Origin of the sequence: Pseudobutyrivibrio sp., from assembly GCF_015057185.1 — a bacterium.
Lineage (GTDB): Bacteria > Bacillota > Clostridia > Lachnospirales > Lachnospiraceae > Pseudobutyrivibrio.
Genome location: NZ_SVEV01000003.1, coordinates 57,672 through 115,342, shown reverse-complemented (window position 1 = coordinate 115,342; position 57,671 = coordinate 57,672). Strand labels below are relative to the sequence as shown.

The 57,671-nt window shown below is 36.2% G+C and carries 44 protein-coding genes (1 of these 44 only partly in view); all 44 read right to left on the bottom strand.

Annotated elements, in window-relative coordinates; translation table 11 throughout:
• Nucleotides 1–423, bottom strand: the 5' portion of a protein-coding gene (locus tag E7276_RS02665) for an acetyltransferase (protein ID WP_294213407.1). It extends 210 nt beyond the left edge of the window; the window shows 423 of its 633 coding nt (coding positions 1–423); it begins with the start codon at nt 421–423; its stop codon lies beyond the left edge, outside the window.
• 184 nt (nt 424–607) lie between these two features.
• The gene (locus E7276_RS02660; protein ID WP_294213406.1) at nt 608–1,813 is read right to left on the bottom strand and encodes a CDP-glycerol glycerophosphotransferase family protein; all 1,206 of its coding nucleotides are present in this window, start codon (nt 1,811–1,813) and stop codon (nt 608–610) included.
• 89 nt (nt 1,814–1,902) lie between these two features.
• Entirely contained in the window at nt 1,903–2,478 is a 576-nt protein-coding gene (locus E7276_RS02655; RefSeq protein WP_294213403.1) for a sugar transferase, read from the bottom strand.
• Between the two features lie 154 nt (nt 2,479–2,632).
• Entirely contained in the window at nt 2,633–4,156 is a 1,524-nt protein-coding gene (gene murJ, locus E7276_RS02650; RefSeq protein ID WP_294213402.1) for a murein biosynthesis integral membrane protein MurJ, read from the bottom strand.
• Nucleotides 4,149–5,258, bottom strand: a complete 1,110-nt coding sequence (locus tag E7276_RS02645; RefSeq protein ID WP_294213400.1) for a glycosyltransferase family 4 protein — start codon at nt 5,256–5,258, stop codon at nt 4,149–4,151. The genes murJ and E7276_RS02645 overlap by 8 nt, the downstream gene beginning before the upstream one ends.
• A gap of 67 nt (nt 5,259–5,325) precedes the next feature.
• Complete coding sequence (locus tag E7276_RS02640; protein WP_294213397.1) at nt 5,326–6,477, bottom strand: O-antigen ligase family protein; 1,152 nt, start codon at nt 6,475–6,477, stop codon at nt 5,326–5,328.
• Nucleotides 6,470–7,312 (bottom strand): aldolase/citrate lyase family protein, encoded by an 843-nt coding sequence (locus tag E7276_RS02635; protein WP_294213395.1) that lies wholly within the window; start codon nt 7,310–7,312, stop codon nt 6,470–6,472. The genes E7276_RS02640 and E7276_RS02635 overlap by 8 nt, the downstream gene beginning before the upstream one ends.
• Nucleotides 7,303–8,373, bottom strand: coding sequence for an acyltransferase (locus E7276_RS02630; RefSeq protein WP_294213394.1), 1,071 nt, complete (start codon nt 8,371–8,373; stop codon nt 7,303–7,305). Before E7276_RS02630 ends, E7276_RS02635 begins: the two co-directional genes overlap by 10 nt.
• Before the next feature lie 9 nt (nt 8,374–8,382).
• Nucleotides 8,383–9,468 carry an acyltransferase gene (locus E7276_RS15160; RefSeq protein WP_442960437.1) on the bottom strand — a complete coding sequence of 362 codons (1,086 nt, stop codon included), beginning with the start codon at nt 9,466–9,468 and terminating at the stop codon, nt 8,383–8,385.
• A gap of 371 nt (nt 9,469–9,839) precedes the next feature.
• Nucleotides 9,840–10,868, bottom strand: coding sequence for a hypothetical protein (locus E7276_RS02625; RefSeq protein WP_294213392.1), 1,029 nt, complete (start codon nt 10,866–10,868; stop codon nt 9,840–9,842).
• Between the two features lie 4 nt (nt 10,869–10,872).
• On the bottom strand, nt 10,873–12,762 hold the full coding sequence (locus E7276_RS02620) for a hypothetical protein (RefSeq protein ID WP_294213391.1): 1,890 nt from the start codon (nt 12,760–12,762) through the stop codon (nt 10,873–10,875).
• A gap of 64 nt (nt 12,763–12,826) precedes the next feature.
• Nucleotides 12,827–16,036 (bottom strand): LTA synthase family protein, encoded by a 3,210-nt coding sequence (locus E7276_RS02615; protein ID WP_294213389.1) that lies wholly within the window; start codon nt 16,034–16,036, stop codon nt 12,827–12,829.
• A 123-nt stretch (nt 16,037–16,159) separates the two neighbouring features.
• Nucleotides 16,160–17,110 carry a glycosyltransferase family 2 protein gene (locus E7276_RS02610; protein ID WP_294213387.1) on the bottom strand — a complete coding sequence of 317 codons (951 nt, stop codon included), beginning with the start codon at nt 17,108–17,110 and terminating at the stop codon, nt 16,160–16,162.
• A gap of 8 nt (nt 17,111–17,118) precedes the next feature.
• Nucleotides 17,119–18,018 carry an NAD-dependent epimerase/dehydratase family protein gene (locus E7276_RS02605; protein WP_294213384.1) on the bottom strand — a complete coding sequence of 300 codons (900 nt, stop codon included), beginning with the start codon at nt 18,016–18,018 and terminating at the stop codon, nt 17,119–17,121.
• Nucleotides 18,019–18,678 (bottom strand): HAD family hydrolase, encoded by a 660-nt coding sequence (locus E7276_RS02600; protein ID WP_294213383.1) that lies wholly within the window; start codon nt 18,676–18,678, stop codon nt 18,019–18,021.
• On the bottom strand, nt 18,678–20,486 hold the full coding sequence (locus E7276_RS02595; protein WP_294213380.1) for a thiamine pyrophosphate-binding protein: 1,809 nt from the start codon (nt 20,484–20,486) through the stop codon (nt 18,678–18,680). The genes E7276_RS02600 and E7276_RS02595 overlap by 1 nt, the downstream gene beginning before the upstream one ends.
• A 22-nt stretch (nt 20,487–20,508) precedes the next feature.
• Entirely contained in the window at nt 20,509–22,137 is a 1,629-nt protein-coding gene (locus tag E7276_RS02590) for an aldolase catalytic domain-containing protein (RefSeq protein WP_294213379.1), read from the bottom strand.
• A gap of 15 nt (nt 22,138–22,152) precedes the next feature.
• On the bottom strand, nt 22,153–23,511 hold the full coding sequence (gene rfbH, locus E7276_RS02585; protein ID WP_294213376.1) for a lipopolysaccharide biosynthesis protein RfbH: 1,359 nt from the start codon (nt 23,509–23,511) through the stop codon (nt 22,153–22,155).
• A gap of 66 nt (nt 23,512–23,577) precedes the next feature.
• A complete protein-coding gene (gene rfbF / locus E7276_RS02580; RefSeq protein ID WP_294213374.1) occupies nt 23,578–24,354 on the bottom strand; it encodes a glucose-1-phosphate cytidylyltransferase in 777 nt (258 codons plus the stop codon).
• Nucleotides 24,355–24,453: 99 nt separating this feature from the next.
• Nucleotides 24,454–26,427 (bottom strand): hypothetical protein, encoded by a 1,974-nt coding sequence (locus E7276_RS02575; RefSeq protein WP_294213372.1) that lies wholly within the window; start codon nt 26,425–26,427, stop codon nt 24,454–24,456.
• 103 nt (nt 26,428–26,530) lie between these two features.
• Nucleotides 26,531–27,220 (bottom strand): CDP-alcohol phosphatidyltransferase family protein, encoded by a 690-nt coding sequence (locus E7276_RS02570; RefSeq protein ID WP_294213369.1) that lies wholly within the window; start codon nt 27,218–27,220, stop codon nt 26,531–26,533.
• Nucleotides 27,221–27,253: 33 nt separating this feature from the next.
• A complete protein-coding gene (locus E7276_RS02565) occupies nt 27,254–28,735 on the bottom strand; it encodes a glucosyltransferase domain-containing protein (RefSeq protein WP_294213366.1) in 1,482 nt (493 codons plus the stop codon).
• A 21-nt stretch (nt 28,736–28,756) separates the two neighbouring features.
• Nucleotides 28,757–30,628 carry a sulfatase-like hydrolase/transferase gene (locus E7276_RS02560; RefSeq protein WP_294213364.1) on the bottom strand — a complete coding sequence of 624 codons (1,872 nt, stop codon included), beginning with the start codon at nt 30,626–30,628 and terminating at the stop codon, nt 28,757–28,759.
• A 31-nt stretch (nt 30,629–30,659) separates the two neighbouring features.
• On the bottom strand, nt 30,660–31,916 hold the full coding sequence (locus tag E7276_RS02555) for a hypothetical protein (protein WP_294213362.1): 1,257 nt from the start codon (nt 31,914–31,916) through the stop codon (nt 30,660–30,662).
• Nucleotides 31,917–31,954: 38 nt separating this feature from the next.
• Nucleotides 31,955–33,595, bottom strand: a complete 1,641-nt coding sequence (locus E7276_RS02550; protein WP_294213360.1) for a hypothetical protein — start codon at nt 33,593–33,595, stop codon at nt 31,955–31,957.
• Nucleotides 33,596–34,519: a glycosyltransferase family 2 protein gene (locus E7276_RS02545; RefSeq protein ID WP_294213358.1), complete on the bottom strand. Its 924-nt coding sequence runs from the start codon at nt 34,517–34,519 to the stop codon at nt 33,596–33,598.
• Between the two features lie 13 nt (nt 34,520–34,532).
• Nucleotides 34,533–36,419 carry a hypothetical protein gene (locus tag E7276_RS02540; RefSeq protein ID WP_294213355.1) on the bottom strand — a complete coding sequence of 629 codons (1,887 nt, stop codon included), beginning with the start codon at nt 36,417–36,419 and terminating at the stop codon, nt 34,533–34,535.
• Nucleotides 36,420–36,422: 3 nt separating this feature from the next.
• Nucleotides 36,423–38,687, bottom strand: coding sequence for a YfhO family protein (locus E7276_RS02535; protein WP_294213352.1), 2,265 nt, complete (start codon nt 38,685–38,687; stop codon nt 36,423–36,425).
• A gap of 125 nt (nt 38,688–38,812) precedes the next feature.
• Nucleotides 38,813–40,516 (bottom strand): glycosyltransferase family 39 protein, encoded by a 1,704-nt coding sequence (locus E7276_RS02530; protein ID WP_294213351.1) that lies wholly within the window; start codon nt 40,514–40,516, stop codon nt 38,813–38,815.
• Nucleotides 40,517–40,687: 171 nt separating this feature from the next.
• A complete protein-coding gene (locus tag E7276_RS02525; protein ID WP_294213348.1) occupies nt 40,688–41,230 on the bottom strand; it encodes a hypothetical protein in 543 nt (180 codons plus the stop codon).
• A 173-nt stretch (nt 41,231–41,403) separates the two neighbouring features.
• Nucleotides 41,404–42,990: an aldolase catalytic domain-containing protein gene (locus tag E7276_RS02520; protein WP_294213346.1), complete on the bottom strand. Its 1,587-nt coding sequence runs from the start codon at nt 42,988–42,990 to the stop codon at nt 41,404–41,406.
• A gap of 21 nt (nt 42,991–43,011) precedes the next feature.
• Nucleotides 43,012–43,656 carry an acylneuraminate cytidylyltransferase family protein gene (locus tag E7276_RS02515; RefSeq protein ID WP_294213342.1) on the bottom strand — a complete coding sequence of 215 codons (645 nt, stop codon included), beginning with the start codon at nt 43,654–43,656 and terminating at the stop codon, nt 43,012–43,014.
• A 62-nt stretch (nt 43,657–43,718) separates the two neighbouring features.
• The gene (locus E7276_RS02510; protein WP_294213340.1) at nt 43,719–45,128 is read right to left on the bottom strand and encodes a hypothetical protein; all 1,410 of its coding nucleotides are present in this window, start codon (nt 45,126–45,128) and stop codon (nt 43,719–43,721) included.
• A gap of 57 nt (nt 45,129–45,185) precedes the next feature.
• Nucleotides 45,186–46,151, bottom strand: coding sequence for a glycosyltransferase family 2 protein (locus E7276_RS02505; RefSeq protein WP_294213337.1), 966 nt, complete (start codon nt 46,149–46,151; stop codon nt 45,186–45,188).
• A 102-nt stretch (nt 46,152–46,253) separates the two neighbouring features.
• Nucleotides 46,254–47,084, bottom strand: a complete 831-nt coding sequence (locus E7276_RS02500) for an NAD-dependent epimerase/dehydratase family protein (RefSeq protein ID WP_294213334.1) — start codon at nt 47,082–47,084, stop codon at nt 46,254–46,256.
• Between the two features lie 252 nt (nt 47,085–47,336).
• Entirely contained in the window at nt 47,337–48,416 is a 1,080-nt protein-coding gene (locus E7276_RS02495) for a hypothetical protein (protein WP_294213332.1), read from the bottom strand.
• A complete protein-coding gene (locus E7276_RS02490; protein WP_294213330.1) occupies nt 48,413–49,375 on the bottom strand; it encodes a GNAT family N-acetyltransferase in 963 nt (320 codons plus the stop codon). Before E7276_RS02490 ends, E7276_RS02495 begins: the two co-directional genes overlap by 4 nt.
• A gap of 10 nt (nt 49,376–49,385) precedes the next feature.
• Nucleotides 49,386–50,549 (bottom strand): glycosyltransferase, encoded by a 1,164-nt coding sequence (locus E7276_RS02485; protein ID WP_294213327.1) that lies wholly within the window; start codon nt 50,547–50,549, stop codon nt 49,386–49,388.
• A gap of 242 nt (nt 50,550–50,791) precedes the next feature.
• Nucleotides 50,792–52,015: a glycosyltransferase gene (locus E7276_RS02480; protein ID WP_294213325.1), complete on the bottom strand. Its 1,224-nt coding sequence runs from the start codon at nt 52,013–52,015 to the stop codon at nt 50,792–50,794.
• Nucleotides 52,016–52,113: 98 nt separating this feature from the next.
• Nucleotides 52,114–52,884, bottom strand: coding sequence for an AglZ/HisF2 family acetamidino modification protein (locus tag E7276_RS02475; protein ID WP_294213323.1), 771 nt, complete (start codon nt 52,882–52,884; stop codon nt 52,114–52,116).
• Nucleotides 52,885–52,893: 9 nt separating this feature from the next.
• Nucleotides 52,894–53,505: an imidazole glycerol phosphate synthase subunit HisH gene (gene hisH, locus E7276_RS02470; RefSeq protein ID WP_294213321.1), complete on the bottom strand. Its 612-nt coding sequence runs from the start codon at nt 53,503–53,505 to the stop codon at nt 52,894–52,896.
• Between the two features lie 176 nt (nt 53,506–53,681).
• Nucleotides 53,682–54,839, bottom strand: coding sequence for an N-acetyl sugar amidotransferase (locus E7276_RS02465; protein WP_294213318.1), 1,158 nt, complete (start codon nt 54,837–54,839; stop codon nt 53,682–53,684).
• Nucleotides 54,840–55,135: 296 nt separating this feature from the next.
• The gene (locus tag E7276_RS02460) at nt 55,136–56,497 is read right to left on the bottom strand and encodes a sugar transferase (RefSeq protein WP_294213316.1); all 1,362 of its coding nucleotides are present in this window, start codon (nt 56,495–56,497) and stop codon (nt 55,136–55,138) included.
• Nucleotides 56,498–56,583: 86 nt separating this feature from the next.
• Complete coding sequence (locus E7276_RS02455; protein WP_294213313.1) at nt 56,584–57,621, bottom strand: winged helix-turn-helix transcriptional regulator; 1,038 nt, start codon at nt 57,619–57,621, stop codon at nt 56,584–56,586.
• Nucleotides 57,622–57,671 lie beyond the last annotated feature (50 nt).

Here is a 57,671-nt window from a genome sequence, read left to right as displayed (position 1 = left end):
CGCATGATCACTTACCTTACACCCGTGCTCTACTAATGACTTTGTGTTCACAATACAATTATCACCTATAACAGCCTTGCTATTTACAACCGACATTTTGCCGAAAAAACAACCATTTCCTATTTTTGCCTCTGGTGAAATAATCGCTGATCTATCAACAACATTTATTAACCTAAGATTCTTAGATTTTAATTTATCGTACCACAATTTTCGACGTTGATTATTTCCTATCGCTATAAAATAAAAATATTTTTGAGGACATTCTATTTCATTTAATGACTTCCATTTTATTTCATATCCCAAATGGTCTTTACTATTTGAAAATTCGTCTAAAAACCCATCGACTCTATAATTATAATAATCTATAGAATCCAATACTGACTTAGCATATCCTCCTGCTCCTATTATGATTAAATGTTCCATATCTAATTTTGATAGTACTATACTATCCCTTTCATTTATATACTATACTGTTTAAAAATCTATTTTTCTATTGACCCTATATATATCCAAATTACATATGCCCACTTGATTAACTGTAAAATCATTGTATTAAATCGTATGCTACTCTAAAACATTACTCTAATACTATTTATTGTCAATAAGTTTAATGTTTTATGTCATATTCTAAAGCCTTTAAAATAACCTCATTAATATTCTCTGCTGCATTTTTCACAAATTCAAATTCTCTTTGAGAAGATTTTAATTTTCTATATTCAAAACTATTATTATCAAGTAATTTATCAATATAAAATTCTAATTCTTCTTCTTTCCTACAAGTAATTGCAAGCCCCATTTCCGTATAATCTAATGGAAAAGTTCTGTTTTCAAAATTTACTACAATCAAAGGAATTCCCATTAACGCCGCTTCCATACCTGTAGTTGAAAATGTTGTAATTACTAAATCCGATATATAGTAGAACGGTTTTGCTTCAATTTTAGTAACAATCACATTTTCATCGTTTAGAAATGAATATGTATTTATATTCTGATTTGGATGAAGCTTTATTATAAATAACACATTTTTCTTGTTTTTTGCTATTGATATTAAACGCTTTATATCGTCAATTTGATTAACTCCATTTTCAGAAAAAAAAGTCACTACATTCCTGTACTTTTCTGAATTAATTCTCTTTTTTACATCATATATAAATTGATTTGATATTTTTAAATTTTCTTCAAATACAGGTTGACCAGTAATAAAAATTGACTTTTCTGAAATATTTTTTCGGGAAATTGCAAATTGTTTGGCCCAGCTATTCATCACACATAGAAAACATGGATAACCTATTTCATCTGTCACTGGCAAATCATTTATTCGAACCACTGGTATTCCTAATCTTTGAGCTGCCAAACCTGTCGCCATTTCCATTCTCGGACTTGATGTAACCACACAAACATCTGGTTTTATTAATTCTAAGTAGGTTACTAATGATTCCACTGGCAAAAAAGCCTTTCTATTTTTTTCATAGAATTGCTTCTCGGCACTTTCTCTCCCCAAATCGTTTATTAAATCATACATTCCTACTCCATAGTATGAAATTGTATGATTTAACGGAATCCCAAAATTTTTATCGTGGTATTCAGTTCCATACAATTTTCCATACTCCACTATTTTTTTATAATAAGGAAGTCTTTTAGCAAAATCTTCAATAGTTATATGCTTTATTCCTGATTTTTGAAGTTGCAATGGAGCACCAGTTAATGCTAAATATTCAATTTCTATATCAGTTTCTTTATTTAGTCTCTCATATACCGACTTTATTATATTGCAATGTCCACCACCATAGGAAACCATAAATACTTTTTTCATAACAAAATCACACCTTATCCTATATTATCCATATATAATTATCCATTTTACTGAATATTCTACTCAACTCAAATAGAATCATTTTATATCTAATATGAATTACTTCTACTAATCACTACTTTTATAGTCTTAAGTATTATTAATAAGTCAACACAAAATGAAATATCTTTTACATATTTCAATTCCCACATTCTTTTCTCTTCCAAACTCAAGCTACTACGGCCATTAACCTGAGCATAGCCAGTTATACCTGGTTTCACATCAAACATTCCTGATTTAAAATCGTTCTCTGTATAGTTTTCATAAACACCAGGACGATATCCAACCACACTCATATCACCTTTAATCAAATTTACAATTTGTGGTAATTCATCCAAACTGGTTTTTCTCAATAATTTCCCAACCTTTGTTATTCTTGAATCTTCTCTATTCGTCTGTTTAGGACCAATTTTCTCTGCATTTTTTACCATTGTCCTAAATTTATATATATTAAAAGGTCTGCCATATTGACCAACGCGTTTTTGCTTAAAAAAGACCGGCCTCCCTTCTGCTAAAACTATTACAATTGACAGAACTATTATAAGCCATCCCAAGAGGAACAGCAAAATAACACCTATAATTAAATCCAGTATTCTCTTTATTACTCTTCTGTATAATGAATTCATATTTATCTTTATGAAATTAATTTGATAACAAACTAATCTATATTCCTTTCCATTTGTTTACTTTGAAATTACTAAACAAATTATACTCTAAAATAATAAACTCGCGCGCTCTCCCGACTTATCTATTATGCCTCAGTATTACCTATTTTGATTACTAATTCCTTTTTTCAAAATAGCATAACACTTTATTTTCAAGAATCACTATTTCTTCTATATGTAGAAATTTGAGCATTATATAATAGAATAATAGGTAGATTAATCCACCTACAACAAGCATAATATATTTATTTATATCCAAAAAAACATTTATTAATATAACAAGTATTACTGGAATAGTATTAGATAGTAATATTTTGATAATCCAATGTTTTAAACTAAAAATTTTATCAATATGAATATATCTATTGAGTCTATAAAACAAAAGCGGAACTATACATATTGCAGACAAACTTGTTGCTAACGCCAAACCAGCGACTCCCATTACCCCAACTATAAAAATATTTAATGCTACATTTATTACTATAACAAGCACACTTATCCAAAGCGTAAACATTGTGTCTTTTATTGCATAGTAAAAATTAAACAATACATCTCGTAAAGCAACCGCCATAATTCCAATTGCATACATTCTAACGGCACTCGTTGTCATGGCAACAGATACTGTATCAAACGCTCCTCTTTCAAATAAAACACTTGTTATCGGCTCAGAAAAAATAATTAACATAATAGCCACAGGGCAAAACACCATAACAATGTATTTTAAAGAGGCAACTATTGCTTTTTCTACATCATTAATTCTTTTTTTGGCAACCATTTTAGAAACCATAGGGAAAAATATGGTAGTTAGTCCCGTGTTAAACATCATTATTACAAAAGTTCTGATTATATTCGAATAATGAAGTGCCGAAATACTTCCGTCAGGCAACGAGGAAGCAAAATATTTATCTATATATCCGTTAATCTGAGTTATTAGTGTACTGACGGCGATAGGAATTAATAGTTTTATTAATAAAACTATATAATCTTTTTTTACATAAAGAGAATTAAAACGATATCCTACACTATAACTCATTATAATTAGTGCAATCAAATAGAATATATTTGCAAAAACAAAACCTATAGTCAAAAAAACTGGACCTAAAAAACTTGCCAGTACAGTGAATATTATTTGAATAGAACTATGAAATAGCATACAAATTGCGGCTTTAGAAAAGTGGTTGTTTGAATTTAAGTAGCATATATAGATATTAATCAATGTAACTAATAATAGGTTCCACATTGAAATTTTTAAATATTTAGCAGTTCTATAAACCATTTCATTATCAAATCCTGGTGCTGTTAGTTTTGTAATACTAATAGCATTAAAGGAACATATAACAATAATAACCCCACAAATTATGGTCATTAATACAACTAAATATGAGACAAAACCTACACCTTTTCTTTTCCCATCTTTTATTACAATCTCATTATATACTGGAATTAGTGCAGTACCTACACATGTTATAAATCCCAATATTATAGTTGGTATGTTCACCGCGATAACATACATGTCAACCTCTTTAGTAGTTCCAAAAAAATATGCAATTATCAGTTCTCTAAAAAAACCAAATATTTTTGAAACTAACGTAAACACTGTAATAACGGTCGCTGTTTTTAGTATACTATTCTTATTCATATAATTTTTCTTTATTTTTAGATTTACTATAAATAATTCTTTCTAGTGAATCTACCACTTTTGAAAGTGTATATTTTTCCTCTACTATTTTTCTTCCTCTTTTACCATATTCATTCCTTTTTTCTGAATCAAAGGATAATTCTACAATTGCATTTCTAAATTCCACCTCATCATTTACTAGTCTTCCTGTTTTTCCGTCAATTACAATATTCTGAATCCCACCAATGTTTCTAGCAACCACTGGTGTGTTAGCAGCCATCGCTTCAGTTAAAACCATTCCAAACGTTTCTTGGTCTGGATAATGACAAAAGATATCAGTAGCAAACATTATCGAAGGAATGTCCTCTCTTTTTCCAACGAAAAATACTCTTTCCTTATACTCTTTAAGTTTCTCTTCTATTATTACCCTTTTTTCTCCATCGCCTACGAACAAAACTTTTAGTAACGGGTTCTTTTTTAAAATATAAGGCAAATTATTGGCTATTATATCTTGTCCTTTTGTCGTTTTATCATCTAACCTATTAAACATTGCCACAGATGTCAATAACACATCCTTACTGTCTATCCCCAACTCTTCTCTTATTCTCAACCTATCATCTTTATATCCATCATACTCTGGCAAGTATATTGTGCTTGGGTAAACAATATGAATTTTGTTTTCCTTAACACCAAATGAAATCAATCTTCTCTCCATGTACTCAGATATTGCGACATATTCAAACGGGAAAAACTTTAAATAAGCTTCCTTTCCTTCTCCAACCACCACATCTATGTATAATATATTCTTAAATAAATTTCCTACTTTTGTGGTGATTGTTGATAATAAATTAAATCCCAATACCACTTCAATCTTCTCTTGTTCTACTATTGAGTGAATTTTCATGGAGTTACTTATAAGATTTAATATCCTATGAGAAGAAAAACTCATATCATCTATAGTATATTTTTTAAAACCTTCATTACATATAATATCATCTAACTCTCCCTTTCCACCGCAGAAACAAACCTTATGACCTCTTCTTTTTAACTCTTTTCCAAAAGTTAAAGCATGCATCCCAGGCCCATGCATTTTGAAAGCATCTCTTACTATTAGAATGTTCATTTTAAACGCCGCTCTTTCTATAAAATATATTAATCTTTTCCTTAATTGTTTATATATCTAACTACCCTTATACAACTTTTTTCAACATCTGTCCCACAAAAATAAACAACATTATTCCTACACGTATATCCCCCCACAAATAATCAACCATACCATAAATAATAAATGGTATTAATATTTCAATATAAAGCTCATCATTATTTTTTTTAGCTTTAATAGCCTTAAAAATTAATGTCATAACCATCGCAATCGTAACTACAAAACCAATCAATCCCAATTCAATAAATGGTTGCAAAATAATATTATGAGAATGCACTGCTACAAAACCCTTTATTCCAAATAGTGGATAAACAACCGAAAAATTTCCTGCGCCAGCTCCCAATAACAGACCATGATGTAATCCATATTCAATTGACTTTTGGTACAACACTATTCTTATTTTATTTGAAAAAACCTTTCCACTAAAAATGGTCATTAATTCATTCACATAGTTATGCAAATATATAGGCATAAAATTAAATGCAAGATATGCGAATAGTATTAACAGTACTCCTATTATTGTCTTTTCATGGTTATTAGGATTTTTTTTTCTATTCTTATATATATAACAATATACACCGTACAACACCAGTAACACAAATATTCCCCTAGACGCCGATAGAATAATACCGATGATCAAAAAAAATTGAAGAAATCTATAGATTTCTCTTGGAGCAGCTTGCATATTTTGTATTATATTTTCTATACAAATTACATATATTAAATCTATTACTGCGAAGCAATTAACCGTCGGAATAATATCCAGCAAATTACTATAAAAGAATTTACCAATCACAAATATAATATTCATTATCAAAACGCCAATCATAAAACTCAAATAATTGACTTTTTCAAACACATTATTATGGATAAATATCTCTATTACAATTATGAACACTAACCATGTTATTGCCTCTTTAAAGGCAAGATATACATTTTTTGAATATAACGAACTAAAGAAACACCCCCAAACATATATAAATAACAGTATTTCTGTACTATTAATATGAATTATAATTCTTCTATTTTTTAGAAAATCTAAAAACACTATCACCAAAAGAAGCAGTAAATTAAAAAATGCTGGCAAAAATAAAAACGTACATAAAAAAACATCAATCAAACACTTTTCTAAACTAATTCTATGCTTGTATATATCAGATGTTATAAACCCACTATTCATTATCTGATTTTTTCACCCCTTTTATCTCTCGAACAATATCACCTACACATAGTTTAATATCATTCATATTAGATTCAAACTCTGTCTCAGTCATTCTATCTATTTTTGATTCTAACCTTCTTATTGCTTTTACACCTTCTTCAAACTCCTTAGAAATTCTCTCTAAATCCATATCTAAGGTATTACAAAACGTTCGAGATAAAATAACCATACTAGAACCTAATCTATAATGTTCTAATAATATTTTTTCTGCCGGAATCTTTCCTGCCCCCATCTTTGCTATTCCTCCAAAACCATAAGGAATGTTATATCTTGATATTTTATTACACAATAACTCTACGGTTCCATTTGCTAATAATTCAAACATAAAGTCTTTTTTATACGCCAAGTGAAGGTCATTTAACCCTATATGAATTTCATCAAATCCTCCCTGCCTAAGCACTTCATCAAGTAATTCTACTCCCTCTTTTGTTTCCAATAGCAAAATTGTTTTACATCTTCCATTAACTTCATCCAAAAAAGATTTTACTTCATCTATTGTTTTCCAATACGGCAACATAATAATATCTGCTCCAGCAGCGATAACACGATTTATCTCTTCTTTTGAATTATTATTCCAATGATTAATTCGAACTAGCAATTCAGACTTGTTAATATAAGGTCTCATCACCTGTATATCTTCTATTGTGTGGTGAGATTTCACTGTATCTAACCCTGGTTGTCTAACTTCTTTATCAAGTTCTTCCAAGTCTATCCATATTCTATCTACACCATTGCTTTGAGCAATTTGAGCAACATCTACATTATTTGTTATATACATTAATTTTAGTGCCATAATCTACTATTTCCTTTCATGATTATAATCGCATTTCTTATAGCTACAATGCAAATATCAATGATAAATGAGATAAAGAAAGATATTAAAAATACTACAAACGATATAACTGGAATCGAGATGAGTGGATTAAATATTACAGGTGTCACACTAAAACGTATGTTTAAAAGTTCAATTATTAATGCATGTACTAGATATATTCTAAATGAATATTTAGCTACTTTTTCACAAAATTTATATACTATTTCGGGAAACACTTTACTTTTAAACCAAACATATACTGCTACAGATTCCGCCAAGACATTAACACAAAAATTATCATAATACCTGCTACACGGTTCGTTCGTCTTTATAGCAACAATCCAATCAACAACAATTGTAAACACAAATCCCATTATTCCTACTATATAAACTACTAATTTCCCTCGCTGTTTAATACATACTTTTTCTATACAATAACCTAAAATAAAATAACTTGAATACCCTAATACAATTGAAATATTTATATAACCCAAAATAGTTTCAAAAACACTAGACAAATCGCGAATCCTATAACTTCCAAAATCACGTAATAATAGTATTATCTCGGGTATCAAAAAAGAAAAAATAAACGCTAAAAGCAAATAATAATAAATACTTTTCATAGATAGCACTAATTTCTTTAGTAATGGTATACTCATATATAAACCTACTATCATAAACATATACCACATGTGATGATGTCCTAATATTAAAGCTTTTATAATGTTAAATTTTTCTTTATTTCTTATAAAAATTGCATATATAAAGGACCATACAATAAATGACTTAACAATCCTAAATACATATTTTTTATATATCTCTTTCGTAGATATATTACGATTCAAAAAAATCGCCCCACTAATCATTACAAAAACTGGTACACACCACCTCACTATGCTGTCATAAAAATTATACACTCCCCATTCAAAACTATTTACTTCGGTGGTATACCAGTTTGTTGCACTAACATGTAATACTATTACAGCAAATGTTGCAATTACTCTTAAACAATCTATATGATTAATTCTTCTATCGTCCATTATTCTTACCTAGTTTTTTAATCTCCTTAATACATCTTTAATACAATCATATGAACAATTCACAATATATGATAATAGCAATGAAATAATTGCATTACATACAACAGCAAATGGTATAAAGATTACTTTACTATTCCAAATGTCAAGACTATTAATTTTCCTATAAATAAAGACATCTAAAATATACGATAGTATAAACGCTCCAAATGTAAGTTCTGACGTCAATCTCAATAATTTTGTGGATTCCTTTTCACTAAAAATCTTTAAAACAATCAGGAATATTAACACTGAATTAGCAAAATTTTCAAATCCCCACCACTCTTGCCAACATCCCCACTTGAAAATCCCATCATAGCTCTTCCAAATGTTGAAGCTTGTAAACAAAATCAACAGTACAATTAAACACCCTATCAATCTTATAGCATTAATCTTATGAACTGAAATATATTTCCTAAAATACGCACCAACGTAATAGTACATTATAGGATATATTCCCGTCCAATAATCAGGTATCAAAAGAGTATAGTTTTCTTCTCTAGTCCAAGGTCTCAAAAGAGTATTTATACTTGATAAATCAAACATGTTACAAAAAGTTGGCACAACAGATAGAAATACTAACACAAATATCAAAAGCCTAGCTGCATCTACTTTCAACACTCTCCATAACGTATTAAGAAAAGGTATAAGCAAATATAGCCCTAGATACATTTCAACATACCAAGAATAGTAGTCATATCTTAGTATACTGGCAACCAGATTCGAACAACTCATACTAGTATTTTCTATTTTTTGGAACAAAAATATTAGTACCATACATACAACATATACATAAATGATTCTCTTAATTCTAGAATAAAAAAGAATGGTACTATCCCAACCAAACTCTATCACTCTTTCCGATAATAAATAACCAGAAATCATTAAAAATAGAGGAACGCAAGTCATCGATAATGTTCTAATCAAAACTGATAGATACATTACATGACCTGTCACTCTTTCAGAATAAAAACCTGTATGCAAAAATGAATGAGCTGTAAGAACAAACAAAAAAGCAATTATTCTCAGTATGTCTAATGCAGCATTCCTTTTATTCATTATTTAGCTTGTATAATTAATTCATAAAAAAATTAATATACTTTCCTTTCTTTTTAATATTCTTGTCATAAGCATTACAAATATGTCTAATTATAACAATATATATAAACCAATATTTTATAAAAAATAGTTTCCACTATTACAGTCGAATAGCTCATAGAATATATGCTGTTAATGCCAAAACTATTATTGTGATTTATATTACTATCATAACTGGAATTGAAATATTCTCTCCTAAAAGTATAAGGATTTTTTTCTATATCAATCTCATAAAACAATTATTTCTTTATTATTTCTTGACAATCGATAGCTAGTTTTATGATTAAGATAAGAATAATATTCATCATTCATCAATATATTATCTTATATTTTCAAGATAAAATTTTTTTAGTTCTTGCTCGCTTTAAACATATATTTAAGGCAATAGACATAAAAAGTACTAGTCCAATCAGCGAAATCCATGTATAGTATTCAATACACAACACAACCACCACAAAAAAGTTAAATAAATTCCAATATGTAATTCTAGTACTACTTAATCTCAACTCGTCATCATAAAATGACCATTCATTTAACATTCTCACTGGCGTCATTGTTTCAAACCAAATTAGACAATTACCTGATAGCCTTCGAGCCATGCTATTAGAATATAATTCTTCTCTTTTAATTGTATAACAATTAAAACAATGTCCCGATCCATCCTCTGTTAAAACAGATGTAGTATAACAAAAAGTTTGCGGGCCAAGAGATGAAGCATATGCTGTTATTCCTCCTATCTCTGTACCTACCAATTCACAATCACTCCAACAATTAATAATACTCCCTAAAAAATTATCCGCTATCCCTCCAGCTCTATACCCCCCTACTGTCGCCTTATTAAAACAATTAATTATCCTTGCAGAAGACCCCACTGAATTACTTGCGATTGCTCCACAGCACCCTTTGAAGTCAAGGTTTCCTATGAATCCGCTTTCTATTCCTAAGTTTATTACCGTCCCACCTAATTTACCAAACAAACCATCATATCCTCCAGTATTGATATATAGATTTGAAATACAATGTCCATTCCCGTCTAGCGTGCCAAAAAAATATTGACCATTTTCGTATTTTCCTATTGGATTCATCGATATACCTGACATATCAATATCAGCTGTTAATCTAAAATATTGACCCACGTACTTGTTACCTGAATTTACTAGTTCAGAAAATTTTTCAAGATCCTCTCCATTTTCTATCAAATAAGGTGAATCAAATGTCCCATATCCTTCAAAATAATCGTATTTTTCATACTTAATTATTTTAGCCATAGCATAATCATATCCTTTTATGACTATATGCACAAACATTACAATTATAATGAGTAATACTAACTTTTCAATTTTAAATTTTATTCTTTTCATTTTTCTATTCTCCCACTTTTTGTACTACTGGAAGATGCCCCACTATATTAAGTTCATATAAATTATACCATTGCCCATTTCCAATATTTTTTTCTGTTAATACACTTAAATCTTGTGGTGTTAATTCTGAACACAATATAACATACTTTACTTTCGTAATATCCATATCGGGTGCATATTCCGAATAGAAGGAATTCAAATCACATGGATAATCAGCACTATAATGTTTAGTAGGATAATACCGAATTATATTTTTTGTATCTAAATATGCATCCCCTCGCCACATGCTCTGCGAATTGTTATTTCCATTGTCAATATCAATCAATAAAAATGTCTCATTTTTGTGATTTAACACATACTCTCTTAATTCCACTATACTAGTGTCTGTCAATGAATTCTCTGAAACAATAGTTTTATGGCTTTCTATATTATTAAAAATCTGTATCGGAATCCAAAACAATAAGAATAATTTTGTAATCCTGTAAGGACAATTAGCAAATACATAAATCAACCCACCAATTATACAAGCTATAATCAATGAAAACAGTATTTTGATTATATGTATATCAACATCGTTTCCGTAGTAACGCACCCAATATAGCATAGAATAGGTGGCAGCATTTTCTGCTTGAGCGCCTTTGTAGAATATTAAAACTGTCATCCAGAAGATTACCATAAATAAACTTAAGACTATGGTTTCCTTTAGAGAGCTTTCCTTTCGTAAATCTGCAGCCTTAAAAAATATGATAAGAATTGGCATATATAAAATGGATATATATCTGAACCATATTTGCGAAAAACCTTCATTATATCCATTATAACTATTATAATATCTTATATATGACAATCTTATTACTCCTTGCAGCAACATAATTGTCAAAAATATTAACCATATCAAGAATAGTTTTTCAAGCAAGTTAAATGACTTAAAAGAAGTAAGACAATATACTATCGGGATAATACAAAATGCTAAAATAAAACTAATAACCACATATAAAGTCGCATCAGCATACAAAGGTGACATACTATTAGTAGTAAACAAATATTTAAGTAAGAACACTCGAGTTGTTTGAATAAAGCTATTTGTTCCAATATATGTTAAAATAACAAACACTATCGCACTTATAATCACAATAATACACATCATAATGAACATATATCTAAATAGTTTTTCTTTTATTTCTCGGATTCTATTATATATAAATGCCAATATTCCAACCAAAATCTCAATGTATATAAATACACGTCCTGTATTTTTGGTATACCACGCCAACACTATAAAAAAAACTAGTATGACACTTCGCTGTATATTTTTCTTGAATGTGAAGTTTTTGAATTGTATTAACATATAATTTAAATATATTATCCACAAGCCTATAGGAATAAACACAACCTCTGACATAAATGATGCGCAATAATTCATATATGGCATAGTTAATGCAATAATCACCGACAAAAGCCTCTTCTTTTTTCCCAAAAGCATTTCTTTTGATAATAGATACACAGGAATTGCAGAACTACTTAAACTAATAGCATTTATCAAGGCAATTGCCCTAAATCTCAAACTAATATTTTTAATCAAACAAGCTGGTGCTATTAATATACTATAAATATAACGTTCTATTTCCGCTCCCAACCCCTCGATTCCATATATTGAATTTATTCCAAATCCATTTTTTATTGAATATGCTTTTTGCAAATAAACCCATTCATCCGTATGATACCTCTGTATTTTAAGATATCCACTAATAGAGGACCAAAAGGCTATGCTAACCAACATAAAAATAAAGACTAGCTTATATTCGGGAATATTACTTACTCTATCGCAAATTTTCCAATATGCTTTTTTTACCTTACCTGATGTCATATTCCTATTTTGGTTACTCCACTTCATTATTTTTCATCCTTATTTTTTATAAAACAATCCTATGTTTGATTGTTCCGAATACAATATAATATTACCAGTAAAAATCATTATACTTGGAAGAATACTTTGATATTTCTCCGTTTATCCAATCTAATCCCTTTTCCTCCATAAGAGTTTGTTTATCAGAAAACAAATTAGTACCTAACCCAAGCTTGTCCCCCTCTATATCAACGCCTAAACTAGCCAATGTAGTTGGGAACATATCCAATGTACAATATACATGAGATTTTTCTTCTAACCCTTCTGGCGCATTTATTATCGACACATAGGTTCTCCTATTATAGGATTCATCCACAAAATAAAAATCAGAGGACATGTACAAATGATCACCAGATATAATCACTGAGGTATTATCATAAAAATCCTGTTGCTCCAGCCATGTTAGGAATTCGCTTATTTGCCTGCTTGCACAATTTAAAACATTTGCATATTGATGTTCATAATTGTTCTCACACAAATCACACACATACCCATCTGTAAAATGTGTATCCACCGTAAGTAATGTGAAATTGAAAGGATGCTCATTACTTGAAATATCAATCAATTCCTTCTTAGCAAACTCAAATAACTTCTGATCCTCAAATCCCCACCATTCAAAATAATCTGATGGAATATCTCCACGGTCAATCGCAGTATAATAATCATATATCGAATAATCACCATGTAATTCGAAATATTCCTTTCTACCAGCGAATTCTCCATCGCTACCTATCATAAGATAATTATTGTAACCATTGTCTTTTAGAATATCCCCAAGCGCAACAATACCTGGAAAGGCACTTCCAGAATAATAATTCAATGGTATTCCTGCTGTCTGTCCTATCATGCCAGCTATAGTCCAACCTGAACCGTCAGTTACATATGCGCCATTAAGAACTCCCTCTTCACTAAAATTAATATTATCTAACGAAATCTGAGTTAGTTCTGGTATATAATCCTCATCCATTCCTCCACCACTACTTTTTCCTGCCGCAGACATTTCTCCTGATTCCATAAAAATATATATTAAATTCCTTTTCTGCTCAGGAAATACCAATTCAACATCATCTGGTGATACATAGTATTCATCATATAGAGTGGTACTTGAATTTCTGTATTCTATATATTGAGTTATATTAAAAGCCTCATCAAATTTTTTAAAAGCATGCATTTGCAATATAACCACCACAATTAAAAGTATAGCTATATTTAAATCTATTAATACTCTCGGCTTTACAGAATTAGAACTAAGTTTAAAGCATATCCTAACAAGCTTATAATAAGCAATAGCTATACATAAAATTGCTAATACTATCACTAATCCACAAATAACAAGAGGCTTGTAAAAAGAACTCCAATTAGTTCCTTGTACAGGTGATGATAAATTAAACAATAATTGATTAACTGAAATTCCTTCGTAGGAAGAAACTAAATAGGTAACTCCATAATTAAGTATAATAGTAACGATGTATATTATACAAAGAATAATAAAAAATACGATTCTAGCCATCCTATTATGCTCAAGTGTATACTCGTTTATCTGTAATCCTATAGTGTAGTCGTTTTTGTAAAGTATGATTAATATAAAACACACTATAATTGAAAAACAAACAAACATAATCAATGGTCTATAATTTGCTTCATTCAGAGGCTTAATATTACCATCTTCCACTTTCCATGAATTAAGTTCATACTCAGAGTCATATTCTGACACGCCTACATTCATCTTATCTACAACTTCTGATACAGCATTTTGAGAATCAAATATTTCAACCTCACAGTTATCTAAACTACCATCAAATGTGTCTTTATTACATATTTCTATATTTGAATAACATGAAGAAATATTAGCAGCATTATAAGATACTATTCCATATGTGTTATTATTGCCGTCAGTATTTATTACTGAAATATCTGTCACACAATTTACAATTGTTCCTCCGACAAAATTATCAGCTATACCACCTCCTCGTTCACTTGCTTTTATTGTTGAATCTATTACTGCACAATTTATAATTTTCGGTGAATCACAAGCATGGCTTGTAATTCCACCCACATACTCACCATTAACCTCTTCGTTTACAATTATCAAATTTAGAACAGTACCAGAAAGCTGACCAAATAACCCTGCATAGTCGTTTGTAATTGTTAAATTGCTGATTGTATGACCGTCTCCATCAAATGTTCCCCAGAAAAACCTTCCACTATCAAAAATACCGATAGGAGTCCATTCTACCCCCTTCATATCTATATCTGATGTTAATTTGAAATAACAATCTGCAAAATCAAATCCACTGTTTACAAGTTTTGCAAATAATAAAAAATCATCTACACATGTAATTTGATACGGTCTTTCACTTGATCCATCTCCTTGAAATGGAATGGAGATATTTTCCTTGCCCTCAAATGAAACTCCAGAAGATTCTTCTGACCACAGATATAATGTTTTTACGTTTATATTCAAAGACAAAATGTAATTGTTCAATGCATCAACTACTTTACCTATATCTTTTACATAATTAAAACCTTCTGATTCAATCTCGGCTTGATTTACCAATTTAATATTAGTGTAGTTGTTCTCAGACCTATAACAAACTGAACAAATGCCAGCAATTACACCTAAAGAATCTTTATTTATGTTTGACCAACAATTAATTATTTCACCGCCAAAATCATATGCAATTCCGCATGCACCTTGTGACGCATCAAACTCCACATTATCTACATAACAATTAACAACTCTAGCACTATTGCTAACTGTATACATTGCTAATCCCGCACAATATTCTCCAGAAAAATCTGAATCTTCTAGGCCTAGGTTGACAATTGTCCCGCCTATTTGGCCAAATAAGCTACTATAAGATTCTGTACTACAATGAAGATTTCGAATAACATGCCCACCACCATCGTATTGCCCATAAAAATAGTTTTCACCATCTACTTTACTTATTGGCTCCCAGTCAGTTACCTCACTTAAATCAAGGTCACATGTTTGCTCAAAATAAACACCTTTAAGGACAACACCTTGCGCTTCTGGATGTTTTTGATTAACATAAGTTTTAAATTCCAATAAATCATCCACAGAACTTATAAGATACGGTGATTCTGCTGTCCCTTCTCCCTCGAAACTAAATATCGATTCATTGTTTTGTTTGTTCTGTTTATTTTCTCCTATTTTCCATATCAAGCAAATAGTAATTAACAAACACATAATTACTATCAACATTTTTAAATTATGAATAACTCCTACCTTATTTACCATAACTTACTTTATAACTTCTCTAATCCTATATCTTACTATTCTCTACAGTTCTTTTTCCCTTAAAAAAGGTTGCAATCATGAAAATCTCGATTGCAACCTTTTCATAACTAATATAAATATTACTTATTCTTCTGTGTCAAAATTAATTCTCTTCTCTTCGACAACTATTGGCCTATTGATAGTTCTAGTATTAATATTTAATATATATTCTCCCATAAATCCCATAAATGTAAGCTGAATGGCTCCAAGTAAAAACATACCAATTACCATTGGTGCATTGCCAGCTGCAAAATCATTCCAATGTGTAAGTTTAAGAACAAGGTATACAATTGCCACAATGACATCGATAAATCCTACTATAAAACCAAGCCATGTCATCATTCTAAGCCCCACCTTTGTGTAGCTTGTAAAACTCAGCATAGCTGCATCATATAATGTATAGAAATTGTTGTGAGTAACTCCAGCTCTACGTTGTGGCTGCTCATACTCAACTATTTTGAGATTAAATCCCTCACCATACTCAGCTACAATACCTCTGATAAATGGAAGTGGATCTTTCAACTCTCTAAGAAGCATAACAAATGATTTGTCGTAAAGGCCAAAGCCAGTAAAATGCTCAATCATATGTACTGTAGACATCTTTTTAATAGTCTTGTAGTACATTGTTCGGAGGAAATATACAAAACCATTTTCCTTGCTGGTAGCCTTTACACCACTTACAATTTTGTGTCCCTGCTCCCATTCATGCACAAATACAGGAATCATCTCTACAGGGTCCTGGAAATCTGCACATACAGGAATTACACAATCTCCATCCAGCTCACATATTCCATGAAATGGCGAGTTAAACTGGCCAAAATTTGTTACGTTAAAAATAGCTTTGTGTTTTTTGTTTTTAGCACACACCTGCTCGATAAGCTCTCTTGTCTTATCAGTAGATGCATTATCTACATAACAAATCTCATAGTCATAATTTGAAAGCTTCTCTTTCAGGATATTTTCACAAGCTTCGCCTATCTGAACAATATTCTCTTCCTCGTTATAGCAAGGAATCATTATACTAATCTTTTTCATTATTAAAATTAAACCTCATAATACAACTTGTTATCAACAAACGCTACTATTCCATCTTCAAAACAAATCTTTGGAGACCATCCCGTGTGTGCCTTAATCTTGCTCACATCAGGCTGTAAAGATATAAATGGGTTAACTCTTTCACCAAATTTTACTTCTGATTTAGATTTTAACTCTGTCTTCGCTCTATCTATAAAAGTCATAAGTGGAGCATAATTGCCATTTGCTATATTATAAATCTCTCCAGCATGACCACTCTTTCCAAGAGCCGCAATAGCCTTTGCCGCATCTACAACATGCAAGTAATCCCAGTTCTGTTCACAGCTACTGAGACTCACTGCCTCGTCATGTTTCATCTTGTCAAGTACATCTGGAAGCATTCTACCTGCTGGCTCCAAGTCACCATAGAGACTAAAAATACGGCCCCAAATCCATTCAACACCTAACTGCTCTGCTCTTCTTTTAGAAAGATACAATGCAGCCACTTTTGCAGCTCCATAAGCATTGATAGGTCTTGGCATCTGATCCTCAGTTATAAGTCCCTCACAAACTCCATACTCCGCCTGTGAACCTATACCTACAAATCGCTTGCAGCCCGACTTCGCTGCTGACTCAATTGCTTTAATTGTATAATCAATATTTGCGTTTTGGCCTTCGAAATCATCTCTTCCACCAAACCATGCCAAATGGTAAAACACATCACACTGACATAATATTTTATCTGCAATTTTATCAAAATCTACACAATCTAATTCTACAAGGTGTAGATTACCATTTACATTATAAAATCTATCGTTGTGTTTTGAGTTTGGACGAAGAATTGCATATACTTCATGCCCTTGTTCTAATAATTCTCTTGTTAAGCTATATCCTGCAAATCCTGCTGCACCCGTAACTATTACTCTCATTTATTTATCCCAATTAACTAATCTATCTTGGAGCTCTGATACTGTATTTACCGAAATGACATTATCATAAACCCCATTCTCTAAAGCGCCTTGGCCCCACTCTACAAAAATACATGGAATTGATGCATTTTGAGCGGTATATACATCGCTCATTCCATCACCTATGTATATTGCGTTGGAAACCTCCTCGCCACATTCTTCGCAAATCATCTTTACTCCAAAAGCATCTGGCTTTGATGGTCTAGTCTCCAAATATCCAACTACTGAATCAAATAAATTCTCTGGGAATAGTTTCTCATCAAGTTGGTCAACTAAAACCTGCCCCTTATTTGTATTAATGGCTAATTTCCATCCCTGCTCTTTGAGTAAATAAAGCATATCCATAATACCTGGATATGGCTTAGTATTTTCTTTTTCACTTGTACTATATATGCTACGATAGCTTGTTTTTACTCTATCTATATTTTCTTCCGAAATACAGTTTTTAGGAAGCATCCTAGAAACTACTGTTTCTAAGTTGCCTCCTACAAATCCATCGTAAGCCTCTATCTTATGTTCCGGGAATCCATTTTCTTTTAAAGCCTTGTTAAACGACAATGCCACATCCGTGATAGTGTCAACAATAGTCCCATCAAAATCAAAAATAGCAACTTTACTCATTATTTAATATACCTATTTCCTTCGTATTCATCCCTTGGAAGGAATGGGAACATGTCATCCATAGATGGTGAAACAATGCTACCATCTGGCATAACTTTACTTGAAAGCTTTGGAACGAAGTTCTGATTAGGGTCAACAATTACGTTAATAAGAACAGGCCCCTCTTCAGAAAGAGCTTTCTCAATTGTATCTCTTACTTCTGGCTCGTTATTTACCTCGAAGTATTTGAATCTAAATGCCTCAGCTAACTTATCAAACTCTGGGAAGCTAACACCTGTCTCTGGGTCAAGTCCAATAAGTGGTGGCTTGAATAAGTTTCTCTGGGTCTGTCTAATTGAATGATATCCATTATTGTTAAGGACGAATAATTTTACATTGAGATTATTGTGTGCGATTGTAGCAAGTTCCTGTACATTCATCATAAGACTTCCATCACCATCTACACAAACTACTCGTCCATTATTTTCCTGCTTTGCAATAGCTGCGCCAAGAGCTGCTGGCATACCATATCCCATAGCTGCGCATCCAGCATTTGTAAACATTCTCTGTCCCTGCTTGATTTTAGCACCAGAGAAGCTCATTACACAGGCACTACCATTACCAAGTGTAAGCACATCCTTTTCATCCATACAATCGAATAATGTATCAACAAATACATATGGGTTCAAAAGCTCATCCTTTGAATTGTGGTGATACTCTGGAAGACATGCTGGATACTTTTCTACCATCATACGGCACCACTTAATCCAGTCCTTATGTGTCTCGACTGGTGTGTAGTCCATTTCCATCATACGTCTAAGGAAATAATTTACATCTGTGCAAATTGGCATATCAGGAATGAATGTAGGCTTCTTGAGCTCCTGATCATCAATATCAACCATAATTTTATATGCATTCTTTGCAAAATCATGTTTGTTATATGTAATTGTTCTGATACTCATTTTGCTACCAAGAACAAGTAATAAATCACAGTTTTGAACTATGAAGCTACTACCTCTAGTTCCCTCTCTACTTGGAGAACCTGCATACAAAGGGTTGTCATAAGCTACAAGGTCTCCAGAATTCCATGCTACTGCTACAGGAATCTGAAGCTTCTTAGCAAAGTCAAGTAAAAGCTCAGCTGAATCAGATAGTCTCACACCGTATCCTGCAAAGATAAGTGGAGCCTTTGCCTTTGAAATCTTGTCTAATATGTCCTTAAGCTGTTCGTCTGACACCTCATCAACTTTTACCTCAAGGCCTTCGGCTGCAGCATCAAAATGCTTAAGCTCTAAACCATCAATCTTAGCTCCCTGAACATCAAGAGGAATATCAAGCCAAACTGGTCCCTTACGACCATTGTTTGCTAAGTACCATGCCTTTTCAAGATGGTATGCAATCTCGGCTGGCTCTGTAATCATTACCGCATACTTGGTCATATTTGATACCGAATTGATAATATCAAATTCCTGATCACCAAGCTGTCGTAAATTTAATTCTGGGACTGACCATAAAGTAGTCTCTCTTTTTACCTGTCCTGAAAGAACGAACATAGGAATCGAATCTAACCATCCGCCCATTACGCCTGTAATCGCATTTGTTCCACCAGGCCCACTAGTTACACATACACTAGCAATTTTCCCTGTTACTCTAGCGTATGCTTCTGCTGCCACAGAACATCCCTGCTCGTTATGATTAAAAATATTTTTGATTTCTGCCTTGTGACCAAGAGCATCATCCAACTGCATGGCACCACCACCAGTAACCATGAAATTATGAGTAACGCCCTTTTCAACTAAGAAATCTGCTATGTAGTCTACTACTCTCATTTGTCCCAATTGCTCCTATCTATTAAAATGCTGCATCATGGCTGTCTTCTACATCCATATAATGTGAGTATGTAACAAACTCGATATTCATATCAGAGTATGTCTCTGTTATAACCTCTCTTATATGTCTATTAAGCTGTCTAGCCTCAGCCTTTACAAACGAATATTCCATCTTTGGATTGAAATAATTGTCCTCTTTGTCAGAGTATCCATCAAATCCAGCACATGCCAAATTCTTCACTCCACATGTGTTAAGAACCTTGAGGAACATAAGGAATGAATTATCTACAATGCTCTCGTTCTTCTCTAAAAGCTTTTCACGTGTGAATGTAAACTCAAAATCACCACCACGCGCAGTGACATTGCTTGTACCAATAATCTTAGTATCTTTATTTTTTACCTCGAGCAAATTATCTGCCATATCCTTGTATCTATTAGACTTAGTAACAAAAACATAGTCAGGTGTATATGCTCCTGGAATATAATTAATAGAAATAATAACTGGATTCTTTTCTTCTAGGTACTTGTCAACTTGCTTTGACTGAAGCTGAATATTCTTTCCTGGACCAACCAAAAGAACATTCTTACCCTGTAATACAGCTGCAAGCTTTTCATAGTCTTTTGAATCATCAAGTACTGTCTTCTCATATTCTTTATAGATATCTTCAGCCACGGCCTTGTCATAGAGTAACTTTGTATCCTCTGGCTCAATCTTTGCTAGTAAATCATTAATTGCTGAAATAGAAAGACTTGGCTTATCCTGCATCTGCTGAACATAGTTTGGATGTACTCTATTATAAGCTGAAAGGTAGAAGTACATTTTGTATCCCCATGGAGTTTTCTTGTAGAAATCAAGAACACACTCATCGATTCCTTCAAGGATGGAATTAATATTATATGACTTACCAAACTTTTGGTTCATGTACATTCCAACGAGCTCGATAGGTGCATTTCCAGCACTCTTGCCCATACCAAATAAAGTACCATCAACAAGGATGTCTCTATCAGACTCTCTATCAAGGAATGTACGGCTATTAGCATAAGCAAGCTGGAAGTTATTGTGTGCATGGAATCCAATCGCAACTGATGAATCTACATGTGAATCAAGCATTTCGTAATAATGAGTAAGTTTCTCTGGATTGAGAAGTCCGTATGTATCTACAATACCTACTGCAAATGGCTTAACCTCATTTACAAGTCCAATAAGCTCCATAAGTTCTTCGTCATTGTAGCTTGTAATAGAAACAAGCTGTGAGCATACTTTGTAACCAAGCTTTTTAAGCTCAGCACAAAATGCCATAGCCTCATGCATGATATGCTTTTTAAAGATTACTCTGATACCATCAAGAATACTCTCCTCACATGGCTGAATATTTTCCAAACCACATGTACCATAGTCAATCATACCTATAACCATAGGTGGACGCTTCTTGATACCACCATAGATTTTCTCGATAGATGCTGTATCAGGGAAGATGCTTCGATTAATATCGAAAGGTCTTCTCTCATCAATGAAGCCAACTTCAATGATGTCAACCCCAGCATCAGCTACTCGCTCAAAAATTGAGCAGATATTGTCATGTCCAAACTCCCAATCGTTTACATATCCACCATCTCTAAGTGTACAATCAAGTAACTTTATATTTCGCATTTGTAAAACTCCTAACTACTGATTTACAGCCTCTGTAATAACCTGTGCCATATAATCAATCATCTCATCTGTCATTCCCGGATATACACCTACCCAGAATGTATTGTTCATAATGAACTCTGTATTATCAAGCTCGCCTACTACTCTGTAAGCATCTGTATCTCTAATCTGATCGAAGCATGGATGCTTGATGAGATTTCCCGAGAAGAGAAGTCTTGTCTGAACATTGTGTGCTTCGACATACTTTGTTACATCATTTCTCTTTACACCGCTCTCTGGCTTAACAGAGATAAGGAAGCCAAACCAGCTAGGCTCAGAATTCTCTGCTGGAGCTGGAAGAATGAGCTTGTCAGCTGCTGAGCTATTAGCAAGAGCATCATGAAGTCTAGCCCAGTTATGACGACGTCTCTCGATGAAGCTTGGGAACTTTTTAAGCTGTTCAACACCAACTGCTGCCTGTAAATCTGTAACCTTAAGGTTGTAACCAAAGTGGCTGTATACATATTTGTGATCATATCCTTGTGGAAGCTGACCATACTGCCCATCATATCTATGGCCGCAGAAATTATCCTGTCCTGATGGGCAAATGCAATCACGTCCCCAATCACGGTATGAAAGGATAAGTCTATGAAGCTGTGGATTGTTTGTGTAAACACATCCGCCCTCACCCATTGTCATGTGGTGTGGTGGATAGAATGATGATGTACCAATATCTCCCCAAGTACCTGAGAATTTAGTCTCACCATCAATAGTATATTTTGTACCAAGGGCATCACAGTTGTCCTCAACAAGCCATAAATTATGCTTGTCACAGAATGCCTTTACTGCCTTTAAATCAAATGGGTTACCAAGTGTATGAGCAATCATAACAGCCTTTGTCTTTGGGCTGAGAGCCTCCTCAAGCTTTGTAACGTCAATGTTGTACTGTGGTACTGTAACATCAACAAATACAGGCACTGCACCATACTGAATCATAGGTGTAACAGTAGTAGGGAATCCTGCCGCAACAGTAATAACCTCATCACCTCGCTTAATCTGTCTATCTCCAAGCTCTGGTGCTGTAAGTGTCATAAATGCAATAAGATTTGCAGATGAACCAGAGTTTACAAGATGTGCGAACTTAACACCAATCCACTGTGCGAATTCCTTTTCAAACTGGTCTGAAAAACGACCTGTTGTAAGCCAAAAATCAAGCATAGCATCTGTAAGAGACTTCATCTCTTTCTCGTCGTAAACACGACTAGCATAGCTAATTCTATCGCCCGGCTTAAAATTTTCTTTTGACTCCTTTGGAGCCTTGAAATCATGATAAAAATCTGCTACAAGAGCTTTAATCTGCTCTCTTGCTTCTTCTTCGTTCTTCCAATTTGACATATATATACCTCATTTCAATTCTTCGTACTTATTAGTTGATTATATCATCAAACAAGTTGTTAATATTTACCATTTCTTCCATGGTGCCTTACCATTTTCTAACATTTCATTAAGCTTATCCATTTCATGCTTAGTATCCATACACTGCCAGAAACCATCATATGTATAGCTCATGAGTTCGCCCTGAGATGCAAGTTTCTCAAGAGGTTCGCGTTCAAATACTGTGTCATCTCCATCAATGTAATCAAATATCTCCGGTTGTAGCACCATATATCCTGCATTAATAGGCACTCCGTCTGAAGCTCTTTTTTCTCTAAACTTTCTAACGGCATTGTCACCACCAATATCAAGAACACCCTTTGACTGATCCTGACGAACTGCTGTAAGTGTAGCAATCTTGCCGTGAGATTTATGAAACTCAACTAGCTCATTAATATTTACATCGCAAACACCATCACCATATGTCATCATAAATGGCTCATTGCCAATATATTTTTGAATACGCTTGATTCGTCCACCTGTCATAGTATTAAGACCTGTGTCAACTACTGTAATTTTCCATTTGTCGAGATACTGATCATGTACTATAATTTTTCTCTCGCCCTCTGTGTAATCAAATGTAATATCACTATTATGAAGGAAATAATCTGCAAACCACTCCTTAATATAGTGTTGCATATAACCTGCACAGATTACAAACTCATTGTAACCATAGTAAGAATATTCCTTCATGATATGCCATAATATAGGCTTACCTCCAATTTCTATCATTGGCTTTGGTTTATATTGAGATTCTTCTGAAATACGTGTTCCAAATCCACCTGCCAAAAGTACAACCTTCATGTTAATACTCCTTTTTATTATATGTTTTTAAACAAAACTCGAACTATTATAGCATAATAATATGAAAAATAATAGTTTGCCATTTCTAATACATTTACACTATCTTGATTCCACAGTAATGCTTTTTAATTTTACAGTCTCATCATTATTATTTACCAAATAAAACTGGATATCCTCAACCGCTCCATTAATCGACAGATTCATTATTATTGTATTGTCATTAGCCTCAACTACTTCAAAATCAACTTTGGTTGAATTACTTTCTGAATATACATAATACTCACATTCAGAAAGCTTTTCTCCTTCATACTTAACTATATAGTCACCTGGATTAATTGTTGCATAAGGTCCATGTACAATACCACCATTTAACAATGTTATTACTTCTGACGTTCTTTCCCCACATTCATTAAAATCTAGTTCCAAAGGGCTGAGAATTCCATCTCTAAGTCCATCAGTCAGTCTATCGCATATGTCATCTGAATATACATATATTATCAGTTTTGTATCTCCAAACAATTCCTTATAGCATTCATTTTCCATTGCAAATACTTCAACAGGTTTTCCAACTAATTTTTCAGCTGGATCAACTCCATATGTATTCACATAATCATCGAATTCTTTTGCTGTTAATATAAGACAACTTTTACCATCTTTATAATCGAAAACAGAATCGTCGGTTTGACCATAAAATTTCACTAACGAAGCGGAGCTAATTCGAACTGCAGCGGCTTTTATTTGACTATTGGTATATATTTCATTTGGATATGCTACCCAATATGTTCCATAGACACTATGTATGCCTCGATTCATTAGTTCAATACTAATCTGAGCTACAGCTTCATATTTCTCTTTCCAGTCAAAACTTACTTTTATTAAATTAGCAGAGTAGTATACACATAGGACAACAAATAACACCATTGCCGTACTAACTATTTTTCTACTCTTATCAGCTAAGAACTTATATATATAATTAGCACTGATAATTATATTCACAAAGATACAGCTTAACAAATAGCGTTCTTCATTCATACTACATAACAAAATTGCCATGATAATTACAGCATTGTGAAACAATCCAAATAGGATAAAAGCCTGTTCTTTTTGAGAACATTTTTTTATTTTAATTAGCTGTATCAACGGTATTACAATTGTAATAACAACCGCAATAACGATATATGCAAATTTAATGTATCCTATATTATCATTGCTATATCCAAAAATATTTATAAGATTACCCCATAAACATATTATGTTTTCTTTTATAGTGGAAATATCCAAACGAATTTGAGGACTACTATTACCACTGTAATTCATATTACGAACAACGCCAATATATTTGTACAGGCAATATCCAAGTAATGCAGGCACAAATGTTAGAGCCATCGTTCTTTTATAGTAGTACTTATCTATTCTCTTGTTTATTCTTTTGTCTATAAAACCCAGAAATACAGTAGCTGCAAAAATTGGAGCTAAGTACTCTACAAAGTATCTAATTCCTCCCATGGTCATCAAAAATAACAAAAGGCCAAAAAAGATATATTTTAATTTACTGTTATTTTGTTCTAGTAATATATCAAAAAACAATCCAACGCACATAGTTACTGCCAATACAATTGATCCATATGCGCCTTGGAACAATATCATACTTCGAGCTGTTTTCCCACATAAAAAAATCACACTCACTGGAATTGCAATAATCCATGCAGAATTTTTCAGATATGATTTAAAAAGCCATATAATTCCAAGACACATTAGTAGTAAGAATACTGCTGATGACACTGTCCTCGCAAGTACTGCATTTTTAATAACTGCAAAGAACAATAAGGTTAATGGGAAAATATTGAATGAATAGATTTCTCCATTTGATGTATTCCATGTTTCAGGATAAACACTTCCCGTTCTTTGCATGGCATTATAATATCTATATGATATGGCATAATCGGAATCTACGATTGTTCGCCCATAAGTCATAATAGTATACAAAGCCACTAGCAATACAAAAAACATAATTGCCACTGAAATGTAATGCTTTATACTTTTTTCTGATTTTATTATCTCATTTATTTTCATGAAATAATTCTTATACCTTTCTACTCTCTAATTTGATATATCACCTGTAAAAGCAGCAATTGTCCCTGCAATAGCAAACAGAGACAACCGCAATAAAAATATTCTATCCAAATAATATAAACACAACCGAAATAAACTCAACCAATCCAACAACTATCATTGCAGCAAATGTCTTCTTTCCCGGCTTTGGAACCTTGAAATTTCCTACAAACAATAGCCCTGTAACAAACAATAACCAGAAGTAAAAAATAGTCAAATCCACTCTAATAAACCAGTTAATAACTAATGTTAATGGAAAAATAAGCGCAGCGGTTGTAACAGGCATACCTGTAAAATACTCTTTACCCTTTATCTTTTTCTCCTCAGCACGTTCATCCTCTGTGGAGTTGAAATATGCCAAACGGATTAAAGCTGAGAGAACATAAAAAGCTGCAATCGAGATGAGCAATAGAATAAGCTCATAATTATCTGGTCTTGCATGACCTCTTCCTAAATCAACTAGTCTTCCACTAGCTCTGAGCTGACCAAGACCGATTGATGCAGGAAGCACTCCAAAGCAAATCAAATCCGATAATGAATCAATCTGTACACCAAAGCGTCTCTCATAATCTGTTCGATTCTTTTTTGTTCTAGCAACCTTACCATCAAATCCGTCAAAAAGACCTGACACCATAAGGAATAATGCACCACAATATGGATGTCCTATACCGGTAGTTGTAAATATAATACCTAACACACCTGAAACAGCGGAAAGATAAGTCAAAATAACTGTGTAATCATAAACTCCTATCATCTTTCATTCTCCCTACTTATTTTGCATTTCAAATTAATATACGCAGTAATGCACTGTATCATAATCGCATCTAATTTGAGAAGGCGAATAACATTTCCAATCTAGTTGTGAAAAGTATTCTTTATATGTATCATCCTGCTGAAGCAATCTTTGATAATCTGTACCGAGATAATAATTTATTGCATTTAATTGACTATCCCAACTATGAAATGAAGATACAACCAAATCCCCTTCTGAATATAATCCTTGATAATATGGATTATCTTGATGAGCATCATAGTAAAAAATAAACTGTACTATTTTATTGCCTGTCTCTGCCTCATATTCCTTAATAGTTTGACCTATTTCCTGAACTCTCACCATATCTGCATAATTCATTTTATACTTATCATTGTATATCCTAGTAAAAGACAAATACTGCGAGAACAATAGTATAAGGCAAACGAAAGTCACAACATATTTAGGCAATCGATTATTATCTATCTCTTCTGAACAGTCGCAAATATTAATAAAATAGTTTACACCTAGGACGCCAGCCAAACTCATTATAGGATAAATAATTCTAGGTGCTTCCCATCCGCTTGATACGATTAAACTAGCTACAGGCAAAACCGAATTAGCTACAATTATTATTACTACATTTAAGATAGCCTTGCCCCTGTCCTTTAGTTTGGTAATTCCAAATACACTAAATACAAGTATCACTAAACCTATACACATGTATAAGTACTTAGGCAGTAAGTTAGCGGTAGTTGTATACGAATGTTTGATAACATACATTGCATACTTAATTCTCTCTATGAGTGTATTTCCTGTAGCTGATCGAGCCCCATCACAAAACAACTTATAAATAATCACATAAATACCAGCAGAAACCAAATATATAAAGCAAAGAATCAATCCTTTTTTTATATAATCCATCATGGAATCTGAATTCTTACATATGCATGGTATTGATAAAATAAAAAAGACTGGCAGAACTCCTTGATATGTACATACCGCTAACAATACCATTACTAATGCAAAAGCAATATTACTAGGCAATGAGGTTCTTAAATACTTATTTATAAAATATACAGCGGAGACACAAAATAGTATCCCTAGTAAGAATCCACCTTCCTCAACAAACATGAAATATTCAATCGAATATAGATTGATTATAGACAAAAAGCTCAAAAGGATTCTTAAGTTCTCATTTTTAATATAATAACCAAGCACCTCGGTATACACAACTATTGATATCATTGCGCAAATGAATGCAAGGGCATAAGAAAAATAATAAAACCACTCATTTTGCAGATTCGTTAGAGAGAATAACCAATAAATAAATGCAATGATTGGACGTCCATTACGGCTAAACATATCAAATGCCATATATTCGAATCCAACCTCAAATGTCCAAAAAGTATCTACTGCATATTTGATTTGATATCCCGTTCCCAAGAACAGAAGCGTAATAAAGAACGACTTCAAAAAAATACTTTTACATGACATCATATTTTGCATGTTTATCATAGATAAATCCTCATAAAGCATTTAATCGACATCCCATCTGATATCCCACATTTCGAACTCATCAGCAGTAAATGATTTTAGCAGATAGTCCTTGTAGTCACCTGCTGTGATGTAAACATCACAATCTAGATTAGAAACCTGATCAAATGGAATCTCTGAGTGAACCACTCCATGCCAGCCTGCTCGAACTCTTTCTAAATCTATATCGTATGTTAACTCCTCGCCTGTGCTGTTGTTATGCACAACCAGCTTCATATTGTCAATTTCAAGCATACTAATAGCATCAGCTTTTTGCAATCTAAATCGAATAAATCCATTATCTTCTGCTACTTCAAGGTAGGCATTTTCTGCAGAAGCATCAAGCTTCGCTTGGTCGACTTCCAGGTTGACCTTTGCTAGATTTTCAACGAATAATGACTCTCTTGTAAACTCATCAATACACTTGTCTATGCCATATTCTTCGACTAAGGTCTGTTCTTCACCATATAGATTAGTACCACAGCCCAATCTATCAGATGACATTTCTACACCAAGTGCTGCTAATACAGTTGGGAACAAATCAATTGTGGCATACTCTCTATGCTCTGTATTCACTGGTTCAACTGCCGAATTAATAATCGCTGTATATGTTTTTCTCTGATAGCTGCCAATATCAGAACAGAAATCCGAATCCATAGTTGGGTGATCACCAGTAAGAACAATCGTTGTATTATCGTAGAAATCCTGTTGCTGAATCCACTCTACAAATTCACTTACCTGCTTGTCTGAGCAAGCGATAACGTTTGCATACTGATCATCATATTCATCATCACAAAGCTGGCAAACATATCCATCCTCTGCATGTGTATCCATAGTGAACATTGTATAGTTAAATGGCTCACCCTTAGCTGCAAGCTCTGTTATCTCCTGCTTTGCAAACTCAAATAGTTTTTCGTCCTCATAGCCCCAAAATGCATAGTAATCCTTTGGAACCAATCCGGTTGTTAGCGCATAATCATAATCATGGATTTCGTAATCACCATGACTAGAATAATAAGAATTGATAGCTCCAAAGTATGAATCTGAGCCCATTTCAAGGACATTGGTGTATCCCTCGTTCTTTAAAATGTCTCCAAGTGTGATTACTGTTGGGAAGAACTCTGCATCATCACCCAACTGTCCCTCATCTACTGGCAACTGCAATGGCAGTCCACTGGCTTGTGAAAATGCTGCTGCACTAGTCCAGTTAGTACCAGGAAGCGCTATACCACCATTTAATGTGCCTGCATCTCCAGAGAAATTGTCATTTGTCTCACTAATCTTTGTTAAATTCGGAATATAGTTATCTTTATAAGCTCCACCATTTTCCTTGTCAGAGAATGTAGACTCCATGGATTCCATGTAGACATAAATCAAATTTCTCTTTTTTTCAGGAAATGTAATAGATACAGTAGCTGGGTCAACATACTGCTCCTCTACAAATTCACCGTAATTTGTGTGAAATAATGAATTTTTAAAATCTCTAATTATATGAGTATCTTTTTCAAACAAATATACACTGATGGTATTTGCAAGTATCAATGCCACCATCACAATTACAGAAGCTATTTTAAATGCCTTTATATTCTTTTTCTTAAGGTATATTCTACCTAATATGATAACTGCAATTATTACTACAGCAGGTAATCCATATTTTAGCAATGCAGATATAATCATGTCCGGATTCGTCCCAGCAATTGTGGTATTTAAATGGAACATTATCTCTGCAAATGTAAGATTCGACCACGAATTTTTGAAATATGCAACGGTAAAAAACAATACCACCAATAGTATCACGAAGATATAGTACAGAACTTTTAGCACTGTCCCACCTATCTTATGACTCTTTGTAACTTTTTCATTTTCCTCATTCATTTCTTTTTAGTCCTTTTTATTTTAAGTGATTCTAACAATAACTAATTCCCCAGCACATTCTCACAAAGTAATTTAGTCCACATAAAACATGTAGCACCAATACTACCACTTCAATACTTACCTTTATCTTTAATAATCTATCTGCTTTTCTTTGCAGAATAGTCATAAATTGTTTTATTAATTCAATAACAGATACTAAGAATACTATAAACAACCCACACATATATCCCCATTGAAAATTGAAATGGATTTCTCTGAATCCCTTTTCATAGAATACTAGGGCCATCAACAATCCTACTAGATAAACAAACCAGGCCATTCTATACTGTGTTGACTCTTTTAGTACTCTAAAATTCAGCAATAATACTACTATTGGAAATGCTGCTGCAAGCACAATTCCAAGAGGAATATTTCCATTATATTGTGACCAAACTCTAGCAAATGCTATACCAATTCCATTTTCATCCCCCTGCACTGATGTACCTGTAAACACTCCAGAATACTGATACAAAAGTGCAACTATTGTCGGAATATAAAATAGTCCCATGAAAATCGTCTGCTTGATATTTCTAAATCTCGTAGAAAGCAATCTATAGAGCATAACTGCAGCAAATGCTACTCCGTGTGGAAGAGTATATGCAGGTTTTGTCATAGTTACTAAGAGCATAAAAAGACCAAATATAAAATAGTCTTTTATATTTCGCTTTGCATAAACCGAAAACAAGCCTTCTTTGAAGTCCTCTTCGTATGAACAAAGAGTCTTTACTCCATACACAAAGGCTAAGATCATAAATGGTCTAGCTGCCATCAAAGTCTGATTATGCCATGGATTTGGAGAATATACTCCTAGATAAAAATTCTTTATCCCAAATCTAAAAAAAGCATGAGAAAAAAGCATCGAACTGAAAAACAGCATCAATGTACTAACTGTTGCCAATATATTAGTATTAGTCTGCTTTGCAACCACTTTGCGTGTAACAATAATGGCAAGTGTGTTTAACATTGTGACAGCTATAGCCATAGATAGCTCTGGCTTGCCACAAATCATATATATTAACCAAGCAAACTTAAACATTACAGGGTATGGAAAACTATACTCATCCTGTGTACCAAGCATCTCATCTATATAAGGATGTATGTCAGAAAGGTACATATCGCCTGTATGTGTTGCCTGATTATAAATCAAATAAAACACTACCAATGTTGAACATATAACTGCTGCGGTATAGATTGTAAAATCAACTATCTTGTACCACTTTTTATTTTCTTCAATGCGTAAAAATAGCATTCTTCATTCCTCTTTTTCTCTCCCCCTCTATTTCATTTCTAAAGATTACTACACCACTCAGCCAAATCTATATAGTTTTGGTCTGCATAGTAAATCGAAATATCATTCTCTTCATATACCAACTGATATTTATCCAAAAGCTCCGCTGGTGCTCCTGGATTCTCCGTAGCAGTAACAATCATAGTTGTGCCTGCATATTCTGTAGTGTCGTCGTAATAACTATAGTCACCGAAATTACTATACATGTCACCTCTTGTAACATTTTTATATACTCGGCTGTAATCCTCTACGCGGATAATCTTCTCTGCTGGTGTTAGTTCCTCAAAATCACTCCAAAATACAATAAGTCCTGGATTATACTCCTCTACTACTGCAAGTATTTCCTTCGTCCTAAACTGACTATTATCGGCACATGACAAATAGTAATCAGAAAATAAATCCATAAATACCATTGATGCAAATAGTGCAACAACACCACATCTCTTGAAAAAGCTATCTCCAAGCTCTTTAAGGAAGAACCCTACTAGGAAAAATGCTCCTATAAGTGCTGTAATCAGATATCTAGCGCAGAATATATCTCCTTCGCCACCTAATCTAGTGTCCACGATAGAATATTGTAAAAACGTAACTGCAAACAGTACCACCAACATAAGTCGCACCTGATACTTTTTGCCATCGAAATCTCTATCTTTTATCAGCTTAACGACATTCCAAGCAATTGCTATTACAATCACGTAGAAGATCACTCTGCCAAAAACATATGGTAGACCATTGATTGAAAAAGCACCTCGCTCAATGCCTGTAGCAGGAACTGCGCCAATCAAAAGCATAAAGCCCTCAATCATCTTGCCAATATTCGAAAAGATATTTGAAGCATCAGTCCAGTTGTAACCACCATCCTGATATGATAGTCCCATCACACCACCGATAGCACGACCAATAAACATAGCTGCTATTGTTAAATATGCAATAACTGCCTTCCAAGATATTAATACCTTAGGCTCATTTTTTATCCATGCATAAACAATCACGTATGCAATTAATGGGATTCCGACCCAAGTCAGCATACCTAGTCCCTTGCATACACTTAGATATGCGCCAAAAACTATGGTAATACCGCTTACTACAATAGACTTTTTTTCAATATTTTCAATGGTAAAAATGTATAGAATTAACAGAAAAAACAACTCAGACATGTTTTGAGCTGCCATAAATCCATTTACACAGATAAAATAGCCTAGATCATTATTGATATTAAATCCTGAAGCTAAGTATGGGCATAGGAACAAATTAACAATAACAAATATATGCCAAATCTCGAAATCTAAATTCTGACCGATTTTGTATATCACAAAAGCTGAAAGCAATGTGATTACCAAATTTGCAATGGCGTATGCTGTATATACATTTCCTGTCAATCTATACAAAGGAGCAACTAGCAAAAATATTCTCTCTACCAATGGTTGTGTAGTTGCATGAAGCAAATCAGTCGGAAAGAATCCTCCATTGTCTCCAATCACCATTGCCTTGAGATACTCCCATGAGGAGTCTATTGTCATATGCTCAGGTGCCTTTAAAAAATTGAAATAGCAAGTAATCAATAACTGACACGCAGCACATGCTATTAGCATGACTGGTAATACATATTTAGTTTGGATATACTTTTTCATATTAGTCATTTATTTTTCTTCCTGTACCAAGTAAATAGGTCTATCCTTTGTCTCCAAATAAGCTTTCGCCATGTACTGTCCCAAGATACCCATGCAAAGCAACTGGATACCAGAAACAAGTAGGATGATACATACCATTGATGGCCAGCCACCTGTTGGATCACCATACACTAACGTCTTTACAATAATTACGATTATGAATAAGAATGCCACAAGGCACATGATTAATCCAAATACTGACGCAAGAATCAGTGGAGCAGTACTAAAGGCTACGATTCCATCAATTGCATAAATAAATAACTTCCAGAAGGACCACTTAGTCTCTCCTGCCACGCGTTCTACGTTTTCAAACTCAATCCATTTACGTTTAAATCCTACCCAACCAAATATACCTTTGCTGAATCGGTTGTACTCACCCATAGAAAGAATAGCGTCAGCTACTTTTCTAGTCATCATCTGATAATCTCTAGCACCGTCAACAATGTCTGCACTACTGATTTTGTTCATTATTGAATAGAATTTTCTAGCGAAGAATGAACGAATTGGTGGCTCTCCTTTTCTATCTACTCGACGGGTAGCAACAACCTCATACTCTCCACTTTCCAAATCAGCAATCATCTGAGGAAGTAATGCAGGTGGATCCTGTAAATCAGCATCCATCATTACAACATAATCCCCTGTTGCTTTCTGAAGTCCGGCGTAGATTCCAGCCTCTTTACCAAAGTTTCTTGAGAATGAAACATAATGTATTCTCTCATCCTTAGCACTGAGCTCTCTAAACACCTCTAATGTTCTGTCCTTTGAACCATCATCTATAAATACAAACTCAAGCTCCACTGGAAGCTGATCCTGCATATCGCAGACCGTCTTGTAAAATATAGGTAATGATTCTTCCTCATTGTAGCAAGGTACTACTATTGATAGTTTCTTCATGATTATTCCTCTATTAATTAAGTCTCTGAAGCGTCTCTATCGCTCCATCCACTGCATACACAGTGTTATCCTCTATCTGGTCATCTCCATCAAATAGATAACCGAAATTCTCTCGTAGCAAATCTGCCACATCACTTGTAGTAACAACGTAGTCGCTGTTATCAATCTGATTCTGGATGTCCATCTTTGTCTCATCATCTGCCTCGAGACCTTCGATGCAGATTTCATTCATGTTATATTTGTAACCAGCCATGTAGTCAATGATGGCATTTTTCAATCCATCATCTGTTGCAAATACCATTAATACGTCTGAGCCCTCGTCGCAGTTTTCCAGTATTTCTGCTGTGACAGCATCATACTGCATTCTCACTGCCTGTGAGCTGACAGCACCATATCTGATCATCTGAGTCTGTAGTGCCTCTTTGTTGCAGGCGATTACCATGTATAAAAGTAATGCGCTGGCAATTAGTTTGTATACTGGTTTGAACTCATAGGTCTCCACCAAATACATGAACAGCATCCAAAGTAATAGCAATCCAAATAGCATTACTATACCAATGTATCTGCTGAAGGATGCTAAGTTAACTGCCTCATATTCGTTAAATCTAGCAATATAAAGTGGTAATAACCCAAGTGAATATCCATAAACTAATAATACCGAAAATACAGTAACGGCACTGGCTTGGATTACAGAAATCTTATTCTTTAATTTTAATCTAATAAGAATGTCTACTAAAAGTACAATGAATAGCACAATTAGCTGCCAATAATTGAATCCAAAGATTCCCATTGGAATAGTTGTGCGCTCCATTGTAAGCTTGTAGTTCGTATATACGATACTACGATAGGTCTCATCTGTGCCATTTAATACATCAAGCAGCTGCTGCAATTTAAATGGCTCTGAGAACTTCACTGGTACCTTTGCAAGTGTGATTTCAAGCTTCCACAAATACTTGGCAATAATACTATCCACCAGCGGCGCAATTGCAATTAATGTTGAAAATACACCAATTTTGAAAGTTCCCTTTTCCTTACGGATGCGATAGACGGCATCAATCAAATATACAGTTGCTACAACAATAGCCATGAGTGCACCTACATCCTTTGTAAGCACCAGCATCACGCAGGCTAGGTCGATATAGGCTGTGTATAATAAATCCTTTTTCTCACAGGTCACAATAAGTGCCATGGCAGACGCTGCTGCAATAGCAAGATAAGGATCCACATAAACCGAATTGTAGTACTCACCAAAGAATACTATTGGAAGAATTAGAAGCGGTATCCACAAGAGTATCTTTGTGATTACGTCTACTATTTTCTTCCCTGTGCATTTCACAAATGGAAGCATTGTAGCTACTGCCATCACCTGATATGCGAAATACACCTTCCACTCAGCGTAAGCATTTGCTCCAAATAAATAATCTAATCTAATTAACAGATACTGGAACAGTGACATTCCCGGTGGATATGAAGCAAATGGAGCATGAGCTGCTGCATTTGTTCCAAAATCATCAAGCTCAGCCATAGTCCTAACGATACTCATCCAATGTGAGAACTCATCTGAAATAGTAGCAAGCTTGCCATAATCGATGTAAATGATGATTCCAACAACCACCATAAATACAAATGTAGCTGGTGTGATGATGTTATCTATTACTGAGCTTAATGTAGTCTTCTTTTTAACTATGTCATAAATAGTAATGCCATAAAATGCCACAGCAGCCATCATCACCGCTATAACACCTACGAACAGTATGGAGCACAGTCCAAACAGGAAAAGCACGCCGACTATCGAGGCACAGCTAATAAACAGTGTGTCCTCAAATCTCTTTTGATATTTCCCTGCCAAAAATACTGGCAGAGCCAATAATATAATCAAAAATAATAGTATGGTTATCATATTTTACTTGTTACCTCCCCTTTTCTTAGTGAAAGCCACAAGTGCAATAAATGCCACCCATGAAATGGCTGATATAATCATTCCAGCTTTAAGTCCTGGAGTGTAGTACGTAAATACGATATCATGCTGTCCTGCAGGAACCTTTATAAGCATCATGCCTCCAGAATAAACGATATCCGTCTTTTGTCCATCGATAGTGGCTGTCCAACCATCATCAAATGGGACGGAGAAATACACCCAGGTATCCTCATCATAGGATGAAGTACACGTCATGCCATGCCCGTCCAGTGCAAAATTGCCAACTGCTCTAGCACTGTTCTCGCTGACATAATCGCTAACTGAATTTTCTACATCAATATCCTCAGCTGTGTTCTCAGCTAAGTCATCAGCCAACACACTAGCATCCTCTGCTGTCACAACTGCAGAATCAAGCAAAGCCTTTCCTCTGAGGCTCACATCCAGCTTTCTCAGCTCATCCTCAGTAATATATGAATCAACTGCAAATCCGATAGGACATGCTTCTCTTTCCATCAAATAATAAGTCCAATAGCTGGTCTCATAGGTAGCCAAAGCTGATGGGGCATCTGCATCATTAATTGAATAATAGTATTTGCCACCAAGTAGCTCTGACAATCCCTCTACGGAGTTTTTATCAATGGCTGATACGCCATCATAGAAATCAAATAAATCCTCGAAATAGCCTATGCTATTAGTATCGGTAGAGCACTGATTTGAAAATCCAGCAACTGAATTGACCATGCTCATGAGATTGTATGTATCGCTAAGGCGATACTGTTCGTTAGGCAGCTCAGTCTGCTTTGCAGCCTCAAAGCGTCCTCTGTATATTTCCATAGAAATATACGAATGCTTGTAATAAACAAATGTAGTTAAAAATGTGGTACCAAGGGCAAATAATGCAGTTGCCACAAGAGCCACTTTATAGATTTCCTTTTTGCTTTTGCCGATAACGAATACGGCGATTAGCCCAACTACCTCGATTGCGATATAAACTAACAGCTTTTTCCTATTAAGTACAAGCGAGCCCACCTCGGCGATTACTGGATTGAACTCGAGCACCAAATAAAGAATGGCGATTAACACAAGCTGAGTAATCACACCAAATCTGATGTCGTACTCTTCTCTATCCTCTAATACCCTGATAGACGCTAATGCCATCATCATATCAAGCATAAACCACCATCTCATCTGTGATGAAGTATAGAGGAAAAATCCATCACTAACTAATGGCACTAGGCTGCCTACTAGTAGGAAAATTATAAGAACAGATAGTCTGTCTCTATTCTTTTTGATATAAGCAAAAACAAGGGCAAGACCAACTAATGGCAGGCAAAGTCCAATGCTGTGGAATTTCTGCTCATCAATAGCACTAAGTGAGGTCATTGCCTCTGCAGGCAAGAGCATATTTTTCACAATATGCAAAAAGTATTTTGGCTCCTGAATCAAAAGCTCTGATAAAACAAACTTTGTCTGGCTTCTAGGATTGCCTGAGATGAATAAAACACTAGGCAAAAACAAAATACATGCCATACCAACAGCAAGTACGCCGCTGCCGATACATCTAATAGTTCTATTTACAAAATCCTTTACATCGATTGTACCAACCAATCTAAACAAATAGTAGATAACTACAAAAACGCACTCTCCAATAAAGAAGTAATAATTAAGCAAGCAATTGATGGCAAGGGTAAAGGTCAAAAACAGATAACCCTTTTTCTCACGGATAACCCTCTCCAGTGCTATAAGCACAAGCGGAAACAGTGCAATAACATCATGGAAATGATAGAAAATCAAATTGATAGTAGAGTAGCCTGAGAATGCATAAAGCACAGCTCCCACAACCGCCCATTTGCTTTCCTTAACAAACATACGCAAGTATGCATAGGCAATCATGCCTGCCACTGCATATTTGAGCATGTATATCCATGCAACCATATATGGGAACCATGTCTTTGGAAAAAGCATTGTGATCCAAAAGAACGGACTGCCAAGCTCATAAAAGCTAAATGCATCAAGTGTAGATGTGCCAAGGTCCACATCCCAGCTAAAGCCAGATAATCCACTTTCAAGCAAAGCATTATGAAGTCCCACCGTAAATGGTATCTGCTGGTCATTGAAATCATTGGTCAGTACAAAGAATCCATTTCCGTGTACAATAAAAACTATTAACGAAAAGAAGGCTAATATAAAACATATTAGCCCGGTCTTTAGTATTTCTGTATTCGATTTATTATTTATGTCATTAATCATTATTCATTACCATCATTTCTTCTTGTTTTCTGTAAAAAACAAAAATTAAACAATCTAATGAATTTTATCATATATGGTATATCTTATCAAATTTCAGCTGGTTTTTAAGGAGAGTTATCCACATATTACCTGCCCAGCAATACGAAATCTCCACCATATGCAATTTCATTTGTGTATGTGGACATCAAGTACTTTCCTGTGTCCCCCTCAAGGAACATCTCGTATTTATCATTGCCCTTGTCTAAAAGGAGATAATCTGCCTGATTGTCTGGATTAATCTGGTAGTAGTCAAGGAGCTTGGTATTCTTTTGAGTTCTAGCGTATACAGTATATGTGCCCTGCCAGCTGTCACTATTAATATAACCTGTACTGTTGCTGCCGAAAGCCACCAATAGCTTGCTGCCTTCTGGTATGTACTGAGTCACCAGCTCATAGCAGATCTGATTCTTCTGGTAATCCTCAGGGAGCAAGGCGATGCCTTTTAATTCTCCCTCTGTGACAATATATCTTGTGGCAAGTACGTCAGAGTATCCACCATTGTGCTCTGGCACCCAAAAGCCCATGAAAAAGGCTGCCACTGCAAGGATGGCTGTAACAAGTCCACCAAAGGCTTCCTTTTCATTAAGCATAATTAGCAAATCAGCAATAACCACATACACTGCCATGTGTCCTGGCACTGTGATGTCCTGGTTTGTGGAAACAGCCCATATGAGCTGGGTGGCTGCTGAAATAATAAAGGCTATCCAAAGAATTGTTTTAGCCTCGCGACGGCCGCTATTGTAGGCTCCGATTTTGGTGTAACCGCTATCTTCTTTTTCCGCAACTAAATATGGGAACCAGAAGAATAAAATAAGTATCGCATATACGAATCTAGAAGTAGATATTCCCTCGGGTCTGAGGACGCAAATAGCAAGGAAAAATACTATCCAGTATATTGTAAGGAATGTATTTTCCATTACTGATGACAGGTATCGGAACCTCCTAATTAGGACTACTGCGAGGATTGGTAAGTAGGCTATTACCGCAAACACTACATAGCTGCCAAGCATCACACCAAGCCTATACCACATAGGATGCTCGTAATCCTGATCTCCTAGATTTGATATCTGACTAATAATATTGCCCCAGCCGGAAGTAAACTGTAGGTATAGGGCAAATGCACCGCCTATTACCACACAAGTAACCGAAAAGCATAATAGTGGCTTAATATCAAACTCGTTTCTGTAAATGCCCACTACTAACAATACACCTATTAGCACTGCCATTATAATCATAGTTGGGTAAGCAAGTATCGCAATACAAGTGGCTACTGCTGCCAAAACAAAGAAATAGTTTTTTCTAGTCTCATGATATCTGACAAGGAAACAGATAAGCAGCATCACAGCCATTTCGCAATATGACTTATATGAGAAATTTCTCCATACCACTACAAACATATAGTAGAAAAGTGCTGATAGATAAGCGCCCTTTTCAAAATCTGTTCTCTTGATGGTGTAATACAAATATCCTGCTACCATAAGTCTACAGATAACGTAGCAAATACGCATAAACAGGACTAGACCAATATTTATACCACCTGCTGCAAACATAGGCGAGAATACCTGATAATAGAGTGCCAGCAGCGGCCATGCCAATATGCCACCTGTCTGGAGTGCCTCCCAGCTATCAGTAAACATATGCTGTCCTTGATAGATTCCCTTGTATATTACAAGCAGTCCATTTTCATCCACATAGTAACCGCAATTCAGGGTAAAAAATGACCATATTAAAACACCTATTCCGATAATAGCCAATATAAAATTCTTTTTATTTTCAAAAAATCCAACCATAACATTCTGCCTTCGTTTTTATTGTTTACATTCTTCTCTATAATACCCTATAGGATATTTCTATGGCAATTATTTGGATAAAAAAATAGTGCCTGAGCATTTCGCCCAGGCACTGAGAAATCCATTTTCATGGTATTTACGGATTTAGTTTTTTTGATAAAAAAGTAAATCCTACTTAATTCCAAGGTTTGGTGCATATGTAGCTGTCTGAATTGGCCATGCGCCAGCCTTTACCTCTGTAGTAGAACCTTTTACAAGGTCGTATACTGAGTAGATTGTGCTTGCATGTGCATAAGCATCAGCAAGTGTAGGAGTAACTCGCCATGTCTGCTCTTTCTCGTGTGTTGCATAGTACATGTAGTATGCAATGATATCATCGCCGTACTCAGATCTGAGGTCAACATTACGTGTAGCATAAACGTCTACGTTGAATACTGCACTAGGCTGTCTCTCTTCCCAGATACCACTGTTGATGAAGTGAGAGAACATTGTAGCGGCATCATCTGTGCCAAGAGTATCAACTACATCACGATATGTCTTTGCATAGTATTCTGCATCAAACATAGTGTAAATAGTCTGAATCTCCTCGTCAGTTAAGTCTCTCTTGTACTCGTTAGCGCGGCTAGCAGCAAGTGAATTGAATGAGAATGCTGTGAATGCGATAACAGTAGCTAATGCAAGAGAAAGAATCTTTGTAAGCTTGAATTTCTTCATAACTACCACCTTTCTGATTTTCAGTCCTGTAAAAACCTTTAATGGACAATTTTCTATTATGAGTGTAGAACATAGATATGTCCAAATCAAGTATTTATTCTGAAAAATAGGTGAATTTTTCAACTTTTAGTTACGAAAAAGGATAGGTCATTTTCGACCTATCCTGAATAGTTTTACTCATATTTAGATGGAGTAATAAATTCTACATTAACTCCCTCAGCCTTTACCTTTGCAAAGAACTGCTTGTAGTATTCATTTCTCTTCTGAGCTTCCTCCGCATTGTAAGGATGTCTCATGGATGCATCGAAGTAGTTCTCATTGATATCTACTGAGAATCCATCAAAGCCTGCAAGCATAATCTCCTTTACTTCGCATTTACGAAGTAAGTTCATAGCGATAACAGATGCAGAATCGTGTGTCTGCTCATCTACCTCAATCCACTTGCTGTAGTCGAGAACCATTACGTTTCCTCTACCACCCTTTGATATGTTAGATGGTACGATTACATTTTTGCCCTCTGTTACGGCGTCATTGTATGCCTCTGCTCTAGTGGTGAGAATGTAATCAAGAGCAAGGTCGAAATCGTTGTTAAGACCGATTGTAAATACTGAATCGTCAGCAACGTAATTCTTAATCTCGTCCATTGCACCGGCAACGCTGCGACCTGGTGCTAGCAATAGTACCTTCTTGCCTGCGATAGCTGACTTGATGTCTGCTACTACATTTGCATCATCTACTGTTTTACTCTTGTTGTACTCGAGGTATACTTCCTCAGCGTATGCCTTGTCGAAGGAAATCTTTTTCTCCTCAGCAAGACGTCCAAGTAACTCACCAACCTGGTCGATTGGGAGCATATGCTTGTTGTAGAAGAAGCTAGCATAGCTTGGTGTACAGTGGTTTGCTGATGATAAATAATACTCTGGTGCATAACCCCAGTAGAATTCGTCGTGGAGCTGATTGATTACCTTGTCCATTACATCGAGAAGTGGTGGAACATTATACTCAGTGCCATAGAACAAATTAAGATGCTCTAAGAGCAACTCTGTGTTAAGGTTACCAGCGCCCTTGCCCATACCCATGATAGAGCTATCAAGCATGATTTCTCTAGTAGTAGGGAATTGAAGCATTGAGATAGCATTTGAGTATGACAACTGCAAGTTGTTGTGTGAGTGGAAACCAAGTGGCATTGAGCTAACCAAATTGTGGTCAACCAAATTCATGATTCTCTCCATATCGTTTGGTCTCATCTCACCAAAGCTATCTACGATATAAAAACCGCTGGCATCTGAAAGCTTTGTGTTTACTGTTTCAATAAGCTCTAAAAGCTCAGCGTCTGAATAACGCATTGTAATCATTGGCTGGATGTAGAACTCGTAGCCCTTTTCCATAATGATTTTGGCAAGCTCGATCATATTGAAACGGTCCTTCTTGTGGAAGGCCATTCTGATACCATCGATTGTATTTTCATTTCTTGGTGCCAGATTTTTAACATCGAATTTACCGTAATCAATCATTGCCACGTACTTAGCACCTGGCTTTTTGTGCTTGAGGAAATTCTTTGTAATAACCTGGTCATTGATATATTTGGTACGTCCCATTTCTGAGCCGTCCTTGTCGTCGATGTAACCCATCTCGATAATATCGATATTGGCTGCCTCCTGGGCTGCAAGGATTTTCTCCATGTAGTCTGAGCCAAAATTGAAATCATTTACACAACCGCCATCACGAAGTGTTACATCTAAAACTCTAATTCTACTCATTAATTGTAGCCTCCATTAATCCTATAAATCTATCTCTACGAGTCTTTCAGCTAAAACGAAATCCTCAGGATTATCAATATCTACAGCTTCCTTGAAGGAAACCTCACTAACGTATGGATTGTCTCCGATACGTCTACGCTTTTTCTCAAATACTTCCTTCGTAAATACGTATACTCCAGAAGTCTCCTGGTAAATAGGAGTGAGATCCTGTGTTCTTGGAATATTCTGCGCATCGAAATTAAGTGGCTTGCCATCCTGCCATAAGTAATCCTGTAGCTTGAGTGCGCAGAATGCAGAATCATGCTCACCTGATTTAACTGCCTCGATGCAATTCTTCATAGTCTCTACTGTAATAAATGGTGCGGTGGCATGTGCATATACATAAATATCTGCATCCACCTCATTCATGAATGTCTCAAAAATCTGTGTGAAATTGGAAGTAGGTAAATCAAGTACCTCAGGTCTTTTGATGAAATTAACACCCTCTGGAAGGAAAGGTACTACGTCCTCTGAGCTGCAATATACATTGATGCTATCGCAAAGTCCAGTCTCTTTAAGGCTGTCAAGCTCATACTGTAAAAGTGGCTTGTCCCCAAGGAGTCTAGTGTTCTTGCCTGGGCATCTCTCGTTTTTTAGTTTGATAGGCATTATTGCTACTATTTTCATTTTGTTTCTCCAATAGTCCTTTGGCTTCTCGCTGACTAAACAATTAGTTTGTCTGCAAGAGCTTAAATAAATTCTTTAATAAAGCTGCAAATGTTGTCCATGGCATTTGGTTCAAAAATGCTCTCTGGGTCAACATAGGCTTCTTTATGATTTTCTATAACGTCGATTAGCTCATCAGCTGTTTTAACAAGTGGCACGTTTTTCTCCTTGATAAGATATGCCATATTGTAGCCTGTATCTCCGATATCAAGAAGTATAGAACCGCAGCCAAATCCAATGCTCTCCCATACTGATGCGGAGCATGTGCTGACAGTGATTTTGCTCTCTGCTAGGTATCTGAAAATGTGGTTGTCTATTGTGTCAATTATTTCAAGCTTTGCGCTCTGTAACCAAGGATATTTCTCTTTATAGAAATTGAATTCCTGTGGATGAAGCTTGTAGTAAATGTGGTACTCATCACCAAATCTTTTAGCCACCTCTGCTGCAAGCTTGCTAATCTCTATACCCTCGCGGACTGTAGAAATAAAGCAAATAGTTTTGTCATCCTTTGGATATTTCTCCTGATATTTGCTACGTTCTCGCTCGAAAAATGGGAAGCCCACTGTGCGAACCTGCATATCAGAAGGCATGTGGATGATATTCTCCTGAGTGCGGCTGAAAATCAGATTGTAATCAGGCAACACGTCCACATTGTCCTCTGGATTGAACTGCATAGGTGTGTGTCCTGGGAACGCGAAACCGTGGCTGTACTCCGCAGTTGGGATGCCTCGTTCCTTGCCAAGGGCACTATACGCAAAGCACTCCATAGAATAATAGCAAAGCTCCATGATAAGCTTTGGCTGAACTCTATCTAGAATCTTTCCACAGAACTTTTTATTAATCTCATAGTACATCATTCTATCTACGAAGCCCTCTACAAGCTCTTCGTAAAGGTCCGGTCCGAATGACTCTTGGATTTTTTTGAAGATAGGACCATATGACTGCTCTACAGCGTTGGTGTAGTCCTGTCTCTTTTTTGTATTAAATTTCTTTGAAAGCTTAACTGCTATATTTGTTTTAAAAGCAACTCTATCTGTAAAGAACACATTGTCCATGCCGTTAGGCTCTAAGTGCTTGTGCTCGTCTGGATGCTCTAGCAATATACTATTAAACTTTTTAGCAACCTCATCAAAGAAAATATTCTCATATACGCCTGTGTCGATATTTCTATTGCGACGGCCGTCTGCAACAAAAATCACATCTGCCTTTTTCCTAGGAAGTGGCTTCATGGCGTTAAGTGCCATTTTAAAAAGCTCACTTTTTTTGAAAGCAGACTGCTGACCTGTCTCGTAGCCTACAGTGTGCTTTTTGATAGCATTGTGAATCTCGTAGCGATACAAGGTCCAAACAGGAATATTGTATATGCGTATGCTGTTGCATTTGTGTTTTCGTTCAAATTCTAGGAAATTATTTATATTAGGATCTTTAATCATATCTACTCTTTCTCAATTTCCAATGTAAGCTTCGCTTACTAGTACACAAAAAGATGACTAGTCATCTTTTTGGCACATTTCATAAGTTTTCTCGCTGATGATATAGCGTGGTCTCTGCTTGGTCTCCATGTAGGTCTTACCAACGTACTCACCAATAACACCAAGGGAAATGAGCTGCACGCCCCCAAGGAAGCAGATGGCAACCATAAGGCTAGACCAACCTGAATCTGTATTTCCAAGGAAATGCTGTACGATTGAATAGATTAAAAGTACTAAGCTGACAAATGATACAAACACACCCATGCCTGTAATCATTCTGATAGGCTTGACACTGAGTGATGTGATACCGTCAAATGCAAGGGACAGCATCTTGGAAAGTGGATAGTGGCTCTCGCCTGCAATACGCTCATTACGTGCATAGTAAACGCTAGTGCTCTTGAAACCTACAAGTGGGAACATTCCTCTAAGGAAAAGGTTTACCTCCTTGAAGTTTGCAAATTCATTAAGAACGCGGCTAGAAACAAGACGGTAATCTGCGTGGTTGAATACAACCTCTGCGCCCATGCCATTTAAAAGCTTGTAGAAGCTCTCAGCTGTGAATCTCTTGAAGAATGTATCTGTCTGGCGGCTATTACGTACTCCGTAAACAATCTCACAGCCATCTGCATAAGCATCAACCATTTCATTCATTGCATTAATATCATCCTGACCATCGCAGTCGATAGAAATAGTGATATCACAAAGCTCCTTTGCTTCCATGAGACCAGCAAGAACTGCATTCTGGTGACCGCGGTTACGGCTCTGTGTGATACCTACAAAGTGCTCATCCTGCTTTGCCAAATCCTTGATGATTTCCCATGTCTTGTCCTTAGAACCATCATTTACGAACATGACACGAGATTTATCGTCAATTTTATCTAAGTTTACAAGCTCCTTGATTTTGTCTAAAAACATAGGAGCTGTAATAGGAAGCACCTGCTCCTCGTTGTAACATGGAATTACAATGTACAAAATTGGTTTCATAATTAACCCTTTCTCTCGCCAGTTACACTCTCAAGCCTTAGATATTTCCTTCGGTCACTAAAATGTTCCCTTCGGAAACACTAAGAGCTTGATAGTTACTGGCTATTTATAGTTCATCATTATCTTGTCTATCTTAGACGAGTCGCCCCAAACGGCCTTCGAATCGTATGGACGATCTGGGAAGGTGCCATAAGCTAGGCTGATAGAGTATCCGTTGTCTGTGATGAATTTCTCAACGCGGTCAGCAAGCTTCATCGGATGACCTGTGCAGCATTCGATGATGCCAAGGACCTCATCCTGCATGCTAGCCTTTGCAACCTGCTCACAGAACAAATCATAGTCTGTAAAATCAAACTGATTCTGACCTGTTGTAAATGGGAATGTCTCATCGCCAGCCTCTGCTGCTGCAGTAAGCTTTGAGAAAATGCTGCAGCCCTTGTGAGTATTACCAACAATGTAGTAGCCTCTGAGCCACTGAAGTTTTACTCCTGTCTCCTTGCAAATAAGCATTGTAGCCTGTCTAAGGGCATTTTTCGCGATGCCGTAAAGTGACTGTGGAGCGCATGGTGTCTCTGCCTTGATGCAGCCCTCCATAAAGCCTATCTCATGCATTGTACCCATTACACACATTTTTCTGATGCCGGCACGGCACATTTTCTCTATAAAAGCATAGTGCTTTGGTAAATCATTCATATGATTCTCAGATGCATGTCTGAATCCGTCACGCCATGCTAGATGAATCACAACATCAGGCTTCTCAAAAAAGCCATATGGATCCTCAAGTGTAAACAAATCTGCATCAATCCTCTTGGCACGAGAATCAACATCGTCAGTATGAAAGTCTGTGGCTACGACCTCAGCACCTAGGTCTAACATAGTCTTAACTACACCCTGACCTATATAACCATTAGCACCTGTTACTAAATATTTCATTTATATACTCCTAGTCCGCCAGTTACGCTCTCAATCCTTAATAATACTCCGCCTACGGGTATGTAAGCTTCGCTTACTAGGCCACAAAATTACCTTGCATTTGCAAGGATAATTTTGAACCTTTCTTCGACTAACATGTCTCACTAAAGGATCATCAAGAGATTGATAGCTACTGGCTCATTTAAAAATATATATTTAAATAATAATCTACTCTATTAATCATTAATCAAATATACCGTAACTACGATGTGACTACCTGAAGAGGTTATCTATCCAAGCGTGGATGCTGTAGCGTTTGCGCATGCGCTCGTCCTCGGCATATGGCTTGTCCAGCCAGTCGGCGTCAGGGAGCTTGAATGCACTGTAATCTCCAGTTTTCTCAGCCTCATCAGCCTTTGCAGCCAAATCAGTGAGAATCACATCATTAGTCTCATTATAGAACTCATAGTCCTTTAAATATATGTTATTTGTAACTAACTTTCGCTTGATTCCAAGAGTCTCCATTGTACGCATTGTCAGACCCTGCTGTTGCTCATGTGCCAAATCAAGGACAGCCTTTGAGTTTTTGCAAAGGTCACGGATTGCCTCTGGAGAAAATGGCTCGAAGCTAACAATGTCCATATCTAGATTCTTCACTAGCTTTGGATCCTTTAGCTTTTTGCCACGATAAACGCTAGGATTTAAATATATTTTTAGGCAAAGCTTTTTGTCAGGATTAGCTTCCTTGAAAGCTTTGAAATATCTGTATCTAAATGGGAAAAATGCTGAAACACTGACGTAATCATACTTGTAGTCAGTAGGCATCTCCAATTTCTCAGCATCAAAATCGTCTGAGTAGAATAATGGGAGTAATTCGTAGCCCATGTCAGAGTTTGCAGCGTCAACTGAATCAAAAGTACCTCTCCAGTCGAAGAGCTGTCCGATTTTACCTGCATGGCGCATATTCTCAAATGAGTCCCATGAGTAGTAAATGGATTTGCCGCCAGCCTTTAGGGCTTTTAGCTTGATATCATTTACAAACTGCTCATCTAAAACATTACCACGGATTACTAGGAAATAATCGTAGCCGCCAGCTGGCATCTCTGCCAATATTTTCTCTGTAAGCCTGCGGTTGAACTTGCCAAAGGCATCCTTTTTATGGAAGATGCTCTCCATGTTTTTCATAATAAGGAACTTGGTCTTTTCTGGCTCCTCATCATAGAAATGTGGATTGGCACCTCTAGCTATCAGGTCCTCTTTCATTTTAGACTGATAAGCGTAAAACTTTGGCATTACTATTAATATATTTTTATTTTGTAAATCGACCTTGTAGTCAAATTCTGTCTTTATCATAATCTTGAAATTGCTTCTTCTGCTTCTTTTCTAATAATGTCTGGGTTGAAGACCTTGCGGAAACGATAATACTCCACTGGTCTACCCCCGTACTCTCTAAAGCTGTGATTGATTTGTTTTACAACACTGCCTTCAAAATCGAATTTTAATCCCTTTTCATGGGCTAATTTGATTCCCTCGTAAACCAGTGCCTCGTATGACTCGAACTTGGCATATTCTGGCATTGGACCGCCTGCATCAAGATAAACAGCGTCGTCATCCCAGCAAAGGAATAACACCGACATTACGTTATCATTTTCATCATAGGCTGCTATAACCTTGCCAGCCTCATGCTCATATGCTGCTGCATAGAGACTCTTCCACTGCTCACGAGTGAAAGGAACAGGGAGGTCCTGTTTTGCAAAAATCTTCTCGTGCTCTGTGTAGAATGTATCTGCATCAATCTCTCCAATGCGGCAAAGATTCTTTTGACCCTTGCGGATGTTACGGCGATATTTATTGGTAATACCAGCCTCTACTTTTTCCATATCACTTGTATCCTCGATAACATAGGTAACTCGTGGATAGATAGTATATCTCCTCCAGAAATATGGAAGGAAATTCTGGAATCTGTACTGGTAGTTCTGCTCGTATAAATCAAGTCCCATAGACTCGATGAAGTCCATGGCTGCATTACAAATCTCTTCCTCATATGCCTGAATCTTGGCAATGTTCTGAGGGGCCTCTTTGTAATTGATAATGAGACCATTAGTCTGAGTGAGAGGTGGCTTAGTGATACGTCTCACGCCATTTTTCTCTTCTAGGTAATATGGCATGGCAGCGAAAACATTACCGCCCTTTTCATAGATCCATACATCCCAATTGTCTGCGCCGATGATGGCGTCTAACCACCATGGCTGAGAGTATATACATACGTATACCTCTTTACAAAATTTATCAAATAATTCCTTGTTAGTCATACAACTTCCTCTATTCAAGTGTATAAATTCTTCTGGCGATTACCTCGTAATCGAACTGAAGCTTAGCAAAAGCAAAGGATTTTGCCTTTTTCTGCTCTAATACCATAGGATTCTCGGTGATTGTTTTGAGCACATCCACCATATCCTCCACTGTATCAACGAAGAAATAATTGTCTCCGCCGCAGTCGCTGTAGGTCTCATCCTTGTAGGTGGCGTGTGGGTAGGTCATATTGACACATCCACAGCAAATAGCTGTCTCAAATGTAGATGACTGCCCGCCTGGCTGACAGTATAGGTCAACGCCTGCCAAGAATTTCTCGATTTCCTTATTGACCTTCCAGCCCATGAAATGAATACGGCTGTTGGAATCCAATAATGGTCTAAGTGTAGACTCCATATCCTTTGGAATAGAACCAAAAACAAACAGTGCAAGTCTTGGGTCATCTATCTGATTGAATGCCTGGAGCAATTCTGCTGTACGCTTGCCAGCCTCCAGCTTACCAGAGTGAGCAAGAATGATTGCATCCTGTGGAAGTGCAAATCGATTAATGATATCCTGTCTGGCTTCCTTTTGCTCATCAAGAGAATAAATGATGCCACCAAGAGCCATGAATTCCATTTTCTCATCAGGAATATCATAGATATCCTTGAGCCACTCCTTCATCTGGATTCCGATGTAAAGGACCTTGTCCACCTCTGGCAATGCCTTGTGAACAAAATGACCGTGGATATATTTATAAAATGCCTTGCTCAGTGGTGTCATAGCCGAATTAGTGTAGTCCTCGTGGCTATCCATGAAGAACAAGCACTCTGGATGTTTCTTGCAATAGCTTGCAACATCCATCATCTCGTAACCACAAACACCATGGTAAAGGATTGTGTCTGGGGCAATCTCGTTAAGGTATTTTTTCAGCTTGCGGCACTTTTGAATCTTCTCTGTCCAAAGATCACTGAAAAATACTCGGTCGTATTTGAGTCTGATGAGGCGAGCACCATTTTCCATGATGCGGTCCTCCTCTGGACACTCTACAAGCTTGCTGCCCTCGTAGTGGTAGACATCCGTGATGATTGTAACATCGTGGCCGTCCTTCACATTCATGGCTATCAACATATTTTCCTGATACAACATGCCCTCAGTAAAATGTGAAGGCATGCCTATATGCAATATTTTCATTCTTAATTTACTCCTCGTATTTGTTACGTTCTCAGACTATTTACATAGCACCTGTTACGCTCTCAAGCCTGAGATATTGTCTTCGTCGACTGACACGTCTCCTACGACAACACTCAGAGCTTGATAGCTACAGATGCAAATTTTAATTTCAAATCGTAACAAATACTATTTTAAATATAAATAATAATTATATTTATGGTTTTCATAAATATTGAATAGTAGCATGCAGCATCGTTACTTGGCTAGTTGTTGTATACAGTCAAATAACGTTGGTACATGACACGGTTGTCGTAGTTTTCTACGGCATAGGCACGGATTTCGTCTGCGGATAGGCCACGGGCGAGCTGTGAATCTATTGCCTGCTGCAGTGCCTCGATGGTGGCGGCGTATTTTACGTCGGCGTCACCGGCTATGTCCACCTTTACGAAGGTGCCGTAAGGTGATGGTGCAGTTTCCTTTGTGCCACATTCGTCAAGCCCTACTACGGCTGTGCCACAGCAAAGTGCCTCGATACATGTGGTAGGGAAATTTTCTGCCTTAGAGCATATTATAAACAAATCCGCCTCAGAATACCAACGAGCAAGCTCGTCCTGGTCCTTTGTGCGAGCAATTAGCTGAACATTTGCTGAGTGACGTTTTGTCTCGTTAGCGCCTACAAGCACGAAGTGTGTCTCAGGCATAGTCTCTGCCAAATCTAAAACCATCTGGCCGCCCTTGCGGACATCCATGATAGTAGGGGCAACAGCAAGAATCAGTCTAGCGTCTGCTGGTATGCCATACTCTGCTCGCAGGCTCTCATCCTTTTGTCTAGGATAGAATATGCCGTCTGTGTCTATACCATTATGAATAACCTGAATATTGTTTTTATACAGGTATGTTTCCTTTGTTTTATCTGCAAGCCACTTTGAAGGTGTCACAATAGCCTTTAGATTAAGGCCTTCCATGCTCTGCTTTTTCTCTGAAAGCAGCTGTGCAGTCCTATCAATACCGAGTGAGCTAACATACTCGTGCAAATATGGGCAGTGTCCACAGCCGCTCTTGTACTGCTGGCACTCGTATGCGAATCCGCACTTGCCTGTGTACATATATTCGCAGTGGAATGTCCAAACTACTGGAATCTGCTCCTGTTTTAAAAACTCTAGGAGCTGCCCGTGATTAACAAAGTATGCATGCAACTCGTGTATATGAATCAAATCTGGTTTGAACTCCTTGATATACTCAATCAAGCGAGCCGTAGATTTTGGAGAATAGCAGCCGTTTTTGCCTGTGATGCGTGCGAGGGCTGCATGCTTTTTGGTCTCCCAATCCAAACCAAACTTGTAAATGCCTGGTTCATCTATGACATCTCCACGGCCATATGCTATTCGAGCCTCATGACCGTCTGCGTTGAGGCGGCGGTAGAGGTCGTAGACAATTTTGCCTGTGGAGCTGTATTTGCAGTTAACATCTATTAATAGAATCTTCATATTTTCTCTAATAAACGGGAAGACACACTATTAAAATTTTGCTTCGCAAAATGTGAGTGTGTCGTGGCAATCAGGTTCTTCCCGTATACGGGTCCCTCCTAATTGCTATATATCCCTGCCTTAGTCAGCTCCTCTTCGGTAGGTGCTGTAATCAATACCGCCTTCAAACGACCGTAGAATACGAACATGCTGCCTCCGGCTGCTGCGTGAGCGTGACCGTTTTCCAGGGCGTCCTTGAGGTCTGAGATACCGCCGGCGCCTCCGCAGGCTGTTACAGGGATGCTGACAGCCTCAACTACTTCATTGATGAGCTTTGTATCGTAACCGGTCATCATTCCATCTCTGTCAATGCTGTTAAGGAAAATCTCACCTACACCAAGCTCCTCCGCATGCTTTGCAAGCTCTACTGGAGTCATGTCGATGACTTTTGTGCCGTCGCAGATGACACATTTGTATTTACCCTTTACAAGCTTTGCATCGATTGATGCCACAACTGACTGGGAACCAGCAAGTGCTACTGCATCCTTAACGAGCTGCTCATCCTCTACAAGGCTTGTATTTAAAACTACTTTCTCATATCCGATAGCAAGAAGCTTTCTTACCTGATCAAGAGTCTTGATGCCGCCGCCATATGACAATGGCATAAATGCCTCAGATGCCATATCTGTAAGCAACTCAAAATCTGGCTCGATTCCCTTTTTGCTGGCAGAGATATCAAGAACTGCCATCTCATCAATACCCTTGCGATTGAAAATTTTCAGGGCGTTGACAGGGTCGCCAAGGTAAGTTGGCTTTTTGAAATTTATTGTTTTAATCAGGTCTCTATCATCAATCAAGAGAACTGGAATAATTCTTGGTCTATTAAACATAGCTACCTCTTAGCACTTTTTAGTGAAATTTTCTAAAAGTCTCATTCCGAAATCGTGACTCTTCTCTGGGTGGAATTGCACGCCGTAAACATTACCTTTGTTTACTGCACAAGCAAACTCATAACCGTAATCACAGGTCATCATAACATCCTCGTCATTCTTACAAACTGCATGATAAGTATGAACAAAATAATAACGCTGGCGTCCCTCAATACCATCTAAAAGTGGTACATTTTTCTTGAACTCTACGATGTCCCAACCCATGTGAGGAACCTTGAGATTCATCTCTGCTGGGATATTAAATCGCTTGCACTCAAAATCTATAAGACCAAGTCCTAGGAGTTCACCCTCCTCAGAACCATTTCCAAGAAGCTGCATACCAAGACAAATGCCAAGGATTGGCTTGCCGTTTGCTGCCTCCTCTTTGATTAGGTCAACTAAGCCTGTTTCGTTGAGCTTGCCCATGCCGGCGTCAAATGCGCCAACTCCTGGCAAAATGATTTTGTCTGCGGCTTTGATTTTGTCTGGGTCCGCAGTTATTACACTTTTTTCACCTATAACCTTTAGCATGTTTGCAATGCTGCCTAGGTTTCCTAAGCCGTAATTTATAATTGCTACCATAATATCTCCTATATACTGGAAAAAGACCAACACTCATTCATATTTCCCTCACTTCGTTCAGAAAATATTCATGTCGTTTTGGTCCTGCAATGCAGGATAATAGTAAATAAAAATATTCTTCATTCTTGCAAGCAAGATTCATCATATTTTTATTCACTATTACTTTTTCCAGTCCTTTAGAACCTCATGTTACGTTTCTCTATACCCAATAATTTACAAATCTTTAATCCTAGACGAATCATCCACATAGAATTCTTGTAATCGTCTGGGGTGTGGGCTGGGGAATTGATGATTTCGTCGAATTCCTCTGTTGTGATGCCAAGCTTCTTTGCGATGTATTCCTTGTCCTGCTCCATCTGGTCTGTGTCGTATGGATTGGTCTTGAGCTTTTCAAGAGCCTCCTCGCGAGTCATAGTGCCAGCAAGAATCTGAGTAGAATACACATTTTTTCTGGTATCGAATCCAAATTTATATGGTAAGTAGTATCCCTCGAAGAATCGAGTAAATACATTCTCGTAATGCTTGTTCTCGTACTTAGTCCAGCCGTATTTCTCGTGAAGGAAATCCTCAGCCTTTGCCTTATCGTAAACCACGTAATCAAGTGGGTAGAATCTCTTCATGCCGTAGAAATACTTGTAGAGAATTCTATATTTCAAAATACCACACTGTGGGTATGTCTTAAGTGGACGTTTTCCGAATTTCTTGTGAATATCGTTATTCATTCGCTTGTCGTTCATGTAAATCCACTCTACTGGTGGGCGAACGAACTCAGTACTATTATTCGAGCCTGTAAGAACCCATTTAATTTTATGTTTTACTGCGTAATTATAAAGAGAAGCGAAAATAGCCTGATCCTGTGGGGCATCGCAGCTACTAATACCAGCTTTGAACATAGAAAGCTGGAAATCGCTCATCTCCTTCCAGTTGATGACATCAGTGTACATATCAAGGTCCATGCCCTTGACGATTTTCTCGATATTCTCAACAGCTACATTGAGATTCCAACCTGTGTCTACAACGTAAATAAGAGGACGAAGGTGCATTACCTCCTTGGCTATGTATGCAAGGTAAGAGCTATCAGCTCCACCTGACATACCAAGGATGCAATCGTAATCCTTGCCCTCTCCATCCTTGCGAATCTGAGCTGCAACTTTTTCAAGCTCCTCTCGATTCTCTTTATTAGGATTCCAATATGGCTTTATATTTTTCTCAAAGTTGCGACAGTGGTCACAGACACCCTGCTCATCGAATTCGATCATCGAATCCGTGGTGTCCATGACGCACTGCGTACATCTCTGAAATTCTCTTTTAATCTTAGGAACATAAATTGGCATAAATACCTCTACTCCGCCTGTTACGCTCACAAGTTAATCTAAACTCTACGCTGGTTACGGAAACAATACATACGAATATTTTTCTCATCGTTTATCGTCGACTTCGTCTCCTGACACTAAAAAATTCCTTATAGTCATTTTTTAGTATCATTTTTTCACTATACTCTCGAAAAATACCCGTATTTATTGTTTCCTACCAGCTTACTCTTCTAGATTATCTATAGAACTACAAGCTCATCTAAATATTTTATTCTCACTCTAATCCAAACAACCGAGAATTCCATCGGCTGTTACGATTATTTCTGCTCATTATCCAACTCAGCCAAAATTTCATCGGCTGTTACGACTTTGTCGAAGCCTTCGGTGCTTTCTTTCTTGAAGACGATTCGGATGGTCATGAGGACCAGCTTTACGTCGAGAAGGAAGCTATAGTTTTCGATGTACATCAGGTCTAGCTTGATTTTGTCGTAGGCTGATGTGTTGTATTTGCCGTAGATTTGGGCGTAGCCGGTGAGACCACCTTTTACCTTGCTACGGAACTCAAATTCTGGAATAGCAGCTGTGTATTTGTCTACGTGCTCAGTACGCTCTGGGCGTGGACCAACAATGGACATGTCTCCCTTGATGATGTTGAAAATCTGTGGGAGCTCGTCGATACGTGTAGCTCTGATTACATGACCTACCTTGGTGATGCGGTCATCATCATCTGTGGCTGGGCGCTGCTCGGCGTCCTCAACCATGCTTCTGAATTTGAGAATGTCAAATACTTTGCCATCCTTGGTTACACGTGCCTGCTTGTAAAATACTGGACCATGATCCTCTAGCTTGATTGCGATAGCAACGATAAGCATAAGTGGCGAAAGCACTACTGCTGCAATGATACAAAGCACCAAGTCAAAGAATCTCTTTACAATAGCCTGCTCTGGTGTGAGACCTGTAGTATTAATCATCACAAGCGGTGTATCAAACTGGTGGATACCCTCGCCACCACCGATGATTACGTCAGAAATCTTTGGTGTAATGTATGTCTCGATATTGTGCATGTAGCAATATTTCAGTAAATCGTTTCTCTGCTCAGCACTAACGTCTGAAATAACAAGTCCATCATAATTATTAAGCATTTCAAAAATGGCGTCCTCGCCCTCATCGATGCTGACAATTTTTTTAATATTGTAGCTGTCTGCGCGAGTATCCATTTTAAGCTTCAGCCCAACCGATTCTTTGTTGCCATATACCATCAGAAGCTTGCTAGCCTTTGAGTAGCGTTCATATATTGCAAAAAATATGTAAACGCACACAAGGGAAACTGCAAAATCAATAAGCGACAGCCATACTAATGGTTTTATTGGTATCATTGCATTTGCCATAAGGCATAACTGAAAATATGTGACCCCATTAACAATAAGAATTGCAATCCATTGGGAAAACAGTACATCTGCTATTTTTAATATTCCATACTTGAAGCCCTCACACAAATGTATGATAACAAGCATAAGTACAAAATATACTCCCATGAGCACATATTTACCTTTTCCAAGGAATGGGAAAAAATATGCCTTATCAAATATCTTGTACTTCCACATGAAGTAATATGCAATTGCCATAATAACGAGCTCGATTACACTCTCTATCTTTCTAATTGTATTTTTATTTTTCACCCTTTTATCCTTTAATCCATCATTAAATAAATCAATCTGTAGTGTACTCAAAAAGTGTCTAAAAATCAATTTCTACTATTATATCACTAATAGTTCCAAGCATTCACTATTTCTCCAAATCTAGGCAGAGATAATTCCACATAGCCATAATCTGATGTATCAATTAACCCTTTTTCCAGTAATCGTTTCCTATATGTGGAAAAACTGCTTGAAGTATTACCAGTAGCTGCCTGAACCTCGCTAGTCTTCATTCTGCCATTATTCCGTGCTATAGCCGATAACACTTTTTTATCACCTTCTGATAATTCCGACCAGATTTTTTCATAAACAAAATCTTCCATCATACTATCAAATCTCGGAATTAATCCATTCAGGTCTTTATTCTCTTCCCATTTGATATAGCCAAGAGTTTGGAAGGCATATGGATACCCCTTGGTAAAACGGGCCATTTCTTCTGCTTCTTCACTAGAAATGTTGAATACCTCTTTATAATCATTTGCCATTCCAACTATACCGAGAGGCTTTAAATCTATTCTTGGTGTTCTATATAAAAATGTAAGTGTATTTTCATTCTGGAGATTTCTAATATTCTCAAACAGACCTGTCATTAGTAAAAATACTGGATAGTCCTCTCTGACAAATGTCTGAAATGCAGAAGCAAACTCAATCATTTGCTGATTCTTAACAACTTCATCAATAGTGATTAATACTTTTTTATTTAACGTCTTTACCACATTGAGCATTTTTAATAACTGTACTTCTACAGTGGCTGCCGGCTTATCTGAAGTGATTGATGCACTCATATTGAAAAGAGAAATATTAATGTCCGCCTTTTTAAACGGTGCTTCTAACACTTTATACATGCACAAGTGAGATGCAAATCCATCAAGTAAATTAGTATTTGGGTTCAGTGGGACCGATATCCACTGGGAATCTTTTACCAACTCATGCTCAATATAAGTCATGGTAACTGTCTTCCCTGCACCTCTCACACCTGTAATCATATATGCCTGAGTGGAAGGGCTTTCGCTATTAAACGTCTCAATTACTGTATTCACCTGAGATGATCTGGATATCAACCTTGATGGTTCTTTTCCAAAACTAATATTAAATGGATTCGCCATAGCACACTCCTTTAATAACTTTTAATAACTTTGTCAAAGTTTAATAACTT

What these genes read in the sequence shown, in the direction of transcription:
- E7276_RS02620 (WP_294213391.1), bottom strand. Translation starts at nt 12,762, where the DNA reads ATGAAGTGGAGTAACCAAAATAGGAATATGACATCAGGTAAGGTAAAA.
- E7276_RS02655 (WP_294213403.1), bottom strand. Translation starts at nt 2,478, where the DNA reads ATGAATTCATTATACAGAAGAGTAATAAAGAGAATACTGGATTTAATT.
- E7276_RS02635 (WP_294213395.1), bottom strand. Translation starts at nt 7,312, where the DNA reads ATGGCACTAAAATTAATGTATATAACAAATAATGTAGATGTTGCTCAA.
- E7276_RS02645 (WP_294213400.1), bottom strand. Translation starts at nt 5,258, where the DNA reads ATGAACATTCTAATAGTAAGAGATGCTTTCAAAATGCATGGGCCTGGG.
- E7276_RS02590 (WP_294213379.1), bottom strand. Translation starts at nt 22,137, where the DNA reads ATGCGAAATATAAAGTTACTTGATTGTACACTTAGAGATGGTGGATAT.
- E7276_RS02455 (WP_294213313.1), bottom strand. Translation starts at nt 57,621, where the DNA reads ATGGCGAATCCATTTAATATTAGTTTTGGAAAAGAACCATCAAGGTTG.
- E7276_RS02510 (WP_294213340.1), bottom strand. Translation starts at nt 45,128, where the DNA reads ATGATTAAAGATCCTAATATAAATAATTTCCTAGAATTTGAACGAAAA.
- E7276_RS02520 (WP_294213346.1), bottom strand. Translation starts at nt 42,990, where the DNA reads ATGAGTAGAATTAGAGTTTTAGATGTAACACTTCGTGATGGCGGTTGT.
- E7276_RS02535 (WP_294213352.1), bottom strand. Translation starts at nt 38,687, where the DNA reads ATGATTAATGACATAAATAATAAATCGAATACAGAAATACTAAAGACC.
- hisH (WP_294213321.1), bottom strand. Translation starts at nt 53,505, where the DNA reads ATGGTAGCAATTATAAATTACGGCTTAGGAAACCTAGGCAGCATTGCA.
- E7276_RS02540 (WP_294213355.1), bottom strand. Translation starts at nt 36,419, where the DNA reads ATGATAACCATACTATTATTTTTGATTATATTATTGGCTCTGCCAGTA.
- E7276_RS02475 (WP_294213323.1), bottom strand. Translation starts at nt 52,884, where the DNA reads ATGTTTAATAGACCAAGAATTATTCCAGTTCTCTTGATTGATGATAGA.
- E7276_RS02555 (WP_294213362.1), bottom strand. Translation starts at nt 31,916, where the DNA reads ATGCTATTTTTACGCATTGAAGAAAATAAAAAGTGGTACAAGATAGTT.
- E7276_RS02465 (WP_294213318.1), bottom strand. Translation starts at nt 54,839, where the DNA reads ATGCCAATTTATGTTCCTAAGATTAAAAGAGAATTTCAGAGATGTACG.
- E7276_RS02640 (WP_294213397.1), bottom strand. Translation starts at nt 6,477, where the DNA reads ATGAATAGTGGGTTTATAACATCTGATATATACAAGCATAGAATTAGT.
- E7276_RS02525 (WP_294213348.1), bottom strand. Translation starts at nt 41,230, where the DNA reads ATGAAGAAATTCAAGCTTACAAAGATTCTTTCTCTTGCATTAGCTACT.
- E7276_RS02545 (WP_294213358.1), bottom strand. Translation starts at nt 34,519, where the DNA reads ATGAAGAAACTATCAATAGTAGTACCTTGCTACAATGAGGAAGAATCA.
- E7276_RS02565 (WP_294213366.1), bottom strand. Translation starts at nt 28,735, where the DNA reads ATGATAAACATGCAAAATATGATGTCATGTAAAAGTATTTTTTTGAAG.
- E7276_RS02550 (WP_294213360.1), bottom strand. Translation starts at nt 33,595, where the DNA reads ATGACTAATATGAAAAAGTATATCCAAACTAAATATGTATTACCAGTC.
- murJ (WP_294213402.1), bottom strand. Translation starts at nt 4,156, where the DNA reads ATGAATAAGAATAGTATACTAAAAACAGCGACCGTTATTACAGTGTTT.
- E7276_RS02605 (WP_294213384.1), bottom strand. Translation starts at nt 18,018, where the DNA reads ATGAGAGTAATAGTTACGGGTGCAGCAGGATTTGCAGGATATAGCTTA.
- E7276_RS02530 (WP_294213351.1), bottom strand. Translation starts at nt 40,516, where the DNA reads ATGGTTGGATTTTTTGAAAATAAAAAGAATTTTATATTGGCTATTATC.
- E7276_RS02615 (WP_294213389.1), bottom strand. Translation starts at nt 16,036, where the DNA reads ATGGTAAATAAGGTAGGAGTTATTCATAATTTAAAAATGTTGATAGTA.
- E7276_RS02495 (WP_294213332.1), bottom strand. Translation starts at nt 48,416, where the DNA reads ATGATAAAGACAGAATTTGACTACAAGGTCGATTTACAAAATAAAAAT.
- E7276_RS02600 (WP_294213383.1), bottom strand. Translation starts at nt 18,678, where the DNA reads ATGAGTAAAGTTGCTATTTTTGATTTTGATGGGACTATTGTTGACACT.
- E7276_RS02570 (WP_294213369.1), bottom strand. Translation starts at nt 27,220, where the DNA reads ATGATAGGAGTTTATGATTACACAGTTATTTTGACTTATCTTTCCGCT.
- E7276_RS02625 (WP_294213392.1), bottom strand. Translation starts at nt 10,868, where the DNA reads ATGAAAAGAATAAAATTTAAAATTGAAAAGTTAGTATTACTCATTATA.
- E7276_RS02575 (WP_294213372.1), bottom strand. Translation starts at nt 26,427, where the DNA reads ATGAAAATAAATGAGATAATAAAATCAGAAAAAAGTATAAAGCATTAC.
- E7276_RS02560 (WP_294213364.1), bottom strand. Translation starts at nt 30,628, where the DNA reads ATGAATGAGGAAAATGAAAAAGTTACAAAGAGTCATAAGATAGGTGGG.
- E7276_RS02500 (WP_294213334.1), bottom strand. Translation starts at nt 47,084, where the DNA reads ATGAAATATTTAGTAACAGGTGCTAATGGTTATATAGGTCAGGGTGTA.
- E7276_RS15160 (WP_442960437.1), bottom strand. Translation starts at nt 9,468, where the DNA reads ATGAATAAAAGGAATGCTGCATTAGACATACTGAGAATAATTGCTTTT.
- rfbH (WP_294213376.1), bottom strand. Translation starts at nt 23,511, where the DNA reads ATGTCAAATTGGAAGAACGAAGAAGAAGCAAGAGAGCAGATTAAAGCT.
- E7276_RS02595 (WP_294213380.1), bottom strand. Translation starts at nt 20,486, where the DNA reads ATGAGAGTAGTAGACTACATAGCAGATTTCTTAGTTGAAAAGGGCGTT.
- E7276_RS02480 (WP_294213325.1), bottom strand. Translation starts at nt 52,015, where the DNA reads ATGAAGATTCTATTAATAGATGTTAACTGCAAATACAGCTCCACAGGC.
- E7276_RS02630 (WP_294213394.1), bottom strand. Translation starts at nt 8,373, where the DNA reads ATGGACGATAGAAGAATTAATCATATAGATTGTTTAAGAGTAATTGCA.
- E7276_RS02515 (WP_294213342.1), bottom strand. Translation starts at nt 43,656, where the DNA reads ATGAAAATAGTAGCAATAATGCCTATCAAACTAAAAAACGAGAGATGC.
- E7276_RS02610 (WP_294213387.1), bottom strand. Translation starts at nt 17,110, where the DNA reads ATGAAAAAGATTAGTATAATGATTCCTTGCTATAACGAGGAAGAGAAT.
- E7276_RS02505 (WP_294213337.1), bottom strand. Translation starts at nt 46,151, where the DNA reads ATGAAACCAATTTTGTACATTGTAATTCCATGTTACAACGAGGAGCAG.
- E7276_RS02490 (WP_294213330.1), bottom strand. Translation starts at nt 49,375, where the DNA reads ATGACTAACAAGGAATTATTTGATAAATTTTGTAAAGAGGTATACGTA.
- E7276_RS02485 (WP_294213327.1), bottom strand. Translation starts at nt 50,549, where the DNA reads ATGAAAATATTGCATATAGGCATGCCTTCACATTTTACTGAGGGCATG.
- rfbF (WP_294213374.1), bottom strand. Translation starts at nt 24,354, where the DNA reads ATGAAGGTTGTACTTTTGGCAGGTGGATTTGGAACACGTATTTCAGAA.
- E7276_RS02660 (WP_294213406.1), bottom strand. Translation starts at nt 1,813, where the DNA reads ATGAAAAAAGTATTTATGGTTTCCTATGGTGGTGGACATTGCAATATA.